General features: G+C 60.3%; 46 protein-coding genes, 1 tRNA gene and 1 pseudogene. 31 read left to right on the top strand and 17 right to left on the bottom strand.

From position 1 onward, the window contains the following. A partial coding sequence (locus CAP13_RS00235) for an ATP-binding protein (RefSeq protein WP_143764866.1) occupies nt 1-641 on the bottom strand: 641 nt, incomplete at its 3' end. A gap of 336 nt (nt 642-977) precedes the next feature. On the opposite strand from CAP13_RS00235, the gene rpmH reads away from it, so the two are divergent. The 9 genes from rpmH (at nt 978) to CAP13_RS00190 (ending at nt 6005) form a co-directional block, all read left to right on the top strand. Continuing rightward, nucleotides 978-1121 (top strand): 50S ribosomal protein L34, encoded by a 144-nt coding sequence (gene rpmH, locus CAP13_RS00230; protein WP_085829682.1) that lies wholly within the window; start codon nt 978-980, stop codon nt 1119-1121. 15 nt (nt 1122-1136) lie between these two features. Continuing rightward, the gene (rnpA, locus tag CAP13_RS00225; RefSeq protein WP_085829681.1) at nt 1137-1466 is read left to right on the top strand and encodes a ribonuclease P protein component; all 330 of its coding nucleotides are present in this window, start codon (nt 1137-1139) and stop codon (nt 1464-1466) included. After that, nucleotides 1459-1692, top strand: a complete 234-nt coding sequence (yidD, locus tag CAP13_RS00220) for a membrane protein insertion efficiency factor YidD (protein WP_085829680.1) — start codon at nt 1459-1461, stop codon at nt 1690-1692. The genes rnpA and yidD overlap by 8 nt, the downstream gene beginning before the upstream one ends. A 29-nt stretch (nt 1693-1721) precedes the next feature. Beyond that, nucleotides 1722-2501 (top strand): YidC/Oxa1 family membrane protein insertase, encoded by a 780-nt coding sequence (locus CAP13_RS00215; protein ID WP_085829679.1) that lies wholly within the window; start codon nt 1722-1724, stop codon nt 2499-2501. A 43-nt stretch (nt 2502-2544) separates the two neighbouring features. Beyond that, nucleotides 2545-3108 (top strand): Jag family protein, encoded by a 564-nt coding sequence (locus CAP13_RS00210; protein ID WP_085829678.1) that lies wholly within the window; start codon nt 2545-2547, stop codon nt 3106-3108. A 104-nt stretch (nt 3109-3212) separates the two neighbouring features. Then, nucleotides 3213-3977: a 16S rRNA (guanine(527)-N(7))-methyltransferase RsmG gene (gene rsmG / locus CAP13_RS00205; protein WP_085829677.1), complete on the top strand. Its 765-nt coding sequence runs from the start codon at nt 3213-3215 to the stop codon at nt 3975-3977. A gap of 99 nt (nt 3978-4076) precedes the next feature. Then, entirely contained in the window at nt 4077-4877 is an 801-nt protein-coding gene (locus CAP13_RS00200) for a ParA family protein (protein ID WP_085829676.1), read from the top strand. A 43-nt stretch (nt 4878-4920) separates the two neighbouring features. Then, the gene (locus CAP13_RS00195; protein WP_085829675.1) at nt 4921-5736 is read left to right on the top strand and encodes a ParB/RepB/Spo0J family partition protein; all 816 of its coding nucleotides are present in this window, start codon (nt 4921-4923) and stop codon (nt 5734-5736) included. 17 nt (nt 5737-5753) lie between these two features. Further along, entirely contained in the window at nt 5754-6005 is a 252-nt protein-coding gene (locus CAP13_RS00190) for a hypothetical protein (protein WP_085829674.1), read from the top strand. A gap of 92 nt (nt 6006-6097) precedes the next feature. On the opposite strand, the gene rlmN is transcribed toward CAP13_RS00190, so the two are convergent. Next, nucleotides 6098-7159, bottom strand: a complete 1062-nt coding sequence (rlmN, locus tag CAP13_RS00185) for a dual-specificity RNA methyltransferase RlmN (RefSeq protein ID WP_085829673.1) — start codon at nt 7157-7159, stop codon at nt 6098-6100. Nucleotides 7160-7309: 150 nt separating this feature from the next. On the opposite strand from rlmN, the gene CAP13_RS00180 reads away from it, so the two are divergent. Together CAP13_RS00180 and CAP13_RS00175 are read left to right on the top strand one after the other, a co-directional pair. Continuing rightward, on the top strand, nt 7310-8272 hold the full coding sequence (locus CAP13_RS00180; RefSeq protein ID WP_085829672.1) for a D-alanine--D-alanine ligase family protein: 963 nt from the start codon (nt 7310-7312) through the stop codon (nt 8270-8272). An 8-nt stretch (nt 8273-8280) separates the two neighbouring features. Next, nucleotides 8281-11178 carry a helicase C-terminal domain-containing protein gene (locus tag CAP13_RS00175; protein ID WP_085829671.1) on the top strand — a complete coding sequence of 966 codons (2898 nt, stop codon included), beginning with the start codon at nt 8281-8283 and terminating at the stop codon, nt 11176-11178. Between the two features lie 213 nt (nt 11179-11391). Here the strand turns inward: CAP13_RS00175 and CAP13_RS00170 are convergent, their stop codons facing one another. Beyond that, nucleotides 11392-12342, bottom strand: coding sequence for a helix-turn-helix transcriptional regulator (locus CAP13_RS00170; RefSeq protein WP_085829670.1), 951 nt, complete (start codon nt 12340-12342; stop codon nt 11392-11394). After that, on the bottom strand, nt 12335-13279 hold the full coding sequence (locus CAP13_RS00165) for a helix-turn-helix transcriptional regulator (RefSeq protein WP_179184859.1): 945 nt from the start codon (nt 13277-13279) through the stop codon (nt 12335-12337). The genes CAP13_RS00170 and CAP13_RS00165 overlap by 8 nt, the downstream gene beginning before the upstream one ends. Nucleotides 13280-13571: 292 nt before the next feature. Here CAP13_RS00165 and CAP13_RS00160 point away from each other — a divergent pair, with 292 nt between their 5' ends. Further along, a complete protein-coding gene (locus CAP13_RS00160) occupies nt 13572-16253 on the top strand; it encodes a M28 family peptidase (RefSeq protein WP_085829668.1) in 2682 nt (893 codons plus the stop codon). Between the two features lie 144 nt (nt 16254-16397). Next, on the top strand, nt 16398-16598 hold the full coding sequence (locus tag CAP13_RS00155) for a hypothetical protein (protein WP_085829667.1): 201 nt from the start codon (nt 16398-16400) through the stop codon (nt 16596-16598). A 38-nt stretch (nt 16599-16636) separates the two neighbouring features. On the opposite strand, the gene CAP13_RS00150 is transcribed toward CAP13_RS00155, so the two are convergent. Together CAP13_RS00150 and CAP13_RS00145 are read right to left on the bottom strand one after the other, a co-directional pair. After that, entirely contained in the window at nt 16637-17464 is an 828-nt protein-coding gene (locus CAP13_RS00150; RefSeq protein ID WP_085829666.1) for a class B sortase, read from the bottom strand. Between the two features lie 77 nt (nt 17465-17541). Then, the gene (locus CAP13_RS00145; RefSeq protein ID WP_179184858.1) at nt 17542-21705 is read right to left on the bottom strand and encodes an MSCRAMM family protein; all 4164 of its coding nucleotides are present in this window, start codon (nt 21703-21705) and stop codon (nt 17542-17544) included. Nucleotides 21706-22343: 638 nt separating this feature from the next. On the opposite strand from CAP13_RS00145, the gene CAP13_RS00140 reads away from it, so the two are divergent. From CAP13_RS00140 to CAP13_RS00110, 7 genes are read left to right on the top strand one after another with little or no spacing between them, the layout of a single operon-like run. Next, nucleotides 22344-23018, top strand: a complete 675-nt coding sequence (locus CAP13_RS00140) for a class II aldolase/adducin family protein (RefSeq protein WP_085829664.1) — start codon at nt 22344-22346, stop codon at nt 23016-23018. A 49-nt stretch (nt 23019-23067) separates the two neighbouring features. Beyond that, nucleotides 23068-24099, top strand: coding sequence for a zinc-binding dehydrogenase (locus tag CAP13_RS00135; protein ID WP_085829663.1), 1032 nt, complete (start codon nt 23068-23070; stop codon nt 24097-24099). A 48-nt stretch (nt 24100-24147) separates the two neighbouring features. Continuing rightward, complete coding sequence (locus tag CAP13_RS00130) at nt 24148-24453, top strand: PTS sugar transporter subunit IIB (protein WP_085829662.1); 306 nt, start codon at nt 24148-24150, stop codon at nt 24451-24453. A 26-nt stretch (nt 24454-24479) separates the two neighbouring features. Beyond that, complete coding sequence (locus CAP13_RS00125) at nt 24480-25739, top strand: PTS transporter subunit IIC (protein ID WP_085829661.1); 1260 nt, start codon at nt 24480-24482, stop codon at nt 25737-25739. 35 nt (nt 25740-25774) lie between these two features. Further along, nucleotides 25775-26218: a PTS sugar transporter subunit IIA gene (locus CAP13_RS00120; protein WP_218775279.1), complete on the top strand. Its 444-nt coding sequence runs from the start codon at nt 25775-25777 to the stop codon at nt 26216-26218. A 49-nt stretch (nt 26219-26267) separates the two neighbouring features. Beyond that, on the top strand, nt 26268-27254 hold the full coding sequence (locus CAP13_RS00115; RefSeq protein WP_143764851.1) for a BglG family transcription antiterminator: 987 nt from the start codon (nt 26268-26270) through the stop codon (nt 27252-27254). Further along, nucleotides 27251-28327 carry a PTS sugar transporter subunit IIA gene (locus CAP13_RS00110; protein WP_085829658.1) on the top strand — a complete coding sequence of 359 codons (1077 nt, stop codon included), beginning with the start codon at nt 27251-27253 and terminating at the stop codon, nt 28325-28327. The genes CAP13_RS00115 and CAP13_RS00110 overlap by 4 nt, the downstream gene beginning before the upstream one ends. 74 nt (nt 28328-28401) lie before the next feature. Here the strand turns inward: CAP13_RS00110 and CAP13_RS00105 are convergent, their stop codons facing one another. From CAP13_RS00105 to CAP13_RS00085, 5 genes are all read right to left on the bottom strand, one after another. Then, the gene (locus tag CAP13_RS00105) at nt 28402-28953 is read right to left on the bottom strand and encodes a glutathione peroxidase (protein ID WP_085829657.1); all 552 of its coding nucleotides are present in this window, start codon (nt 28951-28953) and stop codon (nt 28402-28404) included. A 173-nt stretch (nt 28954-29126) separates the two neighbouring features. After that, nucleotides 29127-29507, bottom strand: coding sequence for an ABC transporter permease (locus CAP13_RS10160; protein WP_245798835.1), 381 nt, complete (start codon nt 29505-29507; stop codon nt 29127-29129). 261 nt (nt 29508-29768) lie between these two features. Then, entirely contained in the window at nt 29769-30545 is a 777-nt protein-coding gene (locus tag CAP13_RS00095) for an ABC transporter ATP-binding protein (protein WP_085829656.1), read from the bottom strand. A 23-nt stretch (nt 30546-30568) separates the two neighbouring features. Continuing rightward, nucleotides 30569-31333 (bottom strand): glycine betaine ABC transporter substrate-binding protein, encoded by a 765-nt coding sequence (locus CAP13_RS00090; RefSeq protein ID WP_085829655.1) that lies wholly within the window; start codon nt 31331-31333, stop codon nt 30569-30571. A gap of 112 nt (nt 31334-31445) precedes the next feature. After that, complete coding sequence (locus tag CAP13_RS00085; protein ID WP_085829654.1) at nt 31446-32066, bottom strand: ABC transporter permease; 621 nt, start codon at nt 32064-32066, stop codon at nt 31446-31448. A 334-nt stretch (nt 32067-32400) separates the two neighbouring features. Here CAP13_RS00085 and CAP13_RS00080 point away from each other — a divergent pair. Continuing rightward, nucleotides 32401-32475: transfer RNA gene (locus CAP13_RS00080), tRNA-Gly, on the top strand. A 230-nt stretch (nt 32476-32705) separates the two neighbouring features. Here CAP13_RS00080 and CAP13_RS10155 read toward each other — a convergent pair. From CAP13_RS10155 to CAP13_RS00070, 3 genes and pseudogenes are all read right to left on the bottom strand, one after another. Then, a complete protein-coding gene (locus tag CAP13_RS10155; protein WP_245798855.1) occupies nt 32706-33170 on the bottom strand; it encodes a hypothetical protein in 465 nt (154 codons plus the stop codon). Further along, nucleotides 33168-34217, bottom strand: a pseudogene (locus tag CAP13_RS10150) (FAD-dependent oxidoreductase); the annotation flags it as partial. The pseudogene CAP13_RS10150 and the gene CAP13_RS10155, both read right to left, overlap by 3 nt. A gap of 17 nt (nt 34218-34234) precedes the next feature. Further along, nucleotides 34235-34768 (bottom strand): flavin reductase family protein, encoded by a 534-nt coding sequence (locus CAP13_RS00070; protein ID WP_085829653.1) that lies wholly within the window; start codon nt 34766-34768, stop codon nt 34235-34237. Between the two features lie 416 nt (nt 34769-35184). On the opposite strand from CAP13_RS00070, the gene purB reads away from it, so the two are divergent. After that, nucleotides 35185-36528 carry an adenylosuccinate lyase gene (gene purB, locus CAP13_RS00065; protein WP_085829652.1) on the top strand — a complete coding sequence of 448 codons (1344 nt, stop codon included), beginning with the start codon at nt 35185-35187 and terminating at the stop codon, nt 36526-36528. Nucleotides 36529-37396: 868 nt separating this feature from the next. On the opposite strand, the gene CAP13_RS00060 is transcribed toward purB, so the two are convergent. Both CAP13_RS00060 and CAP13_RS00055 read right to left on the bottom strand, forming a co-directional pair. After that, complete coding sequence (locus CAP13_RS00060) at nt 37397-37978, bottom strand: iron-sulfur cluster assembly scaffold protein (protein ID WP_085829651.1); 582 nt, start codon at nt 37976-37978, stop codon at nt 37397-37399. A gap of 54 nt (nt 37979-38032) precedes the next feature. Further along, nucleotides 38033-38851, bottom strand: a complete 819-nt coding sequence (locus CAP13_RS00055) for a hypothetical protein (protein ID WP_179184857.1) — start codon at nt 38849-38851, stop codon at nt 38033-38035. A gap of 331 nt (nt 38852-39182) precedes the next feature. Here CAP13_RS00055 and CAP13_RS00050 point away from each other — a divergent pair, with 331 nt between their 5' ends. Then, nucleotides 39183-40742 carry a response regulator transcription factor gene (locus tag CAP13_RS00050; protein ID WP_143764850.1) on the top strand — a complete coding sequence of 520 codons (1560 nt, stop codon included), beginning with the start codon at nt 39183-39185 and terminating at the stop codon, nt 40740-40742. Between the two features lie 302 nt (nt 40743-41044). On the opposite strand, the gene CAP13_RS00045 is transcribed toward CAP13_RS00050, so the two are convergent. Continuing rightward, nucleotides 41045-42397: a coproporphyrinogen III oxidase family protein gene (locus CAP13_RS00045; protein ID WP_085829648.1), complete on the bottom strand. Its 1353-nt coding sequence runs from the start codon at nt 42395-42397 to the stop codon at nt 41045-41047. Between the two features lie 526 nt (nt 42398-42923). Between CAP13_RS00045 and CAP13_RS00040 the strand changes: the two genes are divergently transcribed. The 8 genes from CAP13_RS00040 (at nt 42924) to CAP13_RS00005 (ending at nt 52559) form a co-directional block, all read left to right on the top strand. Beyond that, entirely contained in the window at nt 42924-43646 is a 723-nt protein-coding gene (locus CAP13_RS00040; RefSeq protein ID WP_085829647.1) for a 4Fe-4S binding protein, read from the top strand. Between the two features lie 16 nt (nt 43647-43662). Further along, the gene (locus CAP13_RS00035; protein ID WP_085829646.1) at nt 43663-45900 is read left to right on the top strand and encodes an aldehyde ferredoxin oxidoreductase; all 2238 of its coding nucleotides are present in this window, start codon (nt 43663-43665) and stop codon (nt 45898-45900) included. A gap of 19 nt (nt 45901-45919) precedes the next feature. After that, nucleotides 45920-46612, top strand: a complete 693-nt coding sequence (locus CAP13_RS00030) for a cytochrome c3 family protein (RefSeq protein ID WP_085829645.1) — start codon at nt 45920-45922, stop codon at nt 46610-46612. Nucleotides 46613-46945: 333 nt separating this feature from the next. Beyond that, nucleotides 46946-47215, top strand: coding sequence for a TIGR03905 family TSCPD domain-containing protein (locus tag CAP13_RS00025; protein WP_085829644.1), 270 nt, complete (start codon nt 46946-46948; stop codon nt 47213-47215). After that, complete coding sequence (locus CAP13_RS00020; RefSeq protein ID WP_085829643.1) at nt 47212-48441, top strand: hypothetical protein; 1230 nt, start codon at nt 47212-47214, stop codon at nt 48439-48441. The genes CAP13_RS00025 and CAP13_RS00020 overlap by 4 nt, the downstream gene beginning before the upstream one ends. 533 nt (nt 48442-48974) lie before the next feature. Continuing rightward, nucleotides 48975-49706 (top strand): response regulator transcription factor, encoded by a 732-nt coding sequence (locus CAP13_RS00015; RefSeq protein WP_085829642.1) that lies wholly within the window; start codon nt 48975-48977, stop codon nt 49704-49706. After that, a complete protein-coding gene (locus tag CAP13_RS00010) occupies nt 49706-51286 on the top strand; it encodes a sensor histidine kinase (RefSeq protein ID WP_085829641.1) in 1581 nt (526 codons plus the stop codon). Before CAP13_RS00015 ends, CAP13_RS00010 begins: the two co-directional genes overlap by 1 nt. Before the next feature lie 394 nt (nt 51287-51680). After that, nucleotides 51681-52559, top strand: coding sequence for a phosphoribosylaminoimidazolesuccinocarboxamide synthase (locus CAP13_RS00005; RefSeq protein WP_085829640.1), 879 nt, complete (start codon nt 51681-51683; stop codon nt 52557-52559). Nucleotides 52560-52727: the final 168 nt, after the last annotated feature.

Here is a 52727-nt window from a genome sequence, read left to right as displayed (position 1 = left end):
ACGGCAGCCCCGCGGCGTGCCGCGGCCTCGACCTCGGCAGCCCGTGCGGCGTCCACGGTCACGGTCACAACCGTACCCTGGCCGAGGTTGTCCTCGATCGAGATGGCACCGCCGGCGTTCTCGAGGTACTGCTGGACCATCGGGAACCCGGCTCCGGTGCCGCGGATATAGCGCTTCTGCTCGCGGTCGGCGGAGGTGACCCCGAACTCGAAGGCGCGTTCCTTGTTCTGGATGCCTGGTCCCTGGTCGGCGAAGCGCACCGTGTTCCCGTCATCGAGGATGGAGATGATGGGCTCCACGAAGTGCGCGTGGATGAAGTTCTCCACGATCTCGCGGATGACCATGAGTGAGAGGCGCCCCCCCTGCTCCCGCATGCACCTATATACCGTGTTCGTGATCTCCTCAAGGTAGGTGCGGACGTCGTGCGGGCTGATGATGAGGATGCGCGGCGTGGAGAGCAGGTCGTCGTAGACGGCGATGCGCGTCGCGTAGCGCACCGCTACCCCGCTGGCGTCGGGCAGCGTGGATGCAGGGCCCTCCTCCGGAGCGGGTGATACGCCTTCGCCATCTGCGGGACGTAGATGCGTGTTGTCAGGTGTCGGATCGCCGGAATCGACGAACGGGTAGAAATCATTTGCCATCGCGTTCTCATTCTGTGCGGGTTCCCGTCTAGGATAGCGCTCCCACTCCGGTTCGACAGGGTTTTCAACAACTTTTCCCTCCATGTTGAAAAGTGAAGAAAAGTCGTGAAAAGTTATCAACTATTTCCCGTTTACCTGTTGAAAACTTCGTGAAAGAACGTGAAATTAAATGTGTTTGAGCAATAACGTGCAGGATGTGCAGGTGTTTTTATGGCCAAATTCCGCGTGCAGATTGACACGCGCGCGGCCTTTTCCCTACAATCCATAAGCTCACGTGCCTAAAAGGCCCATCGGTTCGTCCGGTGGGCGGTCGTCATACAGCAGGAGGACTCACCCATGAAGCGTACGTACCAGCCGAACAAGCGTAAGCGTGCCAAGACCCACGGCTTCCGTGCCCGCATGGCCACCAAGGGTGGCCGCGCCGTGCTCGCGCGTCGCCGCGCCAAGGGTCGCAAGCGTCTCACGGTGAGCGACAACTAACATCGTGTCCTGCGCATGAGGACCCTCAAGTCTCGTCAGGATTTCGAGCGCGCGTTCACACAGGGAAAACGGTACAACCATCCGCTCATCAAAATGGTTGTATGCGACGCAGCAGACGAAGGCGACCCAGGTCGGGTCGCCTTCGTCGCTGCTAAGCGCCTGGGTTGCGCGGTGGTGAGAAATCGCTCGAAACGCGTGCTCCGCGAGGCGGCGCGCAGATCGTCGCTCCCCGCCCCGGGCCGCGATATCATCCTCTTCGCGACACCCAAGACGAGGAGCGCGTCGCCGGCTGATATGGACGACGCCCTCGTCAGCTTGGTGAGACGGGCGAACCTCCATGACTGAGCGCACCCCGAGCCCGTTCGCTCGCATCCTGCTCACCCTCATCAGGGGGTACCGGCGGGTCATATCACCCCTTTTGCCGGATGCATGTATATACATCCCCACCTGTTCACAGTATGCTATTGAGGCTATATCGCGATACGGCGCCCTCCGCGGCGGCTGGCTCGCCCTCCGTCGCATCCTTCGGTGCAACCCCTTGCACCCCGGTGGGTACGACCCCGTGCCCTAGCGGCACGATGACCGTTTGGAAGGACACACATGTGGGACTGGATCGTTGACATCCTCTTTCAGATCTTGAAGCTCATCCAGGGGTTCGCTGTTGACTGGGGCCTCTCGATCATCATCTTGGTGCTGATCATTCGCCTCCTCCTGACCCCGTTGCTTTTGCGCTCAACCCGATCCATGGCGCGTATGCAGGTGCTTCAGCCGAAGCTCCAGGAGATCCAGCAGAAGTACGCTGATGATCCCCAGAAGCAGCAGGAGATGATGCAGAAGTTCTATAGCGAGAACAAGTTCAACCCGCTGGGGGGCTGCCTGCCGCTTCTGATCCAGATGCCGATCCTCTTCGCGCTCTTCACGCTGTTGCGGAACCTCCCCTCCTACTTCCCGGGTGTTGAGACCTCGGCGTTCTCGTTCTACAACATCCTTCCCGATCTCACGATGGTCCCCTCGCAGGCGTTTGCGAACGATCCCGTCACCGCCATCCCGTATCTGGTCGCGCTGGTGCTCTTCTCGGTGCTGACCCTCATCCCCACGTTGCTGCAGTCCCGCAATCAGACGGGAAGCCAGGCCCAGAGCATGCGTGTGATGGCCGTCGTGATGACCGTCATGATGCTCTGGATGGGTTGGGGTCTGCCGGCCGGCGTCCTGCTTTACTACGATGTGTCCTCCCTCTGGCAGGTGATCCAGCAGCAGCTGGTGACCAGGAAGGTCACCGAGAAGGCGAAGGCCGAGGAGGAAGCCCGTATGGCCTCGGCGCCCATTGAGGTTGATGTGGTCCGCCGTGAGCGGCAGGCCCGCCCTCATAAGAAGAGTTAGTCTAGTTCGCTAATTATTTAGGTACCTTACTATGGAGGTAGCCATGGAAGAGGAAGTCATCGAGATCACCGAAGGGGCCCCGCAGACAATAGGAGCTTATTCAGAGATAGCAGCGAAGTACAAGGCTGGTGAACAGCTGAGCGATGAGGAGCTTGACACTATCGCTGATATCTCGCTCTCAATCCTTCGCTCTCTCCTCGGGTACTTTAACGTTGAGGACTCCCCCATCGAGGAGTTCGAGGGCGACGAGGGCGAGCTCATCCTCGATGTGACCAAGGGGAACCTTGCGGTGCTCATCGGACGACATGGACGCACCTTGGAATCCCTGCAGTCTCTGTTCTCTCTCCTGGTGAGCAGGAAGCTTGGGTTCAGGTATCCGGTTGTCGTTGATATCGAGGGATATAAGAATCGTCGCCGCGACAAGGTTGTCTCCATGGCTGAGAATGCAGCTGCTCGTGCTGTCCGTCAGAATCGATCCGTCTCCCTTCCACCTATGAGTGCCTATGAGCGTCGTCTTGTCCACATCGCCTTGCGCGATCAAGCTGATGTTGAGACTCATTCAGAGGGCTCGGATTTCGATCGCCATGTGGTGATTGAGGTTCTTTGATCGAAGCTCATATCTATATTGCAGAGGGGTGCTCCGGCACCCCTCTTTTTTTGTCTCAACTTCTTGTTACACTGACTTCAGTCAGCTGTGGCGAAGGGATATCAATGAGTGAACATAAGCGATCAATTCAACTGGCTACCCTTGAGGATGATGAGTTGATCGAGCAGGCTTTGAATCAACTGAGAACGTACTGCTCCAAGTTTAGGATCATCATTTCTGATGAAGCTCTTGAGCAATGTGTCAGACACCTTCTCTATGTGATACAGGTCAATGACTATATCAACCTGACGAGGATCACTGATATCAAAAGTGCTCTCGTGCTCCACATCCTCGATTCATTGACACTCTTACCCTATGTTCCAGCAGTAAGTGAAATATGCCTTGATATGGGTACGGGAGCCGGATTCCCCGGTATACCTCTTGCCTGTGCATCAAGTGCTTCATGGTGCCTGCTTGATTCAGTCAAGAAGAAGGTTGCTGTCGTGCAGGAGATTGCGGATGAACTGAACCTCAACAATATTGAGACAGTGCATGCTCGCGTTGAGGAGTTTGCCCGTGCAAAGAAATTCTCCTTTGATCTTGTAGTTGCACGTGCCGTAGCTCCTCTTGCCACTCTGCTTGAGTATAGCCGTCCTCTGCTTGTTAAAAACGGTTCCCTCCTTGTCTCCAAGGGGATTCCTTCTGTCGAGGAGTTTGAACAGGCCAGCCATGCAAGCCGCGTATTAGGCTATATCCTCGAGGAGCGTATTGAATTTGATCTTCCGGATGGATATGGACACAGAACCCTCTTCCGTTATCGGGTTTCACGTCCTTCGCAGGTCAAACTTCCGCGATCCGTCGGTCAGGCACGTAAGAAGCCGCTTGCATGAGTGTTTCACGTGAAACATAATAGTTTCGACGGTGAAAAGGTTTCACGTGAAACAATAGCAACGATGCAAACAGAAGATAATTACGAGTAAGGGGGCTTCGTGAGTTATAAAGAGGTTCAACGCTCAAAAAGCGAAAAAGGAACCCGTGTCATTGCGATAATTAATCAAAAGGGTGGAGTCGGAAAGTCAACAACTGCGGTAAATCTTGCTGCAGCACTCGGTGAGCTGAACAGGAAAACGCTCATAGTTGACTTTGATCCGCAGGGAAATACAACCAGCGGATTTGGCATCGATAAAGAAGAGCTCACTCAAGATGTGTATAACGCTCTTTTACATGATGTACCAGCAGAAGAGCTAATCGAGGACACAATATGCAAAAAAGTCTTCGTGATCCCTGCTACAATTCAGCTCGCAGGCGCAGAGATTGAACTCGTTTCTGCAATGGCACGCGAAACTCGCCTTAAAGATCTGCTAGAGCCGGTCATTGAGGACTTTGACTTCGTACTTATCGATTGTCCGCCTTCACTTGGTTTGTTGACGATCAATGCGCTTGCTGCTGCAGACAGCGTTCTCATTCCAATTCAGTGTGAGTATTACGCCCTAGAGGGCGTTACAAAGCTTCTTGAATCAATGCGCATGGTCAAAGGACGGATCAATAGAAATCTTGGAACGTTCGGTGTTTTGATGACGATGTTTGACAGCAGAACATCGCTTTCGCGACAGGTTGTTGATGAAGTACGGTCGTATTTTGGCAATATAGCCTTTAAAACGGTCATCCCACGCTCAGTGAAGGTATCCGAGGCACCTTCCTACGGCATGCCTGTTCTCAAATACTCGCCAAACAACAAAGGTTCAAGAGCGTATATGAACCTTGCAAGAGAGGTGATCAAACGTGCCTAGCCCGAAAAAGAAGTCTGCATTGGGACGTGGTTTGGGATCACTGATGGGTGAAGCTCAAACCGAGACAGGCTATTCAAACGAAGCAAACGGGACGATGATACCAATCGAAAAGGTTCATCCAAATCCGAATCAACCGCGTACGCACTTTGAGGAAGGTCCGCTCAAGGAGCTCACAGATTCGATCCGTGAGAACGGTGTCCTGCAACCGCTGTTGGTGCGCACTCAGGGTGACTCGTATGAGATCATCGCAGGTGAACGTCGGTATCAGGCTTCAAAACTTGCTGGGCTCGTAGAAGTACCCGTCATCATCAAGGATGTTGATGACAACAAAATGCTTGAGCTCGCTCTGATTGAGAATCTTCAACGTTCCGATCTCAATCCAATCGAAGAGGCCCGTGGTTATCGACAGCTGATCTCAAAAAGCGGCATGACGCAGGAGGCACTTTCAAAAGCGGTATCGAAGTCTCGTTCCTCGATCACAAATTCACTGCGTCTTCTCGACCTTCCAGAGCAGGTACAGGATCTCTTGTTTGATGGGAAGCTCACGGCGGGGCATGCCCGGGCAATCCTTGCTGTGCCATATGAGGATCAACGAATCAAGCTTGCTGAGAAAGTTGTTCAAGAAGGTCTCTCGGTCCGAGCGACTGAAAACCTTGCTCCGTTGTTTTCAGTCGGAGATGAACCCCGTGCTCCTCGTCCAGTGACACCACAGTCCTATAAGAAGGCCGCACGGGTACTGCGTCAGGTCTTCAACACCAATGTCAGGGTGAAGTCTCTGCGAGGAAAGAACAAGATCGAGATTGAATTCAAAGATGAGGATGAACTCAATGCAATCCTTGAGACCATCGTCAATATGTAAGAAAGGGAGGTATTGAAGTGAATAAGGCAATCAGGTTCGCAGTGGTAGCGGTGGCAGTTGCAGCTGGATCGTTTGCGGGATACAAGCTTGTAAGCAACCCTGAACTTCGCGAGAAGATACAGAGCAAGGTCTCGAACCTCTTCACAGCTTCAAAGGAGCAGCTCGAGGGGATGAGCGAAGACGTGGCCATGCGCCGCGCTCAGCTCACGAGGAACCCGCAGATCAACCGAGATTGGGTTGAGAATCAGTGGGAATCCCTCAATAAGTAAGGTGCCTAACTAAATACCTTGAGAAGAAACGGGAGGCTAGGACATAGCCTCCCGTTTCACATGAAACCGAGATATTGATATTGAATGAGGGCCTACGCGCCCGCACCGCCCTTTGGCACCGTGAACCGCTGTTTGAGCTGACCACATGCGGCGTCAATGTCTCCACCGCGCGAGTTGCGAATGGTGGCCTCGACACCGTGCATCGTGAGGCGGCGCTGCAGAGCCTCCACCTTCTCAAGTGGAGATGGCTTGAGTGGGCTGCCGGGGATATCGTTCAGTTGAATGAGGTTGACATGGCACAGCGTGCCCTGGCAGAAGTCAATGAGGGCCTGCATCTCCGGATTGGTGTCGTTCACCCCGTCGATCATCGCGTACTCGTAACTCGGACGACGTCCGGTCTTCTCGGTGTACGCCTGCAAGGCCTCATGGAGGCGGAGGAGCGTGAACTTCTTCACGCCAGGCATGAGCTGATTGCGCGTCGATTGAACGGCGGAGTGGAGCGAGACAGCGAGGGTGAACTGCTCATCGAGCTCTGCGAAGCGCTTGATGCCCGGGATGATGCCGCAGGTTGAGACCGTGAGATGGCGAGCGCCGATGTTGAGCCCGTCGGGCGCGTTCAGCATGCGCAGGGCAGCGAGGGTCTCATCGAAATTGGCGAGGGGCTCTCCCTGTCCCATGAACACGACGCTCGTGACGCGCTCGTTGAAGTCGGCGGCGACATGCAGGACCTGGTCAACCATCTCACGCGCGGTCAGCGATCTGATGAGACCGTTCATGCCGGTGGCGCAGAAGGCGCATCCCATGGCGCATCCCGCCTGCGTTGAGATGCAGACAGCCAGCTTGTTCCTGGTGGGCATGCCGACAGTCTCTACCGAGACGCCGTCTTTGAACTGCAGAAGATACTTGCGGGATCCATCACGGGAGACCTGCTTGGTGAGCTCCTCGGGAACCGCGAAGCCAAAGCGTTCCGCAAGCTGCTCGCGAAACGCCTTGGGGAGGTTGGTCATCTCGTCGAACGATGTGGCATTCTTGGCGTGGATCCATTCGTCGAGCTGCTTGGCACGGAACTTCGGCTGCCCGAGCTTGGCGGTCAGCTCGAGGAGATCATCAGCGGAAAGGGAGCGAATATCCCTCCGCGTGGTGCTAAGTTGCATGGGCTTCCTTTCGGGAAAAAACGGCGCATGTCCCTCTACAATAAGGTACTGCAGGTGGAGATCGCGTGTACGCACGGGATAGCCCGAAACAGCATAATCCATCAACAGCGGCCACGCACAACGCATGGGCGCCATCTGGGGAGGTTGGGCATGGCTCAGTCTGATCGTCAGGGTATGCGCATCGCCGTACTCGCTGGGGGGACGTCGAGCGAACGGGAGATATCTCTCTCATCTGGGGAGAACGCCGCAAAGGCGCTCCTCGATGCCGGGTTTGGAACCGTCGAGCTGCTGGACATCGCCGCTGGGGACTTCTATCGCCGTATCGTCGATGAGCCGTGGGACGTCGCGTTCCTCGCCCTCCACGGCGAGGGCGGCGAAGACGGGGTCATCCAGGGGTTTCTGAGCTTCCTCAACATCCCGTACACGGGATCCGGTGTAAGCGCGAGCGCCGTCGCATCCGATAAGGAGATCGCAAAGCTCATATATGCGCACGCGGGGATTCCCGTCCCACGCGGGCTCACGTTGCGTCGAGGCGATGAGGTCTCCCTTGAGGAGCTAGCGGCGAACGTAGGGCGTCAATTTTTTGTGAAACCGGCGGAGAATGGTTCGAGCTACGGTATCAGCTTGGTCAAAGACCCCGCTGATCTGCCCGAGGCGATCGAGCGGGCCTTCCAGTTTGGTGACAAGGTGCTGGTTGAGGAGCGGATCGTCGGCACGGAGGTGACCGTCGGCGTGTTCGGTGGCGACACCCTGCGGGCGCTCCCCGTGGTGGAAATCTGCTGTGAGAACGAGGGCGCTGAATTCTACAACCTCGACGTGAAGTACATCGATCCTGAGAAGATCCACCAGATTCCCGCCCGGTTGGACGAGGACATGTACGAACGCGTACAGGAGATGGCCTGCACAGCCCACAGGGCCCTCGGGTGCAGTGGCCTCTCGCGGAGCGATTTCATCGTGACCGCGGCGGGTCCGGTCATACTCGAGACCAACACCCTGCCGGGTATGACGAGCACCTCCCTGTTCCCCGATGAGATCGCCCACACCGATGACCTGGTGTTCTCCGAGGTCTGCGCGACCTTGGTGGATCTGGCCATCGCACGGACGCAGGAGTGAATGAACCTTTGAGCAATCTGAACACCACGTTTGAGGCTGCGGTTCTGCCGGGCACCCCCGTCGCTATCATCGAGTCCTATGCAACCTTGGCGGAACGGGCCCGCACCCGCACCTTCGGTCTGATCGAAGACGATGTGGTAATCCTCGACACCGAGACCACCGGCCTCTCGACCCGCGATAACGAGCTGATCGAGATCGCCGCCGCCCGTCTCTCGGGCCGCGAGGTCGTGGACCGCTTCAACACCTTCGTGCACCCCACCGGCCCCATACCGCCCGAGATCACCAAGCTCACCGGCATTACCAATGCAGATGTCATCGATGCCCCCTCGGCTCGTGATGCGGTGGCGGAGCTCGCGGCCTTCGTCGGCGGCAGCCCTGTCATCGCACATAACGCCGCCTTCGACCGCGGGTTCATCGAGCAGGTGCCGGGTGGCGCCGACGTGAGTGAGCTTTGGATCGACTCACTCGCCCTGTCTCGCATCGCCCTTCCCCGTCTGGCCTCGCACAAGCTCTCCACTATGGCCGAGCTCTTCGGCTGCGCTGCGGTCTCGCATCGGGCGGGGGACGACGTCGACGCCTTGGCGGGGGTCTGGCGCATCCTCCTCACCGCCCTCGCGGATCTCCCGGCAGGGCTGATGAGGCTTCTTGCGGACATGCACCCCGACGTGCCCTGGTCGTACCGGCCGATCTTCTCGTATCTGGCGGGGGAGAACCCCACGGCCACCTTCTCGCTCGCCGCCGCTCGCGCTGCCGTGCTCGATGCCGCGGGTGGGATGGACAAGAACGATGCAGACAACCTCGCCGGCATGGACATGCCCCGCGCTGACCAGGTGGAGGATGCGTTCGCCCCCGGTGGGCTGGTGAGCCGCATGTACCCGGGATTCGAACCGCGTTCCGAGCAGGTGGAGATGGCGGTGGCGGTGCGCGATGCCATCGCCAGCTCGACGCATCGCGTGATCGAGGCGGGGACGGGCGTCGGCAAGTCGATCGCCTACCTCGTGCCCCTGGCCGAGGCGGCGCGGCGCAACAAGGTGACGGTGGGTATCGCGACGAAGTCGAACAACCTCGCCGACCAGCTTATGTACCATGAGCTTCCCCGTCTGTCCCGCGAGCTCGACGGCGATTTCAGCTACTGTGCGCTCAAGGGCTACGATCACTACCCCTGCTTGCGGAAGCTCGAGCGGCTGGCCCGCGGGGGAGAGATTCACACCACACGGGACCCGGCGGACACCCTGACGGCCATGGCGGTCATCTACGCCTATGTCTGCCAGTCTCCCACCGGCGATCTCGACAGCCTCGGTATCCGCTGGCGCAGTGTGAACCGTCCCGACCTCACCAGCACCTCCCGTGAGTGCGCCCGCCGCCTCTGCCCGTTCTTCCCCGATAAATGCCTGGTGCATGGGGCTCGCCGCCGGGCCGCCCAGGCCGATGTGGTGGTCACGAACCACTCCTTGCTCTTCCGCAACGTGGCGGCTGAGGGGAAGATCCTCCCGCCGATCCGCCATTGGGTGCTGGACGAGGCACATTCCATTGAGGACGAGGCGCGGCGGCAGTGGGCCCGCACGGTGTCCGCCGATGAGTCGCGGGCCCTCTTCGAGCACCTGGGAGGCGAGAAGAGCGGCGCCATCGGCCACTTGATCAGCGACCTCACGGGCTCTGACGCCATGACGCTCTTCATGGGGATCACGGTGAAGGCGTCCACCGCGGTGCAGCGCGCCTCGTTGGCGATGGCCGAGCTCTTTGAGGCCGTGCGCGAGCTCTCCCGCACGCAGCGGTCGGGGGGATACGACAACGCGAGCGTGTGGATCGGAGCGGAGCTGCGCACCACGCCCTCATGGGAGGGGTTCGCTGCGGTGGCGCAGACAGCTCTCGATGCCCTTGAGCAGGCTGACCGAAACCTCGCGGACTCTGTGACGGCCATAGGGGAGGAGAAGCCGGAGTCGGTCGTTGAGCTCGCCGACGCTGAGCGCCGGCTGCGCGAGATGAAGGAGACCCTGGCGCTCCTGCTCGCAGGCACCGATGACCGATATGTCTACTCCCTGCAGGTGAATCGGCGGGTGAAAGCGGGCGGTGAGGTGCTCACCGCCGAGCAGATGGATATCGGCGCCGCCCTTGCGGAGGATTGGTATCCGGAGATGAAGAGCGTGATCTTCAGCTCGGCGACCATGACGGTGTCGGGGTCGTTCGACCATTTCAACCATTCGATCGGTTTGGATCGCCTGCCGTGCGGATCGGTTGAGACGCTGCACCTGGATTCAAGCTATGACTTCGAGCGCAACATGGCCGTGGTGGTTGCCGGTGACCTGCCCGACCCCAGGAACCGGGACGCCTACCTCGTGGGCCTTGAGCGCATGATCGTCGACGTGCACGTGGCCATGGGAGGGTCGGTGCTCACCCTGTTCACGAACCGCCGCGATATGGAGGACCTCTACGAGCGCGTGTGCCCTCAGCTCTCTCGTGCTGGACTGGTGCTCGAGTGCCAGCTCAAGGGCACAAGTGTAAAGCGCCTTAGGGACTCCTTCGTGTCGAACACGTCCTCCTCGCTCTTCGCCCTCAAGGCGTTTTGGGAGGGATTCGACGCCTCAGGGGAGACGCTTCGCTGCGTGGTCATCCCGAAGCTCCCCTTCGCGAGCCCGACGGACCCGTTGGCCTGCGAGCGCAGCGCCCGGGAGGATCGGGCGTGGATGCGCTACGCCCTGCCCGACGCGGTCCTAGAGGTCAAGCAGGCCGCTGGCCGCCTCATCCGGTCCTCGACGGACACCGGGGTCCTCATCCTCGCCGACTCCCGACTGGTGAGCAAAGGGTATGGAAAGAAGTTCCTCTCCTCCCTGCCTGTGGGGTTCCAGCGTATCGAGAGCGCGCAGGTGGGGCGCTATCTCAAGCTTTGGAGGAGCGCCCACGAGTGAGGGGCGGCATGCCAGCCAGGCAAGGTCGGGTCTCTTAGGGCCGAACTAGACCTAAGGGTATAGAACCGTGGGCGGGTTGAGATGGCGATGCTGTGCCCGCGTTTTGATGCGCGGCGGCACGGCGCCTCCATGTGGTGGCGCACCCCCGCCGCCTCGCGTGAGATGGGTCGTTGCGGATCCGATGGACGCCGACAACCGGTCCGTGGCTCCGGATCAGCCGATGATGAGCCGCTGTCCATAGGAGCGCAGCCTGTCGCGTAGACCTTCCGGCTCGATGATCTCGATATCTCCACCCGCTGCGAGGACCTGGTTGAGGAGCCAGGACTCCGAGGTGTAGGAGAGCGTGGCTCGCACTCGCGGCTCGTCGTGCGGGATCTCTTGGACATCGTGGAGGCCGGCCCAGCGGCGGCGTTCGGCATCGACGCGCGAGGGGAAGACGAGGACGGCCTCCTTACCGCTGACACGCAAGCTCGCGGCGGTCGACTCACCGGTCCAGGCATGATGTACCACGGAGTCATCGGTTTCGGTCACCTCGCCGATGCGGTCAAGGCGGTACCGGCGCTCGCCATCGGCCTCAACATCCCATGCGATGAGGTACGCCACCCCCTGTTCAGTCGTGATCTGGCCGGGATCGACGAGGCGCCAAGAGGGGGCGGCCTCGCCCGCCGATCGATACCGGATGCGGCAGCGGATGCCAACGCGTGCGGCCTCTGTGAGAAGTCCGTAGTACGGTCCGTAGCGAACTCCATCGCCGATACCCTGGTCTGTTTCTGGTGCTGTGGCAGCACCGGGGGGCAGCAGGGCGCGTTCAACGCGCTCGCGGGCGGCACGGTCGAAGCGCACCGAATCGAGGATATGGGTGAGGACGGCCGCTTCATCTAGGGAGAGGCGATAGGGGCCTAGCTTCCCCGCATCGCCGATGAGGGCGAGATCGTCCTCGGTGCGCATGATGGCAATGCGCGCCCCCGTCTCCTCGTCAGAGAGACCGTCAATGAGGTCGAGCACCTCCTCGAGGCCTGCGTCATCGACCTCGAGGGCCCGCTTGGCGTCCTCGATCGCGACGGCCGCTTTCCTGCTGGAGCTGAGCAGGGAGAGCAGGTCGATTGTGCGGGCGATGCGCAGATTCGCCCCGCTTGCCTTGCTGGATCGTCCACCGCTATTCATGTTTTGTCACCGCCTGGGAGATGAGCTCGTCCCATGCATCGATGAGCTCCCGCGGACCCTCTGGCACGATGCGGAGCGGGGTCTGGTGGGAGAGGGCCCATGCCGCCGCCGCAGTGAGACTTCTGGCCTGGACGCGCCAGCGGGTCTCCTCCCCACTCCTCTCCAGCGCTCCACGGCCTCGGGTGACCATTCGAATCTCCTCATCGGTGGCGAGACGGTCAAACCTGAAGGTGGCCACGACACCGTCCCCGGGTGCGAAATCGAATGGGAGGAACAGGTAGTCGCCCACATCGAAGTCAGGTGGTATGCGATAGGTCCCACGCGGCAACAAGGTCCGGGTGACCCGGTCGGCCCGAAACGTCTTGCATGAGCCTGTTCCGTCGTCACCCACGAAATAGCAGTTTCCCTCAAGGGTGAAGATCCCGAAGATGGATACGGTTCGCCTGCTCTCCCGTCCCTTGGCGTCACGGTAGACCAGGGGGAGCTTCTGCCGTAGGGAGAAAGCGGTCCAGATGACCTTGAGTGCAGGATTCGCGGCACCCTGACCTCCTCGATCCGACGGGATCTCCGCCGCGCGGGGTAGCACTCCGGCTCCCTGGGAGACCTTCCGACGGATCCGCTCGAGCGCGGCGCGGTAGGGGATATCCGATCGTTCCAAGTGCTCATCGATGGCGTCGATCAACGCCTCCGCATCCTCTTGCAGGATGAGGCCGAGGTCCGCCTGGGTCGCTTTCCGATCGATAGCCCACCGACTTGATTCGGTCTCGCGTGCGCCATCCTCGCGGATCTCACGGATCACGATGCCATGCTCGGCGAGCTTCTCCCGGTCACGCCTGAACTTCCTGAGACTCGAATCTCGGTTCGAGGAGGTGTAGCCCAGCTCGTCGGCATCGATGATCTGCTCGGTGGAGAGTGGTGTGCGGCTGATATTGAGCATGAATAGCAGGTTGAGAATCCGGTGGGCCGCGTTGTCGTCCCGATTGCGGGTTCGCGCGGGGGTGACGGGCTCGACAGGCATAGACCAGGGACCTTTCTGCAGGAAGCGTGCGGTGAATAAAGCTACGCGTATCCATTTTAGTCCATGAGGGCTCGCCGCTTGCCTCCCATGTTGTCGACAGCCTACGCAGATTGCTGCAGCTACCATGGACTAAGGGTATACTTTTGGCTATATATAGGCATGCTGCCCACGTGGTGTGCCCGTTGAACCTAAAATCTGATGTGGAGCCCGTATGGCCAGTACCCAGAAGTATCTCAACCACCTCCTGCAGCGTGTGGGTATCACGCCCGCCTGCAGCGAGGAAGAGCGCAGCGCCGCAGAGCTCATCGCCTCCATCTTCAAAAACCATGGCTTTGAGCCTCAGATGCAGGAGTTCGCCGCCCCCACCTCCTCCAAGCTCATACAGGCCGGATTGGGCATCGCGGTTTTCATAGGAGCCCTGCTCATGGGTTTCAGCGGTGCCGTTGCCATCGTCGGATTCCTGCTTGTGGTGGCCGCTGCGGTCATATTCGTGCTTGAGTATCTGGGTCGGCCCGTGCTCTCCCGTTTTAGTGGGAACGGCCTGTCGCAGAACGTGATCGCCTACCACAAGGCGGAGGGCCCTATGGCATCGCCCCGCAACCGACCGGTTGTGGTGGTCGCCCATTATGATTCGCCTCGCGCTGACCTCCTCGCGCAGCTGCCGTTTGCTCCGTACCGCCCCCTGCTGGTCAAAACCCTCCCGTATGCGACGGTCGCGCCGGCGGTCATCGCCGTGTTGAACCTGCTTCCCTTTCCCGGCGGTTTCAAGATCGTCCTGTGGTTGCTGGCACTCGTTTGCGCGTTGATCCCGCTGGCGCAGGCCGTGGCCATCATCGCCAACCGGTTCGTCCTCCCGTACACCACGGGGTCGGTGTGCAACAAGTCCTCTGTCGCCGCGCTGCTCGGCGTCATGGACACGGTGGCGCCGTTCCCGGGTGATGATGAGTTCCCGCAGGATATTCCATTCGACGCGTACATCGCCAACCAGCGTGAGCTCGCCGCCCGCCTGGTTCCCGTCGATCAGCCCGTCCCTGACGAGGCGGCCGATGATGAGGAGTTCGGCGAGGGGGACGCGCCTGAGTTTGAACATGAGGCCCCACAGGAAGGCTCCTCTGAGGAATATGCCGTCGCACCCGGTGAGACCCAGTCCATGGAGGTCAATGGGACTTCGGAGCTCGTTGACACACCGATGGATCTTCCCCCTGAATTTGAAGGCGATGAGTTCGTTGAGGACGACACGAATTCGACGCGATCCTTCGAGGCGCTCGACGAAGATGATCCTTCCGATGAGGAGGCCGGGGCTCTTGACGAGCAGCGGGAACCGGAGGAGCCCTCGGTTCCGGTAAACGCGGCCGGCAACATTCGCTACGGGGCCGACGTCATTCGGTCCCTCGGCATGATCCCGTCCTCCAGCAAGATCGAGTATGAGGAGGAGCCCGCAGACGATCTCTTCGCCGGCCCGCGTGCGTCCCGGGATGAAGAGTCGGACGTCACTCCCGCGGCGGGCGGGCAGGATGACGAGATCGTGTCCGACGACCTTTCCGTTCCCGCTTCCATTGCGGAGCTCGCCTCTGAGCCGGTTGATGACGGTATCGAGGATTCTCTCGTTGAAATCGAGGAAGCCGACGATGATGGATCGGATATCGCCGAGGCCGATGATGAGGAGATCGAGGATCAGGGTGATGCGGACGAGCTCGATGCCGCGCCCACCGATCCTACCCCCACGCCGAGCCCCCGCACTCCTGAGGTAGACGGGGCTCAGGATGTTCCGACCACCGATCGAAGCACGCAGGTCTTCACCATGCCCGATGCCACTGATAGTGGATCGACGCAGGTCTACCAGCCCGTGGAGACCGTTGACTCTCTGATGGCCCAGATCGACGCGCAGGTGCCGAGCCGTTCTGGCTCCAGCCGCGATGCCGCTCATCCCACGCCCCGACAGATTCCGCCGGTAGTTCCCGACGCCTCGGCGCTCCAGGGTCGCGCCGCTTACGGAAACCACTCCTCCCTGTTTGATGTGCCGGATCCGTCTTCCACCCCGGCGGATCCCTTTGCGGCTCCCACGGCCCCGCGCCCCTCTGAGACGGCTGCGCAGCGGGGCTTCACGGTCATCGGACCGAACGATCCCGTCCCCACCCATCCGGTGCCTTCCGCTGAGAACACCCCGACGGCAGCAGAGGAAGACCGCGTTGAGGAGCAGCCTTCCAAGTCTGCGAACCCGCTTCGCGGGATCGCGCGCTTCTTCAATAGAAGGAAGAAGAAGCAGCAAGACAGTATGAGCGACTGGCTGGGTGTCGATGACGACTTCGACGCCAAGAAGAACGGCGGCGAGATCGGAAGCTGGGACAAGTTCAACTTCGATGATGACAGCTGGAAGGGCGGGGCAACCGGCCCCGAGGGCGTCAGCGATGACGAACTTCGTGAGGCGATCACCTCCCTCGGTGACGATGAGCTGCTCGGACATGACATCTGGTTCGTTGCAACCGGTGCCTCCGAGTTGGACAACGCGGGTGTGAAGGCCTTCCTCGGAGCGCATCGCGATAAGCTCCGCGGCGTGTTCCTGATCAATCTCGAGTCGATCGGCGCGGGTTCCCTCTCGGTTGTGACCGATGAGGGTGAGAGGCGCGTTCTCAAGGGCGATAAACGCATCGCGAGCTTGGTAAACCGCGTCTCCCAGGATTTCCATCATGGATTCGCCAGCGCCCGCCTGCCGTTCATGAACACCGACGCCCATGCGGCGATGGAGTTGAGCCTGCGCTCCCTCACCATCGCCGGTATGGATGCCACACGTCTCGCGTGCTCGCACAGCGAGGACGATCAGCCGTACAACGTCGACAGCGACAACGTGCAGATCGTGTCCGATGTGGTGACGGAGGTCATCCGCCGCTCGTAGGAGGTTCCTACAGCTCGATCTGACCGCTACGAGGAGACCTCCCTCGCCATCTTCTGAGGTGTGTCGCATCACGTCGCTCCTCAAGGGGCGAGCACGCAGGGTTGTTGGAAGCATTTGGCCACTCGGAACGCAGACGGAGGGATTGTGAGGGACTTCATCAGGAGACATTGGCTCGCGTACCTCATCGGAGCGGTCGTCGCCATCGCAGTTGGTGGGCTTGCGGCCTATGTCGTCGGTATCAAGGCATCGACGCCGGAGTCGGTTCGCCAGCAGCGCATCGAGGCCGAGCAATCCCAGAGCGCTTTTGAGGACGGGGTCGACAGCGGATCCACCTCCGCAACCTGATAGGCATCCGTTGCATCTATCTTGAGGTGACGTTGCGCTCATAGCCCCGGGGAAGCGAAGATCACCACCGTCCGTTCCGGTCCTCCCGGCCTGTCGCCGGCACAGGTGCAAAGGGAGAGGATGCATCGGGCTTTTTCGATCATATGCGTCGCCTGCTCTGATCTTGTCTGCGCCTGCTGCAGGAGGTTGGTGAGCCATGTGCGCATCTCCTCATCGCTCGCAAACCGAAACCTCTGGATATCCCGCGACCTATGGTTTATACGCAGTGCGGCGATCGGATGAAACGCCCTGCTCGATCCGGCGGGCACACTCCAGGTGGCCGTGCCAATTGTTTTGAACACGCGCGGTGTATTGGCGCCATGGATCGGGCCAAATTGGGCTTTCGGGTCTTCGGCCACATGGTGGCCGAAGACCAGAGCGTGTGGAGCGCCGTCCGCGCTGCGCCTATCGATATACGGGGTTCCCAGCAGTGATGGCTTTCGGTGGAACGAATGGGTTAAATAGAAATCCCCACCGTCCTCCTCCGAAGGAAGTACCACGGGGGAGGAAATCCCGGTGTTCTCGACGGTGAGCCATGCGATGGTGTCGGGATTCTCCTTGAGCAGGGCCTGCCAATCGATGGGGTTCCTTCCGGTCTGTTGGTGTAGCTGAACGCGAGCGCCCCAGGCAGCACGATCTTGAGCGGTCACCATTGCCGAGAGCGCGGCCATGAACCCCCCTGCTGATACGGTTCCGACACTCAATCCGGTAAGGAAGTTGCGACGAGTGATCAGGTGACCTCCAACAAGATCGACCGGTCCATCTGATGGTTTGGTTTCGAGGGGGCAGATCTCATGGGCGTCGATGTGATAAGTCGCTTCGATCACATGGTCCTCCTAGAGCGGCGGTGACCTTTTGCATGGAGAGTTTGGTTCTGACCCGGGGTCCTAGTTCTCGGTGCCACTCATCGGCGACGCGTGTCGCCGCGCACCCCGTAGGTTCTCCAAGGTGGGACCGGTCGGCGTCTCGGTGCGCGGAGATGGCCGGTCCCCCGACGCTTCATGTGATTCCATAGCAGGTAGCCCGAGATGCACGAGGTCGTCGCAGCCGTGGCGATGAGTGCCGGAAGAGGAGACGTGATCCCTGTCTGGGGAAGTGGCCGCACAGTGCTCACAGGATGCTGGATAACCCGATCATCATCACGATCCTCAAGCCCGGGTCCGCCGCCGTTGCGCATGAGGTGGACCTCAGCTCTGTTCTCAAGCGGCGTTCCCTCGGTATAGGAGTCGGTTACGCGCATATGGATGATCGCCGGTGCGAAGGATGCGCCGTCAGCTTCCGCAGGCTGCTCCAAGCGGGTATGGGTGGGAAGCACATCGGGGACGTTATCGGCAGGGTTTTTAAGATTGTCTCGATCCCAGCCATCGGGTCTCGTGGTGAACCCTCGTTCGACGCGTCCGTACTCGAAGCGCACCGCCACGATCTCCTCGTCCTCTTGAAGTTTCAGGCCGTCGACGGTCAGGGTCGTGCTTCTCGTCGTATTGATGTTAGCGGCCCAGAGATGCCAGCCTCGGTAGTCGACCGACCGGGCATCGTCTCCGAGCGTACGGATGACCTCCTCGTGGTCAAGCCAGGGATTCACATGACCGTCCTCCCGTGTGGCATTTGCCTGCGACCCCTCATCTGCCGTTCCGTTATCACGGATTGTCCGATACCAGATGTTCATGAGCCCATCGAAATCCTTCGCTCCCTGTGGGGTTGTGACAGCGCGAAGCCGCGCCAGGCCATCACCAACTGCGACAAGCTCGTCATCTACCGTGAACTCATCTGTCCAGGTGCTGCTTGTGTTCCTGAAATCAATTGAATAGTCGAAATATCCCTGATCGGACACGCTGACCCCTATTCCACGCTCATCAGGTGACATCGCCTCAGTGTCGGGATTGACGGGATCGGCGATCTCCTGACGTTTGTCGATCTCCCCTTGGATCTCGATCGGTTCGTCATACATCGCTACCCGTTGCACATCACCCGACTCGAGGACGGTGAACCGCACCGAGGTGGCGAGATCATGACTGCGCGGCGTGAGCTGCTCGGTCAGGGTATAGTCACCAGGCGGTAGGGCCTCGATGCGGTGGGGAGTGCGGCCGCTGACCCAAGACGCGACGACCCCGCCCGCGGCATCCTCTACGGTGAGCTCCGCTCCTTCGATCTCCTCTTCCGTGGTGATATCCCGTTTTGAGATTTCGATCTTGGTGAAGTCGTCTTCGACCTGTATCAGGTGCTCTGCCGACCCATCCACGTTCCCGTCCTCATCAACGTTGATCTCATGCACCAGGCCTTCCGTAAGATATCCTGCTGGCGCCGTTATCTCGGCGAGGCGGTGCCGTCCGCGGTCGACGTGATCAAAGATGATCCGGCCGTTCTCATCGCTCGTCCCCACCGTCTCGCCGACACCCGGTTTGAGCAGTATAGGGACGGAGGCCACATCCTCCTCCTCGACCCATGCGAAGGAGGTCGAGCCAGTGCTCACATGGATCTCGCCGCGTCGGTTCCCGTCGACAACCACGCTGTATCCGCCGGCGGGAAGCTGTGTGGAGGTGAAAGCAGACCGCTTTTCATCCCATGTGAGCTCAAAGGAGTCAGCGCTCCCGTCCCCGGTCTCTATGCCGACCTGTTCTCCGAAGATGCCCGGGGAGATGGAGAGTCGATAAGCCTCACCAGCGGCTAAGGGCACGTCCGTGAGTGAGGGCGGCTCCTCAACGTCGGCGCCGCGCAGGATCTGGAACGTGTACGTTCCCGGTTCAAGCGACGTCTCAGGGGTAAGTGGGATGGATGCGCCATCGGCTCCCTTGGCGGTTACCTGTAGGTCTTCGGCGGTCTCGAGTATCACCGTGGCGTTGTCGAGAAGCGGTTCCAGGTGGATCGGCACGTTGTTATCGGCGGCGGTTCGCATGCGCAAAGCCACGGCACCGAAGCCGCGTTCCGGCTCAAGGGCAACCTCATCGTTCTGGTTCCAAAGCAGGAACGAGGCGCCGGAAAGGGGTTTGTCCGTTCCCATGACGCGTTTTCCAACCTCTATTCGCGTCGGTACGTCAGAGGTTTCCACGCGAGCGTGCACCGTGGGCGTGCGATCATCCTGATACGTGAGGGTGAACGGCAGGGGGTCCACGTTACGGGCATGGCCAGATGGGGGCTTTGTCTCAACAAACGCGTAGGTAGCCGTTCCCGTGCCAAGGGGGAGGTCGCTGACGCGGGCCACTCCGTCATGGTCGGTCTCTACATGTGCCACCGCCTGACCTGCTGATGCGATGAGGGCGCCATCAGGGGCGCTGATATCACTCTGAGCGATCACATCGTACTCGGCGCCGGAGAGCGGCTTTCCATCCTCCGAGCAGGTCTTTACCAGCTCGGCTGAACCCTTCGCCGGTGCGTCTCCGACGCGGACCACCGCGATCGCACCTGAGCCTCCTTCAGTTATCTCGAAGCGCGTCTCTTGGTCATTGATGAGATATGGTGCTGCAGCGTGTATCTCGCTGATGTAGTACGTTCCCGCTTTGAGTCGCTCGGGCAGGGCAACCGTACCCGTCTCATCGGTGGTGAAGGTGTCGAGTGCGATGTGCCTCGGATACCAGCTCTCCTGCGTGATAGGTCGTTTGTCCTCATCGAGCAGTTGAAAACTGAATCCGGCGAGCGGGATCGTGCGTTCGGTTTCGATGTCGGTTTTGATGATCTGAAGGCGGCTCGTGATGACCGTGTTGTTCACGATGTAGCGAAGTGTGGCCCCATCCACCATCTGATCGGGGGTCACCTCCCACTCGTCACTCACCGTGAATCCAGGGGGCACCGTTTCAGGAACTTCTTTGACAAGGTATCCCTTCTCATCGAACGGCAAGGCTCCGGAGATTCCGGGCACCCGCTCGCCCTCTCCAAACCACAGGCCAGCCGTGCTCGCGCATCCGTCCTCACCGGTGACGATCCTGCCCACAGGCTTGTTGGTGCTCTTGGAGACGATGTCGAAGGAGATTCCCGATCCGGCAGGCTCGAGTCCGGATTCGCTTTCACCGGTCTTGTTCAGGAACTTTGCGACCTCAAGATCGAAGGCGATCGGGAACTCGAGATAGTCTTCTTCGGGCACCAGCTCGACCGTTCCGGTTTCCGTGAGTTCATCAGGGCCCACCGTGTAGGTGTGCACGGCTGGGTCTATGCGGTATCCAGTGGGCGCCTTGGTCTCGACGACCTGGAAAGAACCGAGGGGGACGCCCGGGATTGTCAGAGCGCCGTGAGCATCGGTGGATCCTGTTGCCTCCCAATCGGCGGTGGAGAGGGAGGTGATGCGAAACTCCGCCCCTCCGAGCGTGGCTCCACGCTGCGCCCCGCCCTTCGTCGCCGCATCGCGTTTTCCTATTTGCAGCGTTACCGTGCCTGGTGTATCGGCAAGCTTGACGGTGGAGGGGGTGGGTCCGGTCTCAAACGCGATGCGCTGGGGATCGCGCTGGAAACCCGTCGGCGCGTCCGTTTCGACGACATAATATGCCGTGCCCGGGGCGAGCTCGACAGCCGCCGATCCATCGTCATCTGTTGCGAAGGATCCGATCTTCTGACCGTCAGACCTTTTGAAGATGTCATAGTGCGCCCCGCTCAGCGGGTAGTTGGGATTGCCTGCGGTGCGTGCGGGCTCGTCGCTCGATTTCTCGAACGTGACCTTCACCCGTTTGGACACCGTCACCAAGGCCTGAAAGTCAGCCGACCCACCAGATCCCCTTCGCGCCCCGTTGAGCCATAGGGTGGCGCAGCCGGCTTCGACGCCGCCACCGCCCGCATCGCGGTAGGCGAGGCCCTCTTGGTAGAGCGACCAAGCGGCCTGCTTGACCTGCTGGTCAGATTGCGACTCCCACCGCTCCCGGAACAGCTTGTTGCCGTGGTAGGACTCATGGTTCCCCTGGAAGGTCAACAGGTCGGCGCGTTGCTCTGCGATTGCGAGCCAGACGGCGACCGCCGTTGCAAGTTCTGATTTCTCTGCTGTGAGCCCTGCGAGGGAGGTGACGACTTCACCGTCGTAGCCATGGTAGAGCACGTAATCAAGCTCCGGAATGGAGAGGCCACCGTATCTGGTAAGCTTCTGCCCCACCTGTGGGGTGACCAGATATCCCTGTGCGCAGAAAGCGATGTTGCCAGTCGTCCCTGCATTCATCCGAAACGAGTTGGCGTGGCCATCGCCCTGGTCCTCAAATCGGCGAGCTGAGGTGACCGCCGCCTCCTGTACGTCCCCACCGCGCGCCCTCGCAGGCCCCAGCAACCCGATAGCGCCTATGAGGATGACAAGGGCCAGGCAGGTGGCGAATGTTGTGCGTTTCCAGACCATGAGTCTCCCTCCGTCGGCGATTGCGGGAGACGAGCATATGACGGCGTATCTCACACCAGGGATGTGGAGGCTGCCGCCCTACCGGCGTTCATGTTGCCCTGAATCTATCGGCACATCAGGCCTGCAGATCAGACGGGTTGATGTTGCCCTTATTCAAAAACGGCATCACAGGTTCCTGGCAACATGCCGATGAAAACAGCACAGATCAAAAGAGCGAAAAGAATGGGTGAATCTAAATACCAATGAGACTGAACTGTGTGATACGGGTTCCTCATACGGTTTCTTTCCATGCACTGGAATGAGATTTGGATTGAGAGAAACAAACTTGAATCACAGAATCAGATCAACGAGTACCTCACATTCAAGCTTGTGAGGAGAATTTTTGACTGAGGGGGATGAGTTGTATGGAACCGCAATCTCATGCATTAAAGAAAGAGGTCGTGACGTATTCGAAAATAATGGATAGGAAAGGTCTCGTAAATACTCTCGAAGGAAACTTATCAGTATTGGATAGAGATACCGGATATTTGTATATTACACCTTCAGGTATTCGAAAAAGCATGCTCGATGAGGATATGATTGCTGTCATGGAAGGCGGGAAACAGATTGCTGGGGAGTATAAACGATCCAGCGAGTATCTTCTGCATGAGGCCGCTCTCGCAGCTCGTCCTGATTGTGCGGCGGTTGCACATATCCACGCACCGTATCTAAGTGCTTATGCATATTGCAATAAACCGATTGAGATTAAATGCTCAACGACGTTTTCGCTTGTATTCGAATCGATTCCCTGCTTGCCCTACGGCGAGCCCGGAACGATACATATCGCAGATGGAATTGAAGAGGCTATGCAGGACCATGACCTCGTGCTTCTTGGAAATCATGGCTGTATTGCCATTGGGCAAAGCCTTGAGGACGCGTGCAAAATCGTCGAAGCGGCGGAGGAAGTCCTCAAGATCTACCACATCGCCAAAGAAATCGGACCGGTACATGACATCACAAGCGAGAAGCTCGAATCGCTCTATGAGAATCATCCGGGTAGCCGGCGAAACAGGGCCCGTGCGCGGAATCAGAACCACTAATTTGTGCTGATTGGCGCGTTGTTATCAAAATCAGGCAGGAGGAAGAAAAATGAAGGCAGCAGTGATGTACGGCCCATCTGATATTCGCTTCGAAGAAGTTGAAAGGCCCGCGGTGCCCGATGGAGGATTTATCCTCAAGGTCGTTGCAATTGGTCTGTGTGGGTCAGATATTAGAAACCTGACAACAGATTCGCGAAAAGGCGACTACCCCCATATCTACGGGCATGAGATTACAGGTGTTGTGGATGAGGTAGCTCCTAATTGCACTGAATATCAGCTTGGCGATCGCCTTTACATCTATCCTGTTGATCATTGCCTGAAATGCGAGCCATGTCGCTCAGGGCACAGCGAGAACTGTGAAAATGGAGGAGACTATACCGGCCGACAGGGCGGCTTTGCAGAGTTCGTGCCAGTTACGCGGGAACAGGTCGAACGCGATTCGATCTTCCGAATTCCAGACGGGGTCAGTTTTGATCGGGCGTCGCTCGGAGAGCCCCTTTCATCAGTGTTTGCTTGCCAGGAGAACATAGACGTTACCCTAGGGGATACCGTTGTTATCATCGGTGCGGGTCCCATCGGGTGCTTTCATGCAAAACTTGCAAAGCTGCGTGGTGCAAAACGCGTGATCATGGTCGAGATCAATGATGACCGTCTTGCAATGGCAAAGCGTTTCGGGGTTGATGAGTCCATCAACAGCCTGAAAACCGATCCAATTGAGGAGATCAAGCGTCTCACAGATGGACAGGGAGCCGATAAAGTCATCTCTGCTAACCCGTCAACGAAAGCACAGGCTCAATCTATCTTTATGGCGAAAAAGGGCGGCATTGTTGTGTTTTTCGGTGGAGTGCCCAAGGGATCTCTGACAGAGATTGATACCAACCATATTCACTATTGGAACTTGTGGATCTATGGTCATTATGGTGCGAGTAGTTGTCAGGTCCAGCGTGCGTTTGAACTTGCCATCTCTGACAGTTTTAATGCAGAAGATTTCATCACCCACACCCTCCCTCTGTCTGAGGTAAATCAAGGGATTGAGCTGACTCGCAGCGGGAAGGCCATCAAAGTCGTTCTACATCCCTAGTCACCGCACCCTCTTAGTTCCAATTGATTTTTAGGATTGGGGATTACTATGCCAAAAAGTGAGCTTAAGGTGCTGGTTGCCTGTGGCAGCGGCGTCGCAACATCAACGGTTGCTCAGGAAGCTGTGAAGCGAATCTGCAAACAAGCTGGAATACCGATCAGCATTACCAAATCGACGATGAACGAGATCCAGAGCATGCAGGATATTGTCGATGTGATTATGGTCACAACGAATTACCGCAAACCGGTGACGAAGCCCCTGATAAAGGTGTTCGGCCTCATCTCTGGGATTAACCAAGAGTCGGTCGAAAAAGAGATCGTCGACACCTGCACGCGTCTTCTGAATGAAAGCTGATTTTCAAACAAAAAAAGGAGATAATAATGGACACTTTGCTAGAGGTAACGCAATCCATTATTAACATGGGGGCAGTAGTTCTACTTCCGATCTTCATTCTTATCCTGGGCCTAGTTTTTGGCATGAAGTTTGGTCAAGCTTTAAAGGCGGGCTTGATGGTCGGCATCGGCTTTAATGGACTGAATCTCGTGGTTGGTTTGCTTACCACAACGATCAAACCTGTTTCCGATTACTATGCAGCCATGGGTTCAGGATTCACAACGTTAGATCTTGGATTTGCGGTAACAGGTGCCGCCTCTTGGACAACCCCGTTTGCGCCGCTATGCGTACCGTTGTTTGTTCTTGCGAATTTCATACTGATATTTGTATTTAAGCGCAAAGTATTCAATGTTGACATGTGGAACTTCATTCACTTCCTCATCCCAGCTGGCCTTGCATACGCGCTGTGGGGAAACGTTGTGATCGGGCTGCTTGTCGCAGTCTCCCTTTATGTTATTGATCTTCTGGTTGCAGAGATGATTGCCCCAAAGTGGCAGGAGTACTTCGGGCTTGAGGGAACCACATGCTCGACATTCTCGTTCATAACGTTCATGTACCCTCTCTCGTGGCTCCTCAATAGGGTGTTTGATCGCATCCCAGGCTTTAAAGACCTCGATATCAATATGGATCAACTCGAGAACAAGCTTGGTCCATTTGGTGAGTCAGCATTTATCGGGCTGTTCGTCGGCATCATCTTGGGTGTTCTCACGCAGCAGACCGTCTCCACGACCCTATCTATTGGTATGGGGATCGCAAGCGTGCTCATCCTGGTCCCTCGCATGGTCACCGTAATGATGGAGGGCATGACGCCTATCGGGAACGCCGCCAGTTCCTTCATGAAAAAGCACGTGGGTGAGGATGCAGAGCTGTGGATCGGAATGGATGTCGCCCTCGGCCTTGGTGATCCGGCATGCGTAACTTGCACGGCGATTTGCTTGCCGATCACAATCCTGTTCGCCTTTATTATTCCGGGAATGACCTATTTTCCGATTGGCTTGTTGACAATCGTGTGCTACACCACGGTATTCTGCGTTATGGCGAGCAATGGAAACTTAGTCCGAAGCCTCATCTGCTCGATTGTTAGCATGTTTCTTATTGCATTTTTTGCCAATCTGTTCGTTCCTGAGGCGACCGCATTTCTTTCGGTGACAGGGGTCGATCTCGGTGGCAGCGCCGCTACTGATGGATTCTTCGGGTTTAACCTGGCAGACATCCTGCTTTCTCTGGTCCACAGGCTTATTGGATAGCATGAGGTAGAGATATGTCAATGAAAACGGAGTGCTTGGCTACTGAAGGAGCTGCTGAAGACTGGGAGGAGGCAATTCGAATGTGCGGCAGTCGCATCGTGGAGGCTGGCTATGCAGAGCCTGGATTTATCGACGAATGCATTAAGCGGGAAATCGAATATCCAACCGGTCTTCCCAGCGAGGTTCCTGTTGCAATGCCCCACTGCATGAGTCGACATATCAAAGAGAATTGCATCTGCTTCCTCAAGCTTAAACAGCCCGTGTCCTTCAGGCGTATGGATGACGATGAGCAGGTGGTCAATACACGCTACGTGTTCAATCTTGCACTTAAGGCTGATGACCACCTGCAATTTCTTCAGCGCCTCATGACCATGCTTATGGATCGCTCGGCACTCGAGCGCTTCTGTGAAGCTCCGATCGATAAAATACCAGCACTGCTTTCACGGGAGCTTAATGTGGGAATGAGTTGCGCGGATTAAAGGACAACCTGCGTGACGCGCTGTGCATAGAGGGGTGTTGAGGCGCGAGATGAGGAAGAGGAGCACTGAGATTCTTGAGCAGGTTGTCTGCCACCCCAGTGCATCGACAACCATAGAGAGGTTTTCCACTCAATACGGTGTATCAGAGCGGACCATCAAGAATGATCTCAAGGAGATAAACAGTTTCCTTAAGTCTAGGCAGATAGCAGGCAGGATACTAACTAATCACGATGGTAGCTTGGGATTGACGGGCGGTATCTCGCCCGCTGCAGTGCTCTCATCTCTTAAATCGCTCGACACCTACTCATACCGTCTATCTGCAGAAGAAAGGCGAATCTACATCGTTGCATCCCTGCTTTCAGCAGATGGATACTGCACAATGCAAGCCATTGCAAATGAGCTCTGCGTAGCACGGAACACAGTGGTGGCAGATATCGAGGTTTTAGATAAGGAGATCGCGGAATATGGTGCGGAGCTGGCCTTAGTTCCAGGAAAGGGGATGGAGCTTTCATGCTCCGAGGGCCAGCGCTTCGAGCTTCTCTTCGACCTCTACAGATCGGTCGCAAGCAATACCGAGGGGGAAGGGTTCTTTCAGCGCTTGGTTCTCGGGAAGTTTTCCCCTCGGTTCAGCTACTCGGCTATTTTTGAAAGTGTTCGCGAGTTCATGGATGTGAACAAGCTCGTTCTCATGGACTCTGATCTTTACAACGTAGTTCTTTACATCTTTGTCGCGGTGAATTTTTTTGGTCAGGATGGACGTGATGAGGGCTTGAGGACAACACCTTCGGAGCCTTCAGATGCAGCGCTTGTGCTGTATTACGTTGGATATAAGCTGGGCGCTTCGGTCTCTGCTGAGACAGTCGCTAGATTTAGGAAGTATCTAGAAAGGAACGGTCTCTCTAGGTTTATCAAGAGCGTTGATCAGATTGATTTCTGTATGGCGATCTCCCGTTTTTGTCGGCTATTGACTCCGAGGGACCGTATCAAATATCCCAAGACAGTGTACTCGTTGAAGCGCTTCTCGCCCATATTATGAGTATCAAGGACTGGGGCTCTATCGAAATCGAACTGCCCACTGAGAGCACGGGGATTGACTACAAGCGACTTGAAATGCTCGTCGATCGATATGTGTGGATACTTGAAGAGCAGCTCTCCCACTCACTGAGCATCAACGTGAAGAGATCAATAGTTATACATATCTGTGCTGCGATTATCAGAAACCGTCAAATTTCAAATCGACTCTCAGTTGCGATCGCCTGTCCGTCTAGTGTCGCGACGGGGAAATACCTTGAGGCTCAGATAAAAACGTACTTCGATTTCAAAATCGTTGGATTGTTCTCTGCAAGAGAAATACTCGATGTAATAGAGCGGAAGGACATCCATGTAGACTTGATTATCTCGACGGTGTTCATTCCAGCCGACCAAATCAAGGTAATAAAGGTTCGTCCATTTCTTGGGATGGACGATCTGAATCGAATTCAGAAAGCCGCTTTACAAGAGAGAGGAGGGGCGACTGGAGCTCATAGAGACATGCTGGACAGCTTTATCCAGGCAAACGTGGTAGATAAGGACCTTGCCCAAAATCTTCAATCAGCAGTGCACAATACATTCGATGCATATTATCAGGCGAATGTGCGGTTGGAGCAGAACGAACTTGCCGGACTGTTGCGACAAGAGAAAATTCGAATTCTATACAGCGGGACTCTTACGTGGGAAGAGGGTATTAAGCAGGCTGCGGAGCCTCTGATTCAGACCGGCGATATTGACCGCCATTACGTAGATGCGATGATCGACAACGTAAAGGAATATGGGGATTACTTTGTGGTGGGGAACGGTGTCGCCCTCGCCCATGCAGCTCCGTATGACGGGGTGAACCGAGACTGCTTAAGCCTGCTAGTTTGCAGGGATGGGATAAAGTTTAAAGAGACAAGCAACCTTGTGTACCTGATGTTTTGTTTTGCCGTAAAAGATGTCAGTCAGTACGTCGCCCATCTTGGCTGCATTATCGATATTGGGAAGGATCAAGCAGCTGTTGAGAAGACCCGAAATATGACTAAAACCGGTGATATTTTAAGCTTTTTGTCCAGTCGAACAATCCCTGCGGTCTAAAGGTACAGCGCCGATCCAAGACGTCTCGGATCGGCGCTGTACCTCATTTCAAGCTCTCAACGGCTTTATGTTCGTTAGAGCAGCTTTTCCACCGCGGGCTTCACCACGGTCTCAACGTCGGCCGTGGGCTCAAAGCGCTCAACGACATTGCCCTCGCGGTCGATCAGGAACTTGGTGAAGTTCCATTTGATGTCAGATGACTTCTCCCAGTCTGGGTCTGCCGCGCTGAGGATCTCGACGAGCTTCGGGGTGATTCGGTGGTTGGGGTCGAAGCCGGCGAAGCCGCGCTGGCTTTTCAGCCAGGTGTACAGCTCGCTCTCGTTCTCGCCGTTGACCTCGATTTTCTCAAACTGCGGGAAGGTCACGCCGAAGCGGCCGGTGCAGAAGGTGTGGATCTCGTCTGCGCTGCCTGGGGCCTGCTCGCCAAACTGGTTGCACGGGAGGTCGATGATCTCAAGTCCCTTGTCAGCGAGCTCTTCGTAGAGTTTCTGCAGATCAGCATAGGTTGGGGTGAAGCCGCACTCCGTGGCGGTGTTCACCACGAGCAGGACCTTGCCCTTGTAATCGGCGAGGCTTACATCCTTGCCCTCGCGGTCCTTGATGCTGAAATCGTAAATGGTGCTCATGGGCTTCTCCAATCAAGACGACACGGTGCGGTTCAGACTGAAGGCGCGCCTGCGGGGCGCTCCTGTGAATCTGATGCCCGGGCGTTCATCTTGTATGCACTGGAAACGCATATTTCAGGATCGAGCAGAAAAGCGGCAAACCGATCGTGATCGGCCCGCGGATGGACGGCCGCTCACGGCCTGTGCGTCACATGCGTTCTCAACACCGTCTCGAGCCCCGATAGGCCGAGGTGCACGACGGCCGCCAGCCCCGCGCAGAGCAGGGTCCCGCCGACGATCTTGTACTCGTTCATGGTTCTGAGACCGCTGAAGAGTATCTCGCCGAGCCCCCCGGCGTTGATGGTGGCGGCGATGGTCGCGATGCCGATCGTCGAGATCGCGGCCAAGCGGATGCCGGCGAGGATGAGGGGGAGCGCGAGCGGGAGCTGCACCTTCACGAGGATCTGCCGGTCACTCATGCCCATACCGCGTGCAGCCTCGATGATGGCGGGGTCAACGCTTTCGAGCCCCTCGGTGAAGTTGCGCACGAGCAGGAACTGATTGTAGGCGACCATGACGGCGACCGCCGTGGTGAACCCCAGACCGGTCAGCGGTATGAGCAGGGGGGAACAGGGCGAGACTCGGGATGGTGTAGACCGCGCCGAGCACCGACAGGACGAACTGCCCCACACGCTGAGACCGTCTCAGCAGCAGGGTTATCACGATGGCGACACCCAGAGAGCATGCGAGGACAATTCCGACGAGTATCAGGTGCTCGATAAGGGCTTCGCTGAACTTGTCCGCATGTCGCGACCAGTAGGTGAGGTAGTCGGCCATCAGGCCACCGTCCCCGGCTCCGTGATGCCCGGCGTCAGCCAGCCCCCGGCTTCCGGGAGCTCCCGCACAAAGGGGTTTGCCGGCTGCGTTCTGATGATCTCAGGTCGATCGTACTGCTGCACCTTGCCCTGGTCGAGCACGAGCACCTTGGTACCAAGCTTGAATGCCTCCGCGACGTCATGGGTCACGAAGATGAAGGTCTTGTTCGATCCGCGGTGGATGCGCAGCAGCTCGTCTTGGAGCGTTGCGCGCGTGATGGCATCGAGTGCCCCGAAGGGCTCATCGAAGAGCATGATCTCGGGCTTCGCGGCGAGTGCGCGGGCGATGCCGACGCGCTGCTGCTGGCCGCCGGAGAGCTGGGAGGGATAGCGGTCGCGAAACTCGTCGGGATCGAGGTCCACAAGGCCAAGCAGGTAGTCGACGCGCTCGTCGATGCGGGTTTGGTCCCACTTGAGGATCTTCGGCACCGTCGCGACGTTGTCCCTGACCGTCATGTGCGGGAAGAGGCCGATCTGCTGGATCACGTAGCCGATACCGCGCCTGAGCTCCACCGGATCGACCTCGTGCACATCGCGGCCCTCCACGAGCACCGCGCCCTCGTCGGGATCATGGAGTCGGTTGATGAGCTTGATGAAGGTGGACTTGCCACCGCCCGAGGTGCCGAGCACACAGACGAGCTCGCCCCGTTCGATCGTGAGGTTCACACGGTTGAGCGCGGGATGGGGCATGCCCTCGAAGCGCTTCGAGACGTTTTTGAATTCAACGGCGGTGACCATGGCCGGTTCCTTCCGCTCCTGTCTTAGAGCTGGTCTTTGATGTTGTCATCGAAGTACGTGGCGGCGACGCCCTCGAAGTCCTCCTTGTCGATATCGACCTCGGTGTTGAGCTTGGTGAGCTCAGAGGTGGTGAGCACGGCGTTCAAGGCGGCTGAGATCTCGGGGTGCTCGCTGAGCACCGATGCCCGCACGACGGGGATCACGTTGTAGGGAGGCCAGACGTGCTTGTCGTCCTCGAGGAGGGTGTAGGTGTCGGTCTCGGTGAGGCGACCCTCGGTGGTGTAGGCGGGTGCAACATCAGCTTCGTCGTTCTTCAGAACCTCGTACTTCAGGCTGTTGTCGTATACGCGGCTCGACTTCCACGCGAAGGGCCCGTAGGTCTGCTCGAGGGCTGGCATGCCGTCCTCGCGCTCGTCGAACTCTCCTTGGGAGGCAAAACGGAGGTCGGAGGCGTGCTGCTGGAGCTCGGAGATGGTGGAGATCCCGTACTGCTTAGCCGCCCTGGTGGCGATGACGAGCCCCTGCGAGTCCGTGGCCTCGGCACGGTTGAGGACCTCGAGGTCGAACTGCTCCAGATATTGCTCCTTGACCCTCTCGTACGCCTTCTCCGGGTCGGTTTCGACGGCGTCTTTCAGGATGCTGATCAGGGCGGTTCCGGTGTACTCGGGGTACAGGTCGATGTCGCCTGATGTGATGGCCGTGTGGATCACCGAGCTTGAGATGTCGAAGGTGCGGGTGACGCTGAACCCGACATGCTCCAGGGCGAGCGCGCAGAGTTCGGAGAGGATCTCGCCTTCGGTGAAGTCCTTCGATCCGACGACGACGGTACCGAGCGATCCGGCGCCGGCCGAGCCGCCGCTCGACTAGAGGACGAGCAGGCCGAGAGGCCCAAGGGGACCGCTACGGTCCCGAAGCCTGCAAGTGCGATAGCCCCGAACTGACGGCGGGTGAGAGCACGGCAACGGAGACGCCGCCAACCAGGAGGAGATCGGTGCGCATGAGTCCCATGCCGGTGAAGATGATCTCGCCGAGGCCGCCACCTCCTATGTAGGCGGCGAGGGTCGCGCTGGCAACCACCTCGGTTGCCGCTGTGCGGAACCCCGCGAAGGCGGCAGGGAAGGCGAGAGGGATCTTGATGGTCCAGAACAGTCTGGCGGGACCCATGCCCATGCCGCGGGCCGCCTCGAGCACATCCTCGGGGAGCTCGCGGAAGGCGAGGGAGGTGTTGACAAGGGTGGGAGGGATGGCGAGCACAGAGAGGGCGACCAGGGCGGGCAAGGTGCCGGTACCGAGAAGGGGGACGAGGAAGATCAGGATAGCGAGGCTCGGAATGACACGGAGGATGCTCGGGGTGCCAACCGAGATGCGCTCGATCACCGGGTGGCTTGAGCATAGAATCCCCAAGGGAACGGCGATGACGCTCGCGACGGCCAGGGCCAGGGTGCTTACCTCGATGTGCTCGAGGAGCAGCCGCAAGAACTCAGCGCCGTTTGCCGAGAAATATGTGAGGACATCTTGCATGCCTTCGCCCCTTCCGTTCTGTTCTTGATACCTGTCTACCGTCTTTCGAACGCCTGGCCCTGCGATAAAGCGAGCAGAACCCCGACAAAGTTACATATATTGAACATTAGTTATGGAAATGTCGCTTTGTATTGCAGGAAATACGACGGCACAGCAGTGGGGTAACCTCGTCGTTCTCGGTCATATACATGCGTTTGGTTTCTCAGCCTGGTGCACCCTTATACGGATGCCCCGTTCGGCGCCTGACGGTCATGTGGCAGGCAATTTCCTTCTTGTCGGGCCATCGTGCGCAGGCTATACTCAAGTACGCGCTATCTATAGTGCGCAGGCACACGCGGGTGTCGCCAAGTGGTAAGGCATCAGCTTCCCAAGCTGATATGCGCGGGTTCGAGTCCCGTCACCCGCTCCAGTGATGACATGCAGGTCAGAGGTCCCGCGCTTCTGGCCTTTTTTGTTTCTGTATCGGCGTTGCAGCGATTCCGCGCCGCTTCTTCGGTCAAAACAGATAAGGAGCGAGCGCCGGCTCTTGCAGACCAGCGCTCGTATTTCCACGGGAGGGCCCGGGCGAGAACCCCGTCCTACGTGCGTCCCTGATGCAGCTCACCGCGGAGAGTCATCTCCCGAACTTCTCCGCCCGGTCTATGAGCGACCCGGACGCAGGATCTCAGCCGGCAGCGCTTCGATCAGCCGCAGCCAGATCTCGCTGGCAGTGGAGTAGGAGGGCACAGCATGGCGCAGCCGCTCGATGGGAACCTCTCCCGTGACGGCGATCGTGGCGGCGTGGATGAGCTCACCGGCCTCGGGACCAACGAAGGTGGCGCCTACAATCGCCCGGCTGGTCCGGTCGACGACGAGTTTCGCACGGCCGCGCACCCCGTCACGCAGCAGCGCGGCTCCGGCTGCCGCCGTATAGGGAACCTCGGTGGTCACCACATCGATACCGGCCTCGCGCGCCTGCTCCTCGTTCAGGCCCACGGCGCCAACCTGCGGATCGGTGAAGATCACCTGAGGTACGAGGACGTTTTGCGGGGCTGCCTCGGGCTCGCGCCCTGCGGCGATATCTGCGATGCGCTCTCCGATAACGCGCGCCTGGTGCTTGCCCATGTGGGTCAACGGCACGGCACCGCTGGCGTCGCCCACCGCGTAGAGCCAGTCCGGCATCTTTCCGCCGGTGACGTCAGCCGGCGTCAGGCCAACGGAATCAAGGCCGACGGTATCGAGCAGGGGCCTGCGACCGGTGGCGACCAGGAGCTCGTCGGCTTCGATCGTCTCGCCGTCGAGCTCCACGTGCACCACACCATCATGAAGGCGGCCAAGCCCCGGCGCCTCGGCGACGTCTGAGCGCGAGACGGCTTTCGCCTGTGTTCCGGTCAGGACGCGCACGCCGAGCTCCTGAAGGGATTCGCTGACGATCTCGGAGGCGAAGGGCTCGAGCCTGTCCAGCAGGCGCGGCGCACGCACGAGCATCGTGACCTCGCTGCCCAGAGCCGCCATCCAGATGGCGGATTCGCAGGACACCACACCGCCACCGACGATCACCAGGCGCTCGGGGATCTTCGTCACAGCGGTGACATCACGTGAGTCCCAGGGTGCGGCCTCCCGGTACGGGCCGGGGATGACCGGACGCGAACCCGTGGCGAGGATGACCGCCTGACGCGCCTCGATGACGCGCCTGCCCTCGGGGGTGTCGACGGCAACGCGGCGCTCACCCACCAACGTGCCCCAGCCGCGTACGACCTCAAGGTCGACGCCGTGCGCTCAGCGGACCTGGCTGGCGCCATCGTAATGGCTGACCCACGCATCGCGACGGGCCAGCAGGGCATCGCGGTCGACGGTGACGCCGGTGAGGCCAGGGAGGTTGCGCGCGCTCGCGGCGACCTCGAGAGAACGCAGCAGCGCTTTGGAAGGCATGCAGGCGTAGTACGAGCACTCGCCTCCGAGGAGCTCGCCTTCAATGATCACGGCGGACATGTCCGTGCCCTGGACGGCGTATTGCGCGGCGTTCTCGCCTGCCGGGCCGCCGCCGATGACGACGACGTCGTAGACGCTGTTGGCGGCGGTGTACGACGCGTCGGCGCCGGCGTTGTGGGCAGCGGCCTCCGCGGTCTGGGTCTCGAGTGTGGTGGTTCCCGTATTCGGTGCCTGGGTCATGGTGGCTCCTCTCCCGGTTACTTGATCAGGTACGACGCGACGATCTCACCCACGTAGACGGTGTGGGCATCGCGGTTTGCCCCGTGATACGACCCGTCCACATCCTGCGGATACATCTTCTCGCGGATATCGTCGGGGAGTTTCGAGAGGTCGAGCGGTTGGGCGTAGAGGACCTTGCACTCCAGGGTCAGCGGGTACTCCTTGATGGCGGGGACGCTCACGACCTCGGGCTCCACCAGGGTGAGGTGGGCCGCCTCGACCTTATCGACGTCATGACCTGACTGCACGCCACACACCTTGGTGATGAGGGGAATGGGCTTCTCGAGCGGCACGCTGATGGTGAACTCGCCGGTCGCGTCGAGCGGCGCCTTCGTGTAACGGTTCTCACGCACGAGTACGGTGAACGTCGGTCGACTCCATGTGGTGCCGAGTCCACCCCAGCCGATGACCATGCTGTTGAATTTCTCATTCTTGGTGTTGAGCAGGATTCCCTTCGGCAGGGCCTTTGCGATCAGGCCTGCGTACTCGGTGACGTCGACGGTTTCCTTCATGAGCGTTTCTTCCTGTCATGGTGCGTACGCTTGTGCTTATAGCCAAGATGGCCGCTGTTCAAGCACGCGGGCCGGTTTTGGCCGTGAGCTGGTGTGCCTTGGTGTCATGCGCATATGGGCTGGAAAACATACTTGAGACCGTACCTTCATGCAGATCGCCTCTAGGACCGCCTCAAGATGACGTTTTCCACGCTTGATCTGAGGTGCGAGCGTTCCCTCGCGATCGCCGTGGTCGCCAGATGATGAAGCGAGGTGGAAGCCGGCCACGTACATGGTCCTGATGCCCGCGGGCGGGTCCAGCACGCCCGAACACGCCGCAGCCGGGGTCGCCAGATCCGCCCCCAACCGACGCCCCGTGTACAATACCTACGACCCTATTCTCTGCCGCGTTGCGGCCGCTCGCAGGAGGCATCTGCATGATCGATCGGTACACCCGCCCGGAGATGGGCCACATCTTCTCGCTTGAGAATAAGTACGCCGTCTGGCAGGAGATCGAGGTGCTCGCCTGCGAGGCCCAGGCTGAACTTGGTAAGAGCGGCATCACCCGTGAGGAGGCCGCCTGGATCCGCGCGCACGCCGCCTTCAACCGCGCTGAGGTTGACGAGATCGAGGCCGTCACCAACCACGATGTCATCGCCTTCCTCACCAATATGGGCTCCTATATCGATGCCGAGGTCCCCGAGGGCGATCCGAAGCCGAGCCGCTGGGTCCACTACGGCATGACCAGCTCTGATCTGGGTGACACCGCGCTCTGCTACCAGCTCACCCAGGCTTGTGACCTCATCATCGACGACTGCCGCGCCCTCGGCGAGATCTGCCTCCGCCGTGCATTCGAGGAGCGCGACACCCTCTGCGTGGGACGCACCCACGGTATCCACGCTGAGCCCATGACCTTCGGTATGAAGTTCGGGAGCTGGGCTTGGGAGCTGCATCGCGATCTGGAGCGTCTAACCGACGCTCGTAAGAATGTCGCATTCGGGGCGATCTCTGGGGCTGTTGGAACCTACAGCTCCATCGACCCCTTTGTTGAGGAGTATGTCTGCGAGCACCTGGGACTCGCCCACGATCCGCTTTCCACGCAGGTCATCAGTCGCGATCATCATGCCTATCTGGCCGGCGTGCTCGCCACCTGCGCCGCGACCCTCGAGCGCATCGCCACCGAGATCCGCAACCTGCAGAAGACCGACACGCTCGAGGCCGAGGAGCCGTTCAAGAAGGGGCAGAAGGGCAGCTCGGCGATGCCGCACAAGCGCAACCCCATTACCATGGAGAAGGTCTGCGGCCTCTCCCGCGTGGTCAAGGCCAACGCGCAGGTGGCCTTCGACAATGTCGCCCTGTGGCATGAGCGCGACATCTCGCATAGCTCTGCCGAGCGTGTGGCCCAAGCGGACAGTTTCATCGCCCTCGACCATATGTTCCAGTGTATGCTCCGTGTGGTGGATGGCTTGATCCTCTACCCCGCGCGCATGAAGGCGAACCTCGACCAGACGCGGGGGCTCATCTTCTCCTCCAAGGTCCTGCTCGCGCTCGTGGACACCGGCATCACGCGCGAGGATGCCTATAAGATCGTGCAGCGCAACTCCATGGCGGTTTGGGATGACGTGCACAACGCCGTCGAGGGCCCGGGGCTGCGGGAGCGCTTGGAAGCTGATCCCGATTGCACGGTCCCCGCAGAGAAGCTCGATGAGATCTTCGACCCGTGGGACTTCCTTACCCGCGTCGACGTGGTGTTCAAACGGCTTGAGGGACTCTCGTTCTAAGCGGCGCATCTCTTTATTGAAGGAGCATCGCGTTAGACGCGTGGCCGCTGTCTAGCGCGACTTGTTTGAGGTGACAGACGGTGAGGGGTCGGGTGGCGCTACGCCGCCCGACCCCTTTGCCATGAGTGGACGATCTGCCGACCCATGCTAGGAAGATAATGTGAGTCTGCTGCGAGTGCGTACGTGCGCGAGGCGGGTCTCTCAGGTGTGGCAGACGAATGATTGGGGACGCCGTCGGTCCGTAGGAGCGCGTGAACGGGCCCGCGCCAGGACGTTGATGATGGCGGAAGGACCCCAGTCCTCCCCAGAAGACCTCAATGCATAAAAGTACGTCACAATGCATAAAACAATACAATTAAACTGTGCATTAGGGCGCTTGAATAACGACATAGTAGAAAATGTCAGATCTGCATCAAACTGGCTTTCTGGGGCGCAAAATTATCTAACAATAATCAATAAATGGCATTTATATGCTGACAAGGGGGAGTGAGGGTCCCCGGGAGACGCGAGGACCGCCCTAGATTGAGACGATCCAAGGGGTTTTACTTCTGCATATGACTCAGATCTGACATTTTCTACTAGACCGAGCGGACGGGGAGTCGTTTGGAGGTGTAAACATGGGACGCTCCAGTTTCCCACTGATAAAATATTCAATATTCTATATATTCTCTCACATAATAATCTATCCAAACAACATCATAGGTTTTGGACGCGCTGAAAGCAGGAGAAAGGATTGCCCGCCGACTGGTCCCGGCCATGGGTCCAGACCCTGTGCAAATCGGGATCTCCATCTCCCACGAGATAGAGATCCCGCCCATGGCCGCCGATCCATGTGCCAGTCAGAGCCTCCAACCAGCTCAGAAACTCCTTACCAGTCCTCGCCAAGCTCAAGATCAACGCGGCTGTCCCGCAGGGAGCAGTTCTCAGTGAGCAGGCACTCCATCGTCATGCGTTCGCAGCGCACGATTCGGTCGAGTGCTTCCAGTTTGAGCTGCTTCTCGCGGATGAGGTAGTCGCCCACCAGCGCTTTGATGGCCTCGACCCCAAAATACAGCGTGTAGTCGCGGCCCTTGGGGATCGGTCCGGTGACGGCTTCGATCTCGTCCCGTGTGATCGCGAGCGCCTCTTCAAGTGTCTTGCCCGGCAGCATCTGCGAAATGGCTGCGGCGCAGGCGATGGCGGCCAGGCAACCGTGGCTGCGAAAGCCGACCTGTTCAAAAATGTCGGTTGCAGGGTTGATGCGTGCGAAGAGCTGCATCTGCACCGTGCCGCGCTTCTCCTTGCCCACGCTGCAGAACGCGTTGGCACCGTCGGGGATGCCGCTGGTGCGTGCATCGGCGATGAGATCGAGCGTCTCGTTCGCGTACTCGGTGATGGGGGCATCGTTCTCAATCTGGTACATGTCAGGGGTCCGGAGGAGGGGAGTGTCCTCGGTCAGGTGCTTGGGCATGAGATTCCTTTCCAAAACGGTACGAGGGCCAGGCAGATCACACTGCGGTCGACATCAGGGATTTTGCGGCTTCTCAACCTCATACCACTCGGCGAGCGCCTGTGCCTGGGCATCGCTGAGATATAGGGAAGAGTAGTAGTTGACGACACCGTTGCTGGCTCTGACCTCATGGATGTCGGGGAATGATCCGTCGGCCACCACCTGATCGAACACCTGAGCGGTCTTCGAGGGCGCCCAGAGGTAGGGCGGGTTCATGAAGGTATCGCGTGAGACGGGACGCGGGTACAGGCGCGATTCCGTGCGCACCATGTCAATGAAGGTCGAGAGGTCATCGTCTTCGGATGTCATGAAGAGGGCGTGGGCGAAGCTGTGTGAGAGCAGCGGCTTGGAGTACAGGTAGACCGTCTTTTTTCCGAAGAGCATGACCACATCTGCAACGGAGAGTTCAGGCAGGGGATCGTCGTCCGTGTGTTCGACGCCTTCGAGCTGCACGTCGAGGGGAGCGGGTGCAGGGGGCTCATTGAGCGCGGGGGAGTCGTCGGCGTGGTCGTGCGATTCGATGTAGTCGATCAGGGATTCCTCGAACGCCTTGGCATTCCATCCGGCAGGGGCGAGCGAGAGCTTGCGCCATCGAGCCGGTGTGGTGAGCTTTCCCTCGTACGAGCGCTGGCGCATATCGCTGAGGGCGCGATCCCACGCGCGGATGAGTGCATTCCGCTTGCGGATCTCGACGCGCTCCTCGTCAGAAAGCGGGGCGACGTCTAGATCCGCAGTGCCGGGGTCTGCGGCGTCCTCGAGTTGAGCGGCGTTCGTTGAAGATGGCGCGGCCGCAGGGTCGCCGGCGGGGCTGACGACGCCCTCCGCGACGCTCATGTTTGTGTCAGGCAGGGATCCTGAGCCCGTTTCCATATCCCGGGCCAACGAACCCACGAGGTCATCATGTGTCTCGCTGACCTTCTCTGCGTCCATCGAGGACGTATGAATTCCCTCACGTGCGAAGGCATCGCGCCCGTCGAGCCCTTCGCTCACGGAACGATCTCGATCGACCATAACGCCTCCCCACGACGGTCGAAAACCCTGCAGAACATCTCGCATCAGTGTAGTACAAGGTATACTGTTGCATCACCTGGTTCAGGGTACCCTGTGGGAAAAGGAGAGGTAAACGGTGCAAAGCGCAGGTCAGCAAGGCAGCGGTGCAGCGAGCATGCCCCCGCTCAGCCTTGAGGGCTACCGGATCCTGCTTCCCTCGGTCGCCGGCATCTCGCTTGCCGCCGCCGTGGTCAACATCACCATCCAGCAGGCCCATGCCAGCACCGGCATTTCAACCTATGACGGATGGTCGCTCATCGCGGCCTCGGTGGTCATCGGCGCGCTTTTCCTCTCGACGCTGGTCGTGAAGCGGTTCTCGAAGCGCTCCATCTCGCTTGGAGTCTTCATCTCCATCCATTTGGGCGGCCTCGGCTCGCTTGCCCTTGCGTCGGCCGATGCGGCCGGCGTCCCCCTGCTTGCTCCCGTTGACCTGCTGCTCCAGGCGGGGGTCACCCTCGGTGCCACGCTTCTGCAGTTTTATTGGCTGCGCAAGCTGCGGGGCACCTCGGCGCAAGCCGTGGTCGTCGTGGTGTTCTCCGCCCTCGCCCTCGCCGAGGCCCTCACCTTCGCGCTCTCCTTCATGCCGGCGATGGTAGGTCACTTCACCTGTGTCGCCCTGATGTTCATGCAGTTCGGACCCGTTCGCACCTCACGAGTCATGGGCGTCCCGAGCGACTCCTTCCCAGCCGTTTCGGAGAGCTACTTCGGCACCGACGAGAATCATTTCTCAAACAGGAGCTTCCTGGTGGTCGCGGCGCTCGGCATCTGGTTCATCTCGATCCCCATGGGCATGGGACGGGGATTTCCCGTGGGCCAGGCCATCCATCTCAACCCGGCGTCGCGCGCGATCGTTCTCGTGGCGGTCATCGTCGTCTCGGCGCTCTGGGTCCGGTTCGCGCTCGTGTCGCGCATGCGGGCGCTCACTACCAGCATATGGGTGGCGATGGAGCTTCTGCTCGGGGTCGGCACGATCCTCTTCGCCCTCGTCCCCGCCGACCCGTCCATGGGCGCGGCCCTCGTCCTCGCATCTTCCCTCGTGCTGCAGGCCTTCGTCTGGTACATGACCATCGCCTTCATCAGCTTCGGCTGGCGCGATCCGTACTACTACGCCTGTGCGGCGTGGATCGCCATGAACATCCTCACGGTGGCTGGGATGCATGTGGATGCCCTGATCACCGCAGTCGTTCCCTCCAATGCCGCGGCCATCATCGCATTCATGGGCTTCTTCGTGCTCATCAGCGCTCAGGTGGTCTACACGCGGCTGCTCGCATCGCCGAGCGAGCAGGGGGAGGTGCAGGCGGCTGCTGAGGTTGCGGCGGCCAAGGCGGCACGCGCGGCTGAGGACCCGGACGGCCTCCAGGAGGGGGATGCTCCCCGCCGCCCGCTCATGGGCGTGCTCGCCATCTCCCCGCAGGAGGAGGTCGCGCTGCCGAGCAGGTCCCCCGATGTGCACATCGCCACCTCGGTGCTGGAGATCGGCCAGCGATTCGGCCTCACCGGACGCGAGGTCGAGGTGCTCACGCTCTATGCGCTCGGTCACACTCAGGCGCGCGTCAGCGATGAGCTGCAGCTCTCACCCAACACGGTGCACACCCATATCAAGCGCATCTACGACAAGACCGATCTGCACTCGCGCCAGGAGATCCTGGACTACATCAACGAGTACGGCCGTTAGTCGTTGAGGAGCCGGTGGCCCGGGCCTCGCCGCCTGACAATTTGCCGTCCGTGTCGCATCCGGATGCGGGGTTGAGGGCGGGGTTGAGAGCCGCTGACAGTTCACAATTCTGCCTTTCGACCACGGAAAAAGACCGAATCCTGCACTGTCAGCTCAGGGGGTCGGTGCTGACAGTGCAGGATTCGGTCTAGAACGGGCCTGAAACGTCGAATTATGTACTGTCAGCATTATGTACTGTCAGCAAGCAGCCACGAGCGGTGCGGGCCGCAACGTGTGGCAGCCTCTCTCTCGCGCAGCAGTGCCTACGCCACTCCGTCGGCCTCGCGGGCTGCTGCCACCTGCTTTGCCGCGGCGTCTGCGAACCAGCTGCGCTCGCCCTCGGGGAGCAGGGTCCGGAGACGGTCCCGCTCGGTGTTCATGCCGATGAAGATCTGTCGCATCATGACGAGCACCAGGTAGCGCCCTTTGCGGGTGAGGGTCAGCTCGTCGGCGTTGTTGACGTCGAACGCCCCGTTGGCAGCGAGGTAACCGTACTCAACCGGCAGGTCGTACTGGATGTAGCGACCGAAGTCCTGCCTCCAGCGCCGATTGTCCAGGCGCAGGCCGAAGAGCTCGCGGCCCATGCGGTAGCGCTTCGCGTTGGCCGCGCCCATGTCGATCTTGCTTGCGACGCTGAGGCTTCCGCGTTCAACGCGGTCACAGTAGCCCGAGAGCGAGGAGTCGTTGTTGTGGATCACGCTGCCCAGGAACGAGTACCCGCCGCAGCCAGCGGCAACGAACTCGCCGTAATCGACCACGTACTCGTCGATCATGGCGTCGCGATCCCGCGCGAAGGTGTAGACGTCGGTGGCGTAGAACCCCGCGCCACTGCCCTCCACGGGGGCGGTCATCTGGTCGAAGATCGTGTTGTAGAGGGCGCGTTCGTTTCGGTAGTCAACCTGCCCGTGGAAGCAGGTCTGCATGAGATGCTCGGACCCAGGGGAGGCCATGAGCGGGTAGTAGGTGATCTGGTTGGCGCCGGTGGTCTTGAAGGTCTCGATGTCGCGCAGGACCATTTCAGGCGTCTGGCCGGGGAAGTTGAAGATCATGTCCACGTTGAAGGTCTGGAACATGTCCGCGACGTTCTGGATGCGCTGGACGATCTCCTCGGCGCTCCCGTACTTGTTGTAGCGGTCCATGCGCGTGAGCAGGCCGTTGTCGAAGCTCTGCACGCCGACGGAGAAGCGCTGCACCATGCGTGAGAGGCGACTCAGCCGCTCTCGGTCGAGGTGTGGCGGGTTCGTCTCGCTCGACACCTCGGTAATGGTGGGGAAGAGCTCGCGCATGTAGTCGATCGTGCGCTCGAGCTCGTCCATCATGATCGTGGGTGTGCCTCCGCCGATGTAGGCGCTCGGCGGCTGGTATCCGAGGTCGTGGATCATCTTGAGCTCGGCGCGCAGGGCCTTGAAGTAGCGTCGGCCCAGCTCCTCCTTATAGGGGAAGCGCGTGAACGAGCAGTAGGGGCAGAGCACGTCGCAGAACGGGACGTGCACGTAGAGCAGGTACTCATGGCCGGGAACGGGTGCGGGGAGCGTCGACTCCGCCACGGTCTTCGACTTGAACAGGTTCACGGCGCCCAAGCCGATGGTCTTGGACAGCAGGCGTTCTGAAAGCATCGATCATCCTCCTGATTGCAATTCCGTCCATTGTGAACCCTCGGGGGACGGTTGGGCGCGAGAACGACCTCGCAAGCCCAGCGATTCACCCCGCGCACAGACAGATGTCGATGGGGCATGCGCTTTGCAGACAAGCGAATAGACCAGATCCCGGAGCGCGGTTTGCGGCCCCGACACCATGGAGGCCGGGTCGTGCTGGTTGCCGCCTACCCCCGCCCCGCATGCCCTACGCCGGTCCTCGTAGGCACAGCTGCCGTCGCGCCTCTCAAACGGGCTCTCTACACATTGTTGTGCCCCTTTCCTGGCGAATTCTCGCAGGCCCGTCGATGAGGTCACCTATAATAGGTGACGTCCTTGAGCTGGAATTCCTTGTTTCGATTGCAAAGTTACCACCAAGAAGGGGACGCGTCGCTACACGGACGCTCCACAATGGACGGTGGTGAGATAGGCGTGCGTCGCCGCGCGCCGTATCGGCATGGAAACGTGCGCCCCCGCTGAGGGCGCAGAGCAGTTAGGGGAGGGAACTATGAAAGAGAACACCGCCTTGGAGCATGTCGGCTCCGGCGCGGACCGCCTCGACCCCTTCTTCACCCGTCGCGGGTTTGTGAAGGTCTCAGGCGCGTTCGTCGCGAGCATGGCGGCGCTCGGGTTGCTGCCCGAGACGGCCGTCGCCGCTCCCGCGAACTCAAAGGGGAAGGTCGACTTCTACGCGACCCCGAGCCATGTGCTCAAGGTCAACCGCGCGCGCTGCACGGGATGCCAGCGTTGCGAGATGAGCTGCACGCTCAAGAACGACGGCACCTCGCAGCCGGCGGCCGCGCGCATCCACGTGAACGACGGTTTGAACTACGGCTCCGAGCTCGGATCCGGCGACGGCGTGTACTACTCCATGGAGTGGAACGTCCGCACCTGCCACATGTGCAAGACCGCGCTCTGCCAGACGGCCTGCCCGTACGGCGCCATCCGCACGGAAGACAGCGGCGTGCGCGACGTCGACCCCGAGCGCTGCGTGGGCTGCGGCACCTGCGTCGCCGCCTGCCCGTGGCACATGCCCGTGGTCAACACGCAGACGGCGAAGTCAACCAAGTGCATCGCCTGCGGCCGCTGCGCGGACCAGTGCCCCAACGGTGCCCTCGAGCTCGTCAAGTGGGAGGATGTCAACCACTCCTCCGGCCCGACCCGCCAGGAGAATCCGCTGCCGCTTGTGAGCGAGCAGCAGGATTTCATCGCCGGCGGCAAGCTCGCGTAAGCGTTAGGAGATAGGCATGGCTGATATTTCATACGGGTGGGCGGGCTACATCGCGCGCGTCAACCTTTCTACGGGAAGCATCACCGAGGAGTCCGACGCCGATCTGCAGCAGAACTACATCGGCGGCATGGGCTTCGCGAACAAGATCATGTACGACGAGGTCCCCGCGGGCACCGACTGGATGGACGAGGAGAACAAGGCCGTCCTGGCCGTCGGGCCCCTCACGGGAGCCGGCGTGCCGCTGGCGGGCCGCTCCACCTGGGCGACGCTCTCCACGTTCACGACGGACCACCTTGTGGTGGACTGCCACTGCGGCGGTCAGCTGGGCGCCAAGCTCAAGTTCTCGGGCCACGATGGCCTGATCATCGAGGGCAAGGCTGACAAGCCGGTCTACATCCACATCGATGACGACAAGATCGCGATCGAGGACGCCTCGGCCCTGTGGGGCAAGGGCACCCGCGAGACCACCGAGGCGCTCTGCAAGAAGCACGGTCTCGACTGCTGCGTGGCCGCCATCGGCCCGGCGGGCGAGAACATGCTGCCTTACGCCTGCGTCATCAACTCCCGCTCGCACTCCGCGGGTGCGGGCCTGGGTGCGGTCCTCGGCTCCAAGAAGGTCAAGGCCGTCGTCGTGCGCGGCACCAAGGCCGTCAACGTGGCCGACCCGCAGATGGTCGCCGACCTCTCGGATTACATGATCGCCCAGGTGCTCGGCTCGAACAACAACCACGTGGTGCCGAGCACCCAGCAGTCCTGGGCCGAGTACTACGACAAGGGGTCCCGCTGGACGGCCAGGAAGGGCCTGTACTGGGCGGCCGCCGAGGGCGGCCCCATCGAGACGGGCGAGCCGAAGCCCTTCGAGCCCAACACCATGGGCTACCGCTGCATGAAGTCGACGAAGGACCTCGGCCCCGAGGCGGAGAAGTACACGGTCAAGATGGGTGGCTGCCACGGTTGCCCCGTCCGCTGCTACGCCCATGTCAAGCACCCCACCGTGCTCGAGAAGACCGGCTACGAGTCCATGGGCAACACCTGCGTGCCGAACTTCCCGTTCTCGGCGTACATGCAGTCCATGATGAAGGTCCCGGGCACCGCCACCGACGACGGCAAGCTCACCGAGCAGGCCGTGATCTACAACCTGCTGATCCAGGCCACCGTCGACGACCTCGGTCTCTGGTGCAACTACGCGCAGCTCTACCGCGACATCGCCCACACCTATGTTGACGGCATCCTCGAGCGCGAGCTCGGTGACCAGTTCGCCGGCTACGAGTTCGACAAGATCATGACCGGTGACGGCACGCCGTTCATCAAGATCCTCACGGACATCGCCTCCAACGACACGGAGAACAAGCCGATCTCCTGGCTGGGTCACGGGCCTGAGGTCTGGACCAAGCAGTGGAACGACGAGTCCTGGTTCGACGACAAGCGCTCGGCCCTCATCAACTACCGCGGCTGGCCCGTTCACCACTCCATCGAGTGCTTCGGCCAGGTGGGCGGCCTCTACAACATGATGTTCAACCGCGACGACATGATCCACTCCGCGGTGAACTTCCAGGGCTGCGGCCTGCCCATCGAGCTCAAGCAGGAGATGGGCAAGGAGATGTGGGGCGAGGGCGCCGTCGACGCCGACAAGAACTACACCCCCATCAACGACGCCAAGGTTGAGTTCGTCTGGTGGAGCATCGTCACCGATGTCCTGCACGACTCGCTCACCCTCTGCAACTGGGTGTGGCCTATGGCCATGGCGCCGGCCAAGGAGCGTAGCTACCGCGGCGACCTCGATCTCGAGGCCCAGTTCTACACGGCGGTGACCGGGCACAAGGTCACGATCGACGACCTCTACAAGTCTGCCGAGCGCATCATGACCCTGCAGCGCGCCGCCACTGTGCGCGGCATGCGCGACAAGGACGGCAACATCGGCTGCAACGACATGCGCGGCGTGCACGACGTCATCACCGAGTGGGTCTTCACCATCGACCCGGACATCCAGGTCTTCACCGCCGGCACCATCAAGATGGACCGCGACGACTGGAAGCAGTCGCTCACGATGCTCTACAAGCGGTTCGGCTGGGACGAGGAGCTCGGTTGCCCCACGCGCGCCTGCCTCGAGGACCTCGATATGAAGGGTGTCGCCGACGATCTCGACGGCCTCGGCCTTCTCGGCAAGGATGGTGCGAAGTATGATGATCGTACGCGCACCTACGACCGGGTTCTTGAGAAGTACTGCGCTGATAACCCGGCGCTGAGCGCGTAACCAAGGGAGGGAAGAGAGCATGGCTGACGAGGTCAAAGACGCCGCCACGGAGGAGAGCTCCGAGCAGGCGCCTCAAAAGAAGAAGATCGATTGGAAGCGTCGCCGGCTGCCGATCATCGCCGCCATCGTGCTGGTCGTCACCGCCATCGGCGTCGCCGGTTGGGCATGGCACGCCACGCCTGAGTGCTGCGACGTGATCTGCCACACCACCATGGGCAAGTACTACGACACCCTGGTGAACGACACCACCACGCTGGTGTCCAAGCATCGCGGTGTGGCGAACAACCAGTGCCTGAGCTGCCACGAGGCGACGCTGCCGCAGATGCTGCATGAGATTCAGATGACCGTCACGGGCACCTATGAGCTCCCGTTCAAGAAGGTCGAGTTCACGAATGACTTCTGCCTGCAGAGCGGATGCCATCTGGCGGCGGGGGTGATGCCTGGCGCCACGGAGTCCTCCACGGCTGACTGGACGTTCGACCCGCACAGCACGCAACACGGCGTACAGCAGTGCAACAGCTGCCATCTGATGCACGATCAGAGCGTGTTCACGTGCGCGGGCTGCCATACCTTCGGCGTGTACACGCCGGTGCCCGACGGCTGGACGGAGTTCCCGCTTGATGACGGCACCGTCACCGCGGCGCCCAAGGGCTGGACCATCCCCCAGAACTTCCAGGCGAGTCTGACCAAGGGCACGGAGGCCACGTCGTAGTGACCGGTAGCCGGCGACCCGCGGTCGTCTGAGACAACGCGCATGCGACCCGTCGGTGGGATTCCCGCCGGCGGGTCGTTTGGTATGCCGGGCGTTCGTCTCGCCGGTGAGCGGCAATGACCTGGGTGGGAGGCTGGGGGTTCGCAGCTGGTCTCGTTCGTTCGCATGCGCGCCGCGTTCGCCCGCGCAAGGCCATCTCCGTCTTGTCAAAGTTCACTGCCTCATGGTGGAGTGGCGGCAAGCATGCGGCGCCGTATGTAGGCATCACATGGGGCGTACGCGCCGTGGCCCGGTCCTTACCTATAATAGCGGGGCATACGAGCGAGGAGGATCATGATCAAGTACGACTACACCACGCATGGGGTCTGCTCCCGCGTCATTCACATCGCGTTGGACGACACCGCGACGACCATTGAAGGCGTCTCCTTCGAAGGCGGGTGCGAGGGCAACCTCAAGGCGATCGCCACCTTGGTGCGCGGCCAGGAGGTGTCGCGCGTGCGTGATCTGCTCGCGGGCAATACCTGCGGCAAACGGTCGACCTCCTGCGCGGACCAGCTCTCCTGCGCGCTCGCCGCAGCGGTCGAGACCGGGAGGCACGCATGAGCATCCGGGATCTCTTCGATAGCGCGGGGGGCATCTCGCGCCGCAGCTTTGCCGCGGGAACCATCGCCACGGGCGCCGCCCTTGCGGCCATCACGCTCGTCGGCTGCTCCTCGGGCCAGAGCGATCAGCAGTCCACATCGGGAGCGCCCCAGGTGGTGACCGATTCGTCCAAGATCGTCGATGCGCTGTCGGAGTACGCTGAGGCCGATCTCGGCGTCAACGCAACACAGACCTGGTCGCTTCCCTTGGGAACGGTTCCCTTCCATTCCGAGGGAACCTGGGCGGCTGTCATGCTCGCGCCAGAATCCGCCACGCATCCCAACACCCTGGGCGTCCTCTCGCTTTCGAGCGGCGCGATCACCACGCTGATCGAGGACGCGACCCAGGGGCGCGGGTACTCGTTCTACGACGTCCGGTGCTCCTCGGGTGTGTATGCGTGGATCGAGATCGATTACGCGACCGGAGCCTGGGTGCTGCTCGGCCAGGGGTTCAAGAACGGGGCCCTCAGTGGCCAGGCCGCGCAGCTCGATTCCGGCGATGCCGATTGGGAGCCGTCGCCCTTCACCTGCACCGGTACCTCGGTCATCTGGCAGAAGATGCCGCTCGCGTCCGGAAGCAAGAGCTCGGAGACGTCAGTCGCCTATCGATGGAACCTAGGCGACACCCAAGGGTCGGGCATCTGGGAGTCGACGGGGCGCTTCGCCACGCATCCCCGTGTTGCGGCGGGCATCCTCACCATAGCGCCTCGCGTGCGCGGCAGCGAGGGGACCTACTACGGCATGACAGCGCTAGACCTTGCGGATGCCGAGCCAAAGCAGGTTGATCAGCTCGTGCTGCCCGAGTCCGTTCGGCCCTTCGAAGCGGTGTACACCGGATCGGCCTTCGCGTTCTCCATTGAGGCGAGCTACGATTCGCGGGGGAGCTTGGGCCAGATGGGAACGTTCATCGGGCGTGAGGGCGGACCCTACGTGTACTTCAACCGTGAGCCTGCCGCGCAGATCATGTTCTCCGGATCGCGCGTTCTCATCAAGACGCAGTCCGCCCACTACCTGCTGGATACGGATGCCGAGCAGTATCAGGGGGTCTCGTCGGCCGATCGCTCGATCGGGCTCGGGGACTTCCCGGCGAGCGAGGGCGAGGGATCGACGCCGCTGGTCTTCGCCACCGTGCGCGACGCAAAAGGCCTGCCGGCGAGTGTGACCGCACGGGTGATCCAGATCGCATAAGGTAGCTGCGGAGACGCCCCGCTGCGGGCGCGGTATACGCGGCCGGCGTGAGCGTGCGCTTGGTTTGCACGGTGTACGCGGGCGGCGTGAGTACGTGCCTGAGCCGCACGATGCGGTGCGAAATGCGGTGTAAAACCCACTTTCGACCGCGCCCTCATGTAGATTGCCCTCGGGACAGCCCTGAGATGACGTTTTGCTCCCATTCTGGACAGTTAGCCAGACGCCATCAGCTGCATCACCATCGTGTGATGAAACTCCTCGTCAAGGGGTACAGACTCCTAAAGGCCCCATGGTGACAGCGTGCGGGCACCTCAAACACGAGCGAGCGAGAGTTTCCAGGGCTATAAATCCAACGCGCCGCGAAAAATTGTCCCTCAGTCACCGCTCACCTCGATATTCTGTCCATTCATTAACAAATTCTTGCGATTGATCCCCGCGCGGTTTGCCCGCATACGCCTGGGGGTAGAAAGGTGAAACCGTCCTGCGCTAATATGGAAAGCGCCTATGGACAGATCAGGTAAGGAGGCCGAGCCATGGCTTCGGACGCACGTAAGATTTTGCTCGTTGAAGACGAGAAGGCCATTCGCGATGCGGTTGCCGCCTACCTCGAGCGCGAGGGGTACTGGGTTGTGGGCGTCGGCGACGGGCAGTCCGCCGTCGAGGAGTTCGAGAAGCACCAGTTCGACCTCATCGTGCTCGACCTCATGCTGCCCAAGCTCTCGGGTGAGCGCGTGACCCGCGCCATCCGTGACACCTCGGATGTCCCCATCATCATGCTCACTGCCAAGGGCGAGGTCGAAGACCGTATCATCGGCCTCGAGCTGGGCGCCGATGACTACCTCATCAAGCCCTTCTCCCCGCGCGAGCTCGTCGCCCGCGTCCGCGCCCTCTTCCGTCGCACCCATGTGGCCGACGAGCCTCAGATCGAGGTGCTCGACTTCGGCGACCTGGTGATCGACATCTCCGGTCACAAGATCCTCGTGGACGGCAAGGAGGTCGACCTCACGGCATCCGAGTTCAAGCTGCTCACCACCCTGGCCCGTCACCCCGGTCGCGTGTACAACCGCATGGAGCTCGTCGAGAAGGTCCTCGGCTACGACTTCGAGGGCTACGAGCGCACCATCGACAGCCACGTGAAGAACCTCCGTGCGAAGCTCGGCGATGATCCGAAACATCCCAAGTGGCTCTACACCGTGCACGGCGTGGGCTATCGGTTCGAAGCGCCCGCCAAGCCGGCTGAGGACGCCGACGGCAGCGCGAAGTAATGCCGTCCGCCCGGTTCACCATCGGTCAAAAGCATAAGAAGGACGATGAGGCGAGTTCCCGTGCCCGGTGGAACACGCCTCATCCCGATTCTCGGTCGGGTGTGAGCTACGGCACGCGCATGGCGTCGTCGTTTGCCCTCACCTCGTTCATGACGGTGCTGATCATGGCCCTCGTGGTCACCGTGGTGTGGGGCGGCGCGTTCTCCGAGTACACGCGCGCCAACGTCGAGGAGATCGCGCGCCTGACCTCGATCAAGCTGGCGGACAGCTACACGGCCGAGGGGCGTTGGACCACAAAACTCCTCGATGACATGGCGAAATCGGGTGTGATCTCAGAAGACATCGGCATGCAGGTGGTCGACACCGACGGCACGGTCCTCTATGACGACACCTGGCCTGCGGCGGCTGTGGCTGCGGCGATCCAGCGCGAGGAGGGGACGGCCTCTTCATCGACATCCGCCGGTTCAGCCTCACGGGACACCGATGCTTCGAGCCACAGCCCCGTCTCGCAGGCCCCCTCCGATCAAGAAGGCGCTGTTTCGCAGGAGATCGTCACGAGCGACGGCCGCGTGGTGGGCACCCTGCGCATGTGGGTCCTCGGCAGCGACGCCCTGCTCACCAAGGCCGACGCCGCCTTCCGCGAGCGGACCTTCAACGCCATGGGTCTCGCGGCCCTGGTGGCGGTCATCATCTCGGTGTTCATCGGCCTGCTCGTGTCCCGCATGCTCACCAACCCCATCCGCCGCATCACCGGCACGGCCAAGCAGATCCGCGACGGCGATCTTACGGCCCGCACCGGCATGCGCGGTGACGACGAGATCGATCGTCTGGGCGAGACCTTCGACGAGATGGCCCTGTCGCTTGAGAAGGACCTCAAGCACGAACGGCGCCTGACGTCCGACGTTGCCCACGAGCTGCGCACTCCGCTCATGGCCATGCTCGCCACCGTCGAGGCGATGCAGGATGGCGTCTACCCGACCGACGCCGAGCACCTGGAGACCGTGGCGTCGGAGACCCGCCGCCTCGCCCGTCTTGTGCAGCAGATGCTCGACCTCTCGCGCATGGAGTCCCAGACCGCACCGCTGAATCTCAAGAGCGTGGATATCTGCGGGCTCGTCCGCTCGATTGTGAGCAGTCAGGAGCAGCTCTTCCTTCAGCGCGATCTCAACCTGCGCTTCAACGATGAGACCCAGGGACGCAGCACCGTCATCGAGGCGGATCCCGACATGATCACCCAGGCGGTGATCAACATCATGAGCAATGCGATGCGGTACACGCCTGAAGACGGTTGGGTGATCGTCACCGTGGCCGGCGACAGGCGCAACGTGATGATCTCCGTCTCCGACACCGGCATGGGCATCGCGAAGGAGGACCTCTCGCGTATCTTCGGTCGGTTCTGGCGCGCCGATTCGAGCCGCGCCCGCGTTGCCGGGGGTCTGGGCGTGGGGCTTGCGGTGACGAAGCAGATCATCGAGCGCCACCACGGCTTCATCTCGGTTGACTCCGAGCTCGATCGTGGCACCACCTTCACGATCAACCTGCCCCGTGAGCAGGCGCCGGAGCAGACGACGGAACGCTAGGCCCCGCGTCCGGCCGCGAGAGAGGCCTCGTGTCGCGCAACCTGTGAACAGGATGCCTTGAGGCCGCGAAGCCCAGCGCTCTTTGTCCAGGTTCTGTCGCGAGTGGCGCCCTCACCCCGCGCCGCGCGCCCGGGGCCCATCGCCCGTGAGACCCTTGCTTTGCGACACGCCATGCGCTCAAGGGGGTCCGTATCCGGCGCTGCGCCACGGGAGGAGGCGCCCCCGCACTGTGTGCGCCCTCTGTCCGGCCAGCGGACTGACCGAAAAGTGCCGGTGGGGGCAGGGGCCATACACTACAATGGGACTTCGGGTCGCGAAGGATCGGCGCATATGCCTGATGCCGCGGCGACCACGGCAGACACGAGCACAAAGGAGCTGGTCACAAGTGACATCGATGGAGCGTCGTCCCGATTCCCACGGCAAGGTTCGCGATATCTACGATACGGGCGATTCCCTGCTGATGGTCGCCACGGACCGCATCTCCGCCTTCGATTTCATCCTTCCCGACGAGATCCCCTTCAAGGGCGAGGTGCTGAACCGCATCTCCGAGTTCTGGTTCAAGAAGTTCTCCGATCTCGTTCCCAATCATCTGATCTCGATCGATCCGGCCGATTTCCCGGCTGAGTTCCAGGAGTACCGCTCCTACCTGGCCGGTCGTTCCATGCTGGTCAAGAAGGCGCAGACGATTCCCATCGAGTGCATCGTCCGCGGCTACCTCACCGGCTCCGGCAAGAAGACCTACGACCAGGACGGCACCGTCTGCGGCATCCGCCTGCCCGAGGGTCTGACGGAGGCCTCGAAGCTCCCCGAGCCGCTCTTCACCCCGTCCACGAAGGCGGCGCTTGGCGAGCACGACGAGAACATCTCCTATGAGCGCACCGTCGAGATCGTGGGCGAGGATATCGCCACCCAGATCCGCGACCTCTCCCTCAAGATCTACACCGCCGCCGCCGAGTACGCGGCCACGCGCGGGATCATCATCGCCGACACCAAGTTCGAGTTTGGCATCATCGACGGCAAGGTCACGCTCATCGACGAGTGCCTGACCCCCGATTCCAGCCGCTTCTGGCCGGCCGACTCCTATGAGGAGGGCAAGGTTCAGCCGAGCTATGACAAGCAGTACGTGCGCGACTGGCTGAAGGCCAACTGGGATTTCGAGGGCAAGGCGCCGAAGCTGCCCGCCGAGGTCGTTGAGGGAACGTCCGAGCGCTATCGCGAGGCATTCTCGATCATCACCGGTTCCGATTTTGAATCCATGAAGGAGCACGAGTAAGTGAGCACCCGCAGCCCCATGAACAAGCGTACCCAGGAGCAGCTTCGCGAGGGGAGGAGCGGCATGGCGCGGAAGTCGGCCGCGTCCGCCAAGCCCGCGCGCGCCGCTGCGAGCTCTGTGCGCGTTGTGTCCGCGAGTTCCAAGGCCCGCCGCAACCAAGCCGAGCGC

The sequence above is a fragment of the Collinsella vaginalis genome (assembly GCF_900176655.1).
In the GTDB taxonomy this organism is placed as follows: domain Bacteria; phylum Actinomycetota; class Coriobacteriia; order Coriobacteriales; family Coriobacteriaceae; genus Collinsella; species Collinsella vaginalis.
This window is presented reverse-complemented; position numbering and strand designations above follow the sequence as displayed.

Bases quoted from the DNA above. Each gene is read 5' to 3' on its own strand.
- CAP13_RS00125 (WP_085829661.1), top strand. From the start codon at position 24,480: ATGGACACTTTGCTAGAGGTAACGCAATCCATTATTAACATGGGGGCA.
- CAP13_RS00135 (WP_085829663.1), top strand. From the start codon at position 23,068: ATGAAGGCAGCAGTGATGTACGGCCCATCTGATATTCGCTTCGAAGAA.
- CAP13_RS00195 (WP_085829675.1), top strand. From the start codon at position 4,921: ATGGGTGAAGCTCAAACCGAGACAGGCTATTCAAACGAAGCAAACGGG.
- CAP13_RS10160 (WP_245798835.1), bottom strand. From the start codon at position 29,507: ATGGTCGCCTACAATCAGTTCCTGCTCGTGCGCAACTTCACCGAGGGG.
- CAP13_RS00045 (WP_085829648.1), bottom strand. From the start codon at position 42,397: ATGCTTTCAGAACGCCTGCTGTCCAAGACCATCGGCTTGGGCGCCGTG.
- CAP13_RS00040 (WP_085829647.1), top strand. From the start codon at position 42,924: ATGAAAGAGAACACCGCCTTGGAGCATGTCGGCTCCGGCGCGGACCGC.
- yidD (WP_085829680.1), top strand. From the start codon at position 1,459: ATGACTGAGCGCACCCCGAGCCCGTTCGCTCGCATCCTGCTCACCCTC.
- CAP13_RS00020 (WP_085829643.1), top strand. From the start codon at position 47,212: ATGAGCATCCGGGATCTCTTCGATAGCGCGGGGGGCATCTCGCGCCGC.
- CAP13_RS00160 (WP_085829668.1), top strand. From the start codon at position 13,572: ATGGCCAGTACCCAGAAGTATCTCAACCACCTCCTGCAGCGTGTGGGT.
- CAP13_RS00140 (WP_085829664.1), top strand. From the start codon at position 22,344: ATGGAACCGCAATCTCATGCATTAAAGAAAGAGGTCGTGACGTATTCG.
- CAP13_RS00110 (WP_085829658.1), top strand. From the start codon at position 27,251: ATGAGTATCAAGGACTGGGGCTCTATCGAAATCGAACTGCCCACTGAG.
- rpmH (WP_085829682.1), top strand. From the start codon at position 978: ATGAAGCGTACGTACCAGCCGAACAAGCGTAAGCGTGCCAAGACCCAC.
- CAP13_RS00070 (WP_085829653.1), bottom strand. From the start codon at position 34,768: ATGAAGGAAACCGTCGACGTCACCGAGTACGCAGGCCTGATCGCAAAG.
- CAP13_RS00165 (WP_179184859.1), bottom strand. From the start codon at position 13,279: ATGCTCAATATCAGCCGCACACCACTCTCCACCGAGCAGATCATCGAT.
- rlmN (WP_085829673.1), bottom strand. From the start codon at position 7,159: ATGCAACTTAGCACCACGCGGAGGGATATTCGCTCCCTTTCCGCTGAT.
- CAP13_RS00030 (WP_085829645.1), top strand. From the start codon at position 45,920: ATGGCTGACGAGGTCAAAGACGCCGCCACGGAGGAGAGCTCCGAGCAG.
- CAP13_RS00015 (WP_085829642.1), top strand. From the start codon at position 48,975: ATGGCTTCGGACGCACGTAAGATTTTGCTCGTTGAAGACGAGAAGGCC.
- CAP13_RS00010 (WP_085829641.1), top strand. From the start codon at position 49,706: ATGCCGTCCGCCCGGTTCACCATCGGTCAAAAGCATAAGAAGGACGAT.
- CAP13_RS00055 (WP_179184857.1), bottom strand. From the start codon at position 38,851: ATGAGCGTCGCGGAGGGCGTCGTCAGCCCCGCCGGCGACCCTGCGGCC.
- CAP13_RS00060 (WP_085829651.1), bottom strand. From the start codon at position 37,978: ATGCCCAAGCACCTGACCGAGGACACTCCCCTCCTCCGGACCCCTGAC.
- rsmG (WP_085829677.1), top strand. From the start codon at position 3,213: ATGAGTGAACATAAGCGATCAATTCAACTGGCTACCCTTGAGGATGAT.
- CAP13_RS10155 (WP_245798855.1), bottom strand. From the start codon at position 33,170: ATGGGCAAGCACCAGGCGCGCGTTATCGGAGAGCGCATCGCAGATATC.
- CAP13_RS00085 (WP_085829654.1), bottom strand. From the start codon at position 32,066: ATGCAAGATGTCCTCACATATTTCTCGGCAAACGGCGCTGAGTTCTTG.
- CAP13_RS00130 (WP_085829662.1), top strand. From the start codon at position 24,148: ATGCCAAAAAGTGAGCTTAAGGTGCTGGTTGCCTGTGGCAGCGGCGTC.
- purB (WP_085829652.1), top strand. From the start codon at position 35,185: ATGATCGATCGGTACACCCGCCCGGAGATGGGCCACATCTTCTCGCTT.
- CAP13_RS00050 (WP_143764850.1), top strand. From the start codon at position 39,183: ATGCCCCCGCTCAGCCTTGAGGGCTACCGGATCCTGCTTCCCTCGGTC.
- rnpA (WP_085829681.1), top strand. From the start codon at position 1,137: ATGAGGACCCTCAAGTCTCGTCAGGATTTCGAGCGCGCGTTCACACAG.
- CAP13_RS00170 (WP_085829670.1), bottom strand. From the start codon at position 12,342: ATGAATAGCGGTGGACGATCCAGCAAGGCAAGCGGGGCGAATCTGCGC.
- CAP13_RS00005 (WP_085829640.1), top strand. From the start codon at position 51,681: ATGGAGCGTCGTCCCGATTCCCACGGCAAGGTTCGCGATATCTACGAT.
- CAP13_RS00035 (WP_085829646.1), top strand. From the start codon at position 43,663: ATGGCTGATATTTCATACGGGTGGGCGGGCTACATCGCGCGCGTCAAC.
- CAP13_RS00025 (WP_085829644.1), top strand. From the start codon at position 46,946: ATGATCAAGTACGACTACACCACGCATGGGGTCTGCTCCCGCGTCATT.
- CAP13_RS00095 (WP_085829656.1), bottom strand. From the start codon at position 30,545: ATGGTCACCGCCGTTGAATTCAAAAACGTCTCGAAGCGCTTCGAGGGC.
- CAP13_RS00210 (WP_085829678.1), top strand. From the start codon at position 2,545: ATGGAAGAGGAAGTCATCGAGATCACCGAAGGGGCCCCGCAGACAATA.
- CAP13_RS00105 (WP_085829657.1), bottom strand. From the start codon at position 28,953: ATGAGCACCATTTACGATTTCAGCATCAAGGACCGCGAGGGCAAGGAT.
- CAP13_RS00215 (WP_085829679.1), top strand. From the start codon at position 1,722: ATGTGGGACTGGATCGTTGACATCCTCTTTCAGATCTTGAAGCTCATC.
- CAP13_RS00180 (WP_085829672.1), top strand. From the start codon at position 7,310: ATGGCTCAGTCTGATCGTCAGGGTATGCGCATCGCCGTACTCGCTGGG.
- CAP13_RS00115 (WP_143764851.1), top strand. From the start codon at position 26,268: ATGAGGAAGAGGAGCACTGAGATTCTTGAGCAGGTTGTCTGCCACCCC.